At 61.8% G+C, this 54,867-nt stretch carries 58 protein-coding genes (2 of these 58 running past the window's edge); 30 read left to right on the forward strand and 28 right to left on the reverse strand.

Annotated elements, in window-relative coordinates; all coding sequences use genetic code 11:
* The 3 genes from mntA to KVG91_RS17420 form a co-directional block, all read left to right on the forward strand.
* A protein-coding gene (gene mntA, locus KVG91_RS17410; protein WP_169376447.1) for a type VII toxin-antitoxin system MntA family adenylyltransferase antitoxin crosses the window boundary here: on the forward strand, positions 1 to 234 show its 3' portion. 162 nt of this gene lie to the left of the window's left edge; only the last 234 of its 396 coding nucleotides appear in the window; its start codon lies beyond the left edge, outside the window; the stop codon is at positions 232 to 234.
* Positions 224 to 655, forward strand: a complete 432-nt coding sequence (hepT, locus tag KVG91_RS17415) for a type VII toxin-antitoxin system HepT family RNase toxin (protein ID WP_169376448.1) — start codon at positions 224 to 226, stop codon at positions 653 to 655. Before mntA ends, hepT begins: the two co-directional genes overlap by 11 nt.
* 593 nt (positions 656 to 1,248) lie before the next feature.
* Positions 1,249 to 1,458, forward strand: a complete 210-nt coding sequence (locus KVG91_RS17420) for a DUF6124 family protein (protein WP_169376469.1) — start codon at positions 1,249 to 1,251, stop codon at positions 1,456 to 1,458.
* A 217-nt stretch (positions 1,459 to 1,675) separates the two neighbouring features.
* Here KVG91_RS17420 and KVG91_RS17425 read toward each other — a convergent pair whose 3' ends face one another.
* Positions 1,676 to 2,902 (reverse strand): MFS transporter, encoded by a 1,227-nt coding sequence (locus KVG91_RS17425; protein WP_169376449.1) that lies wholly within the window; start codon positions 2,900 to 2,902, stop codon positions 1,676 to 1,678.
* A 453-nt stretch (positions 2,903 to 3,355) separates the two neighbouring features.
* Here KVG91_RS17425 and KVG91_RS28220 point away from each other — a divergent pair, with 453 nt between their 5' ends.
* A complete protein-coding gene (locus KVG91_RS28220; protein ID WP_169376450.1) occupies positions 3,356 to 4,981 on the forward strand; it encodes a methyl-accepting chemotaxis protein in 1,626 nt (541 codons plus the stop codon).
* Between the two features lie 10 nt (positions 4,982 to 4,991).
* Here the strand turns inward: KVG91_RS28220 and KVG91_RS17435 are convergent, their stop codons facing one another.
* From KVG91_RS17435 to KVG91_RS17460, 6 genes are read right to left on the reverse strand one after another with little or no spacing between them, the layout of a single operon-like run.
* Positions 4,992 to 6,917, reverse strand: a complete 1,926-nt coding sequence (locus KVG91_RS17435; protein ID WP_169376451.1) for a response regulator — start codon at positions 6,915 to 6,917, stop codon at positions 4,992 to 4,994.
* Complete coding sequence (locus KVG91_RS17440; protein WP_169376452.1) at positions 6,907 to 7,770, reverse strand: sensor histidine kinase; 864 nt, start codon at positions 7,768 to 7,770, stop codon at positions 6,907 to 6,909. The genes KVG91_RS17435 and KVG91_RS17440 overlap by 11 nt, the downstream gene beginning before the upstream one ends.
* The gene (locus KVG91_RS17445; RefSeq protein ID WP_178115128.1) at positions 7,763 to 8,770 is read right to left on the reverse strand and encodes an ATP-binding protein; all 1,008 of its coding nucleotides are present in this window, start codon (positions 8,768 to 8,770) and stop codon (positions 7,763 to 7,765) included. The genes KVG91_RS17440 and KVG91_RS17445 overlap by 8 nt, the downstream gene beginning before the upstream one ends.
* Positions 8,761 to 9,165: an ATP-binding protein gene (locus KVG91_RS17450; RefSeq protein WP_076950232.1), complete on the reverse strand. Its 405-nt coding sequence runs from the start codon at positions 9,163 to 9,165 to the stop codon at positions 8,761 to 8,763. Before KVG91_RS17450 ends, KVG91_RS17445 begins: the two co-directional genes overlap by 10 nt.
* Positions 9,162 to 9,524, reverse strand: coding sequence for an STAS domain-containing protein (locus KVG91_RS17455; protein ID WP_017254285.1), 363 nt, complete (start codon positions 9,522 to 9,524; stop codon positions 9,162 to 9,164). The genes KVG91_RS17450 and KVG91_RS17455 overlap by 4 nt, the downstream gene beginning before the upstream one ends.
* A 2-nt stretch (positions 9,525 to 9,526) precedes the next feature.
* On the reverse strand, positions 9,527 to 10,378 hold the full coding sequence (locus KVG91_RS17460; RefSeq protein WP_169376453.1) for an STAS domain-containing protein: 852 nt from the start codon (positions 10,376 to 10,378) through the stop codon (positions 9,527 to 9,529).
* Between the two features lie 279 nt (positions 10,379 to 10,657).
* Between KVG91_RS17460 and KVG91_RS17465 the strand changes: the two genes are divergently transcribed.
* Positions 10,658 to 11,560 (forward strand): LysR family transcriptional regulator, encoded by a 903-nt coding sequence (locus KVG91_RS17465; RefSeq protein WP_169376454.1) that lies wholly within the window; start codon positions 10,658 to 10,660, stop codon positions 11,558 to 11,560.
* Here the strand turns inward: KVG91_RS17465 and KVG91_RS17470 are convergent.
* On the reverse strand, positions 11,552 to 12,310 hold the full coding sequence (locus KVG91_RS17470; RefSeq protein ID WP_169376455.1) for a substrate-binding domain-containing protein: 759 nt from the start codon (positions 12,308 to 12,310) through the stop codon (positions 11,552 to 11,554). The genes KVG91_RS17465 and KVG91_RS17470 overlap by 9 nt on opposite strands.
* The gene (gene tcuC, locus KVG91_RS17475) at positions 12,307 to 13,614 is read right to left on the reverse strand and encodes an MFS transporter (protein ID WP_169376456.1); all 1,308 of its coding nucleotides are present in this window, start codon (positions 13,612 to 13,614) and stop codon (positions 12,307 to 12,309) included. The genes KVG91_RS17470 and tcuC overlap by 4 nt, the downstream gene beginning before the upstream one ends.
* A 240-nt stretch (positions 13,615 to 13,854) precedes the next feature.
* Between tcuC and KVG91_RS17480 the strand changes: the two genes are divergently transcribed.
* The 8 genes from KVG91_RS17480 to KVG91_RS17515 all read left to right on the forward strand — a co-directional run bounded on the left by KVG91_RS17480 (position 13,855) and on the right by KVG91_RS17515 (position 21,674).
* Positions 13,855 to 14,577 (forward strand): GntR family transcriptional regulator, encoded by a 723-nt coding sequence (locus KVG91_RS17480; RefSeq protein ID WP_169376457.1) that lies wholly within the window; start codon positions 13,855 to 13,857, stop codon positions 14,575 to 14,577.
* On the forward strand, positions 14,574 to 15,362 hold the full coding sequence (locus KVG91_RS17485) for an SDR family oxidoreductase (RefSeq protein WP_169376458.1): 789 nt from the start codon (positions 14,574 to 14,576) through the stop codon (positions 15,360 to 15,362). Before KVG91_RS17480 ends, KVG91_RS17485 begins: the two co-directional genes overlap by 4 nt.
* 66 nt (positions 15,363 to 15,428) lie before the next feature.
* Complete coding sequence (locus tag KVG91_RS17490; protein WP_169376459.1) at positions 15,429 to 16,361, forward strand: BKACE family enzyme; 933 nt, start codon at positions 15,429 to 15,431, stop codon at positions 16,359 to 16,361.
* Positions 16,362 to 16,422: 61 nt separating this feature from the next.
* Positions 16,423 to 17,301, forward strand: coding sequence for an SMP-30/gluconolactonase/LRE family protein (locus tag KVG91_RS17495; RefSeq protein ID WP_169376460.1), 879 nt, complete (start codon positions 16,423 to 16,425; stop codon positions 17,299 to 17,301).
* A 74-nt stretch (positions 17,302 to 17,375) separates the two neighbouring features.
* Positions 17,376 to 18,698: an MFS transporter gene (locus KVG91_RS17500; protein WP_169376461.1), complete on the forward strand. Its 1,323-nt coding sequence runs from the start codon at positions 17,376 to 17,378 to the stop codon at positions 18,696 to 18,698.
* 55 nt (positions 18,699 to 18,753) lie between these two features.
* The gene (locus KVG91_RS17505; protein WP_169376462.1) at positions 18,754 to 20,079 is read left to right on the forward strand and encodes an MFS transporter; all 1,326 of its coding nucleotides are present in this window, start codon (positions 18,754 to 18,756) and stop codon (positions 20,077 to 20,079) included.
* 259 nt (positions 20,080 to 20,338) lie between these two features.
* Positions 20,339 to 21,262 carry a LysR substrate-binding domain-containing protein gene (locus KVG91_RS17510; RefSeq protein ID WP_169376463.1) on the forward strand — a complete coding sequence of 308 codons (924 nt, stop codon included), beginning with the start codon at positions 20,339 to 20,341 and terminating at the stop codon, positions 21,260 to 21,262.
* Positions 21,263 to 21,311: 49 nt separating this feature from the next.
* Positions 21,312 to 21,674, forward strand: coding sequence for a 5-carboxymethyl-2-hydroxymuconate Delta-isomerase (locus KVG91_RS17515; protein WP_169376464.1), 363 nt, complete (start codon positions 21,312 to 21,314; stop codon positions 21,672 to 21,674).
* 3 nt (positions 21,675 to 21,677) lie between these two features.
* Here KVG91_RS17515 and KVG91_RS17520 read toward each other — a convergent pair whose 3' ends face one another.
* From KVG91_RS17520 to KVG91_RS17530, 3 genes are all read right to left on the reverse strand, one after another.
* Positions 21,678 to 22,613 carry a LysR family transcriptional regulator gene (locus KVG91_RS17520; protein WP_169376465.1) on the reverse strand — a complete coding sequence of 312 codons (936 nt, stop codon included), beginning with the start codon at positions 22,611 to 22,613 and terminating at the stop codon, positions 21,678 to 21,680.
* 137 nt (positions 22,614 to 22,750) lie between these two features.
* On the reverse strand, positions 22,751 to 23,938 hold the full coding sequence (locus tag KVG91_RS17525; RefSeq protein ID WP_169376466.1) for a cyanate transporter: 1,188 nt from the start codon (positions 23,936 to 23,938) through the stop codon (positions 22,751 to 22,753).
* Between the two features lie 271 nt (positions 23,939 to 24,209).
* Positions 24,210 to 25,847 (reverse strand): 5-guanidino-2-oxopentanoate decarboxylase, encoded by a 1,638-nt coding sequence (locus KVG91_RS17530; RefSeq protein WP_169376467.1) that lies wholly within the window; start codon positions 25,845 to 25,847, stop codon positions 24,210 to 24,212.
* Between the two features lie 110 nt (positions 25,848 to 25,957).
* On the opposite strand from KVG91_RS17530, the gene KVG91_RS17535 reads away from it, so the two are divergent.
* Positions 25,958 to 26,836, forward strand: coding sequence for a LysR substrate-binding domain-containing protein (locus KVG91_RS17535; RefSeq protein WP_169376468.1), 879 nt, complete (start codon positions 25,958 to 25,960; stop codon positions 26,834 to 26,836).
* A 318-nt stretch (positions 26,837 to 27,154) separates the two neighbouring features.
* On the opposite strand, the gene KVG91_RS17540 is transcribed toward KVG91_RS17535, so the two are convergent.
* The gene (locus KVG91_RS17540) at positions 27,155 to 27,769 is read right to left on the reverse strand and encodes an NAD(P)-dependent oxidoreductase (protein WP_169374659.1); all 615 of its coding nucleotides are present in this window, start codon (positions 27,767 to 27,769) and stop codon (positions 27,155 to 27,157) included.
* Positions 27,770 to 27,802: 33 nt separating this feature from the next.
* The gene (locus KVG91_RS17545) at positions 27,803 to 28,669 is read right to left on the reverse strand and encodes an MBL fold metallo-hydrolase (RefSeq protein ID WP_169374658.1); all 867 of its coding nucleotides are present in this window, start codon (positions 28,667 to 28,669) and stop codon (positions 27,803 to 27,805) included.
* Positions 28,670 to 28,773: 104 nt separating this feature from the next.
* Between KVG91_RS17545 and KVG91_RS17550 the strand changes: the two genes are divergently transcribed.
* Positions 28,774 to 29,688, forward strand: coding sequence for a LysR family transcriptional regulator (locus KVG91_RS17550; protein ID WP_169374657.1), 915 nt, complete (start codon positions 28,774 to 28,776; stop codon positions 29,686 to 29,688).
* A gap of 90 nt (positions 29,689 to 29,778) precedes the next feature.
* Positions 29,779 to 29,955: a hypothetical protein gene (locus KVG91_RS17555; protein ID WP_169374656.1), complete on the forward strand. Its 177-nt coding sequence runs from the start codon at positions 29,779 to 29,781 to the stop codon at positions 29,953 to 29,955.
* Positions 29,956 to 30,109: 154 nt separating this feature from the next.
* Here the strand turns inward: KVG91_RS17555 and KVG91_RS17560 are convergent, their stop codons facing one another.
* Positions 30,110 to 30,967, reverse strand: a complete 858-nt coding sequence (locus KVG91_RS17560; protein ID WP_169374655.1) for a helix-turn-helix domain-containing protein — start codon at positions 30,965 to 30,967, stop codon at positions 30,110 to 30,112.
* Between the two features lie 186 nt (positions 30,968 to 31,153).
* Here KVG91_RS17560 and pobA point away from each other — a divergent pair, with 186 nt between their 5' ends.
* Positions 31,154 to 32,338: a 4-hydroxybenzoate 3-monooxygenase gene (gene pobA / locus KVG91_RS17565; protein ID WP_404822450.1), complete on the forward strand. Its 1,185-nt coding sequence runs from the start codon at positions 31,154 to 31,156 to the stop codon at positions 32,336 to 32,338.
* Positions 32,339 to 32,404: 66 nt separating this feature from the next.
* Entirely contained in the window at positions 32,405 to 33,922 is a 1,518-nt protein-coding gene (locus tag KVG91_RS17570; RefSeq protein WP_217894919.1) for an MDR family MFS transporter, read from the forward strand.
* Positions 33,923 to 34,259: 337 nt separating this feature from the next.
* On the opposite strand, the gene KVG91_RS17575 is transcribed toward KVG91_RS17570, so the two are convergent.
* Positions 34,260 to 35,099 carry a cache domain-containing protein gene (locus KVG91_RS17575; protein ID WP_169376035.1) on the reverse strand — a complete coding sequence of 280 codons (840 nt, stop codon included), beginning with the start codon at positions 35,097 to 35,099 and terminating at the stop codon, positions 34,260 to 34,262.
* 50 nt (positions 35,100 to 35,149) lie between these two features.
* Positions 35,150 to 35,923 carry a transporter substrate-binding domain-containing protein gene (locus tag KVG91_RS17580; RefSeq protein WP_169376034.1) on the reverse strand — a complete coding sequence of 258 codons (774 nt, stop codon included), beginning with the start codon at positions 35,921 to 35,923 and terminating at the stop codon, positions 35,150 to 35,152.
* 128 nt (positions 35,924 to 36,051) lie between these two features.
* On the opposite strand from KVG91_RS17580, the gene KVG91_RS17585 reads away from it, so the two are divergent.
* The 4 genes from KVG91_RS17585 to KVG91_RS17600 all read left to right on the forward strand — a co-directional run bounded on the left by KVG91_RS17585 (position 36,052) and on the right by KVG91_RS17600 (position 39,237).
* Positions 36,052 to 36,651 (forward strand): class I SAM-dependent methyltransferase, encoded by a 600-nt coding sequence (locus KVG91_RS17585; protein WP_169376033.1) that lies wholly within the window; start codon positions 36,052 to 36,054, stop codon positions 36,649 to 36,651.
* 122 nt (positions 36,652 to 36,773) lie between these two features.
* Positions 36,774 to 37,907 (forward strand): ribonuclease D, encoded by a 1,134-nt coding sequence (gene rnd / locus KVG91_RS17590; protein WP_169375082.1) that lies wholly within the window; start codon positions 36,774 to 36,776, stop codon positions 37,905 to 37,907.
* Complete coding sequence (locus KVG91_RS17595; protein ID WP_076950253.1) at positions 37,904 to 38,197, forward strand: YcgL domain-containing protein; 294 nt, start codon at positions 37,904 to 37,906, stop codon at positions 38,195 to 38,197. The genes rnd and KVG91_RS17595 overlap by 4 nt, the downstream gene beginning before the upstream one ends.
* A 107-nt stretch (positions 38,198 to 38,304) precedes the next feature.
* A complete protein-coding gene (locus KVG91_RS17600) occupies positions 38,305 to 39,237 on the forward strand; it encodes a D-2-hydroxyacid dehydrogenase (protein WP_169375083.1) in 933 nt (310 codons plus the stop codon).
* A gap of 125 nt (positions 39,238 to 39,362) precedes the next feature.
* Here KVG91_RS17600 and KVG91_RS17605 read toward each other — a convergent pair whose 3' ends face one another.
* On the reverse strand, positions 39,363 to 39,947 hold the full coding sequence (locus KVG91_RS17605) for a nitroreductase family protein (protein ID WP_169375084.1): 585 nt from the start codon (positions 39,945 to 39,947) through the stop codon (positions 39,363 to 39,365).
* A gap of 153 nt (positions 39,948 to 40,100) precedes the next feature.
* Here KVG91_RS17605 and KVG91_RS17610 point away from each other — a divergent pair, with 153 nt between their 5' ends.
* On the forward strand, positions 40,101 to 40,550 hold the full coding sequence (locus tag KVG91_RS17610) for a YcgN family cysteine cluster protein (protein ID WP_003172524.1): 450 nt from the start codon (positions 40,101 to 40,103) through the stop codon (positions 40,548 to 40,550).
* Positions 40,551 to 40,751: 201 nt separating this feature from the next.
* On the opposite strand, the gene KVG91_RS17615 is transcribed toward KVG91_RS17610, so the two are convergent.
* The 4 genes from KVG91_RS17615 to KVG91_RS17630 all read right to left on the reverse strand — a co-directional run bounded on the left by KVG91_RS17615 (position 40,752) and on the right by KVG91_RS17630 (position 42,927).
* A complete protein-coding gene (locus tag KVG91_RS17615; RefSeq protein ID WP_169375085.1) occupies positions 40,752 to 41,102 on the reverse strand; it encodes a YgaP family membrane protein in 351 nt (116 codons plus the stop codon).
* A 68-nt stretch (positions 41,103 to 41,170) separates the two neighbouring features.
* Positions 41,171 to 41,638 (reverse strand): RNA methyltransferase, encoded by a 468-nt coding sequence (locus tag KVG91_RS17620; protein ID WP_003189607.1) that lies wholly within the window; start codon positions 41,636 to 41,638, stop codon positions 41,171 to 41,173.
* 171 nt (positions 41,639 to 41,809) lie between these two features.
* Complete coding sequence (locus KVG91_RS17625) at positions 41,810 to 42,181, reverse strand: YajD family HNH nuclease (RefSeq protein ID WP_169375086.1); 372 nt, start codon at positions 42,179 to 42,181, stop codon at positions 41,810 to 41,812.
* Between the two features lie 59 nt (positions 42,182 to 42,240).
* Entirely contained in the window at positions 42,241 to 42,927 is a 687-nt protein-coding gene (locus tag KVG91_RS17630) for a spermidine synthase (protein WP_169375087.1), read from the reverse strand.
* 78 nt (positions 42,928 to 43,005) lie between these two features.
* Here KVG91_RS17630 and KVG91_RS17635 point away from each other — a divergent pair, with 78 nt between their 5' ends.
* The gene (locus KVG91_RS17635; RefSeq protein ID WP_169375088.1) at positions 43,006 to 43,284 is read left to right on the forward strand and encodes a hypothetical protein; all 279 of its coding nucleotides are present in this window, start codon (positions 43,006 to 43,008) and stop codon (positions 43,282 to 43,284) included.
* Here the strand turns inward: KVG91_RS17635 and KVG91_RS17640 are convergent.
* Positions 43,281 to 43,754, reverse strand: a complete 474-nt coding sequence (locus KVG91_RS17640; RefSeq protein ID WP_169375089.1) for a cyclic nucleotide-binding domain-containing protein — start codon at positions 43,752 to 43,754, stop codon at positions 43,281 to 43,283. The genes KVG91_RS17635 and KVG91_RS17640 overlap by 4 nt on opposite strands.
* Before the next feature lie 69 nt (positions 43,755 to 43,823).
* Positions 43,824 to 45,866, reverse strand: a complete 2,043-nt coding sequence (locus tag KVG91_RS17645) for a S9 family peptidase (protein ID WP_169375090.1) — start codon at positions 45,864 to 45,866, stop codon at positions 43,824 to 43,826.
* Positions 45,867 to 45,890: 24 nt separating this feature from the next.
* Between KVG91_RS17645 and KVG91_RS17650 the strand changes: the two genes are divergently transcribed.
* From KVG91_RS17650 to KVG91_RS17660, 3 genes are read left to right on the forward strand one after another with little or no spacing between them, the layout of a single operon-like run.
* Positions 45,891 to 46,427 (forward strand): MFS transporter, encoded by a 537-nt coding sequence (locus KVG91_RS17650; protein ID WP_169375091.1) that lies wholly within the window; start codon positions 45,891 to 45,893, stop codon positions 46,425 to 46,427.
* A gap of 30 nt (positions 46,428 to 46,457) precedes the next feature.
* Positions 46,458 to 47,234 carry a class II glutamine amidotransferase gene (locus tag KVG91_RS17655; RefSeq protein ID WP_169375092.1) on the forward strand — a complete coding sequence of 259 codons (777 nt, stop codon included), beginning with the start codon at positions 46,458 to 46,460 and terminating at the stop codon, positions 47,232 to 47,234.
* 11 nt (positions 47,235 to 47,245) lie between these two features.
* Entirely contained in the window at positions 47,246 to 47,788 is a 543-nt protein-coding gene (locus KVG91_RS17660) for a DUF2937 family protein (protein ID WP_169375093.1), read from the forward strand.
* A gap of 269 nt (positions 47,789 to 48,057) precedes the next feature.
* Here KVG91_RS17660 and KVG91_RS17665 read toward each other — a convergent pair whose 3' ends face one another.
* The gene (locus tag KVG91_RS17665) at positions 48,058 to 48,978 is read right to left on the reverse strand and encodes a LysR family transcriptional regulator (protein WP_169376627.1); all 921 of its coding nucleotides are present in this window, start codon (positions 48,976 to 48,978) and stop codon (positions 48,058 to 48,060) included.
* Between the two features lie 176 nt (positions 48,979 to 49,154).
* On the opposite strand from KVG91_RS17665, the gene KVG91_RS17670 reads away from it, so the two are divergent.
* Genes KVG91_RS17670 through KVG91_RS17680 form a run of 3 tightly spaced genes read left to right on the forward strand, consistent with a single transcriptional unit; the run spans position 49,155 to position 51,507 of the window.
* The gene (locus KVG91_RS17670; protein ID WP_169376626.1) at positions 49,155 to 49,895 is read left to right on the forward strand and encodes a 5-oxoprolinase subunit PxpA; all 741 of its coding nucleotides are present in this window, start codon (positions 49,155 to 49,157) and stop codon (positions 49,893 to 49,895) included.
* On the forward strand, positions 49,892 to 50,596 hold the full coding sequence (locus KVG91_RS17675; RefSeq protein WP_169376625.1) for a 5-oxoprolinase subunit B family protein: 705 nt from the start codon (positions 49,892 to 49,894) through the stop codon (positions 50,594 to 50,596). The genes KVG91_RS17670 and KVG91_RS17675 overlap by 4 nt, the downstream gene beginning before the upstream one ends.
* Entirely contained in the window at positions 50,593 to 51,507 is a 915-nt protein-coding gene (locus KVG91_RS17680; protein ID WP_169376624.1) for a 5-oxoprolinase subunit C family protein, read from the forward strand. The genes KVG91_RS17675 and KVG91_RS17680 overlap by 4 nt, the downstream gene beginning before the upstream one ends.
* Positions 51,508 to 51,614: 107 nt before the next feature.
* Here the strand turns inward: KVG91_RS17680 and KVG91_RS17685 are convergent, their stop codons facing one another.
* The 3 genes from KVG91_RS17685 to KVG91_RS17695 form a co-directional block, all read right to left on the reverse strand.
* Entirely contained in the window at positions 51,615 to 52,793 is a 1,179-nt protein-coding gene (locus KVG91_RS17685) for a vWA domain-containing protein (RefSeq protein WP_169376623.1), read from the reverse strand.
* Entirely contained in the window at positions 52,793 to 53,638 is an 846-nt protein-coding gene (locus tag KVG91_RS17690; RefSeq protein WP_034112447.1) for an AAA family ATPase, read from the reverse strand. Before KVG91_RS17690 ends, KVG91_RS17685 begins: the two co-directional genes overlap by 1 nt.
* A gap of 241 nt (positions 53,639 to 53,879) precedes the next feature.
* Positions 53,880 to 54,867: the 3' portion of a DUF748 domain-containing protein gene (locus KVG91_RS17695; RefSeq protein WP_169376622.1), read on the reverse strand. Its footprint extends 89 nt past the window's final position; 988 of the gene's 1,077 nt are visible here — the last part of the coding sequence; the start codon falls outside the window, past its right edge — the gene reads right to left on this strand; its stop codon occupies positions 53,880 to 53,882.

Below are 54,867 nucleotides of genomic sequence, written 5' to 3' on the forward strand. Positions count from 1 at the left end.
CTATCTGGAGAGCTGGCGGATATCGTGAAAGTACCTGTCGATTTGTTGGACTTGCGTACTGCATCAACCGTCATGCAATACCAAGTCATAACGACAGGGCGCCTGCTCTGGAGGAAGGACAGCCAGGCGGGTATTTTTGAGAGCTATATTCTCAGCGAGAAAACGGCGTTGGATGCTGCCAGAGCCGGGCTGCTAGCCGACATTCATAAGGACGGGACGGTATATGGTCGATGACGTACTCATCAACAAGGCTGCCAGTATTGAGCGTTGTGTTGCACGTGCCAGGGAGGAATACGAAAAGGATCCTGCCAGTTTTGCCACTGACTTCACTCGTCAGGATGCGGCCATTCTCAATATTCAGCGTGCCTGTGAGGCCGCGCTGGACATGGGGCAACATCTGATTCGTCGTGAGCGCCTCGGCGTTCCCCAAGGCGCACGCGACGTGTTCGAACTGCTGGCCCAGGGCGGCTGGATGAGCCCGTCTTTGTTGACCAACCTGAAAAATATGGTCGGCTTCCGCAATATCGCCGTGCATGAGTATCAAACGCTTCAGCTGCCGATCACGGTTGCGATCATTACTCAGCACCTGGGCGATTTCCTGGCATTCAGTTCGCACATTTTAACTAAGGACTCGGTACACCCAGCCACTTCTTAGACTTCGGTTTGGCTGGCGGCTTTTTATCCGTCTCCTTAACCGTCTCCCTTGGCCTTTTCTTTGCCTCACCCTCTGTCACGTATTCCCCTGTAACCGCATCACGGTATCTCGTTGGCATATAACCTTCCTGGCAATTATGTCGCCACACGGCGACCTTTTTCAGGCTAGCTCAGAGGCGCCGTTGCTCAAGTTTCGGTAGGCGATTTGTCGTTACCAAGCCTTTCCGAAATAGCCGCTTACGTTGTGCAGGATCGGCAGTTCCCGAGCAGGGTTGCGTTGGCTGGGGCAGGGCGCTAACCTTCCGCCGTCGCCCTTATGGCGACCGGTTTTGACAGACCGAATAACGTGCGACTCTGCGCATCCCCAAACTGGTTTCAGACGTTTGTCTGTGCCCACCTGTTATGGCGGCTGTGCGTGGGGCACCTTCGGGTGCGCCGGGTGCCCACGTTTCCGGTCTGTCAACCCGCGTACAGCTGCCACCCAAACCTGTTTGACAGCAGGAGTGGTAGCTCCTTCATAACGTGGAGTTACATCATAAAAAAAATCACCGCTAATCCAACTGAACCTCTCTATAGCGAAAGGCATTCGCCAAGATCTTTTGCGTAGCCGATGATGTCGGCACCGAAGAAGCCCTGACAAACGCCTCCGAAATTCTCTCGTCCGCTCTCCAAACTGCCTACCAATGCGCTGAAGATCCAGACAGCAGGCAGTCACCCGTGATCATGGCCTTGGCTCAATTGATCGAGAACGCCCAGGCATTGGTGGATTCAGTCCTGGAGCGTGCTTTCCCTACAGCCGGATAAACACTTGCTCCTGAAACAGAAAATCCTGCTGAGCTCAACGCTCGGCAGGCTTTGTAGTGAGCGGGCTTGTCCCGCGCTGGGTGGCGAAGCCGCCCCAATAAAGACAGCGCCGAGTACCAGATAGAACCAAGTCGCCTGGTTTGGGGCCGCTGCGCAGCCCAGCGCGGGACAAGCCCGCTCACTACAGGGAGCATTTTGAGCCTTTGGAGGACATGGGTCAGGCCGGCTGCGCCACCATGCGATTGCTGATGTTACGCCCCAGCACCAACACCGTGACAAAACCCACGCCCACCAGCGCCGTCGCCAGGCTCAACAACACTGAGGTGCCCAGGTGGTCGACGATCTGCCCACCAAAGAACGACCCCAGCGCGATAATCACCTGGAACAACGCAACGAACAGCGGCATGCCACGTTCCACATCCTTGGGCGCGACCACGAACATCCAGATACTGGCGCATGCCGGGAAGGCGCCGAAGGCGAAGCCCCATAGCGCGATCAGCATCGTGGCGCCGATCATGCCGGTGGCGAAGTAGGGGAACAGGGCGGTGCTGGTGCCGATCATCAGCGCGACCAGCAGCAGGGTGTGACGTACGCTGCGGTTGGCGGCGAAACCGGCGAAAATGTTACCCGCGACCCCGGCCACGCCAAACATCAGCAACAGCGAACCGATCGTCGGCCCGTCGAAGCCGGCGCTGTTCTTGAAGAACGGCGCGACATAGGTGTAGGCGGCAAAGTGCGCGAGGCCGATCAGCAATACGGCGATCAGCCCAACCCGAGCGCGTGGGTTGATAAACAACGCCGGCAGGTCTCTGACAAGAATGGCTTTCTCCGGGTGGAGCCGAGGCAACAGGAATACCTGCGCGAGCAGGACCGGTATCCCCACCAACGCGGTGACCAGGAACGTCATGCGCCAGCCCATCAGGCCGCTCAGCCAGGTGCCGACGGGGACGCCCAGTACGGTGGCGAGGGTGACGCCCATCATGATGATCGAGGTGGCTTTGGCGACGTCCACGCCCTTGGGCGCCAGGCGGCCGCTGAGGGCGATGGCGGTCGCCCAGAAACCACCGATGCTGATGCCCAGCAACACGCGGCCGAACAGCAGCAGGCTGAAGTCGCTGGCGAAGGCCACGACCAGGTTGGCGATGATCATGACCAGCGTCAGTCCGATCAGTAGATAGCGGCGATCCATCTTGCCAATGACTACAGACAGCAGCGGCGCGGCGAGGGCGGCCATGATGCCGGGCAATGTCACCATCAGGCCCGCGTGGCCGGCGCTGATGCCGAGGTCGCTCGCAACGTCGTTGAGCACGCCTACCGGCAGAAACTCGCTGGTCACCAGGGCGAAGGCGCCCACGGCGACCGAGAGGATCGCCAGCCACTGCTGTTTGACACTCTGTTGATTATGTTCGGGAAGGCCGCGAGGGGCCTGGGTGGCACTTGGCATGGAGTCAGGTTCCGGGGTGAACGTCGCCTGAAGCCAGGCGAAGGGGAGGGAATTTGGAGCCGATTATAGAAACCTGTTGTGGTAATTGAGCAGGCGCTCGGTTCGATAGTAATCATCAGTGCAATCGATGCGACGCTCAATCGCAGTCGTCAATGTCGGGATATTAGCTGATCAAACTGCAGCTTGGTCGGAGTACGCACGGAACTCTATGTGTTAGACATCAATCCCTTCAAGGCCCCCGTAGAAGGACGCGTCTGTTAACTACGTCAGGCAAATCTTCAAATGTGCGGTGCTCTGCGTGCTTATCGAACACTCAAAGGGTGCCAGGGATGCGTCGGTTTAAAATTCGAAAGAAACGATCAGTATTACTTTCTGCCATTCGCTAAAGTCCCGCCCCCGCAGGCCGAAACCCTCTCATACGACGTCATATCCCCAATAAGAGATCCTCCCGAAATGTCCCTTCGCAACCTGTCCATCGCTCGCCGTGCGGGTCTGGGTTTTGCCTTGATCGCTTTGCTTGTAGCCCTGCTGGGTTTTTTTGCGCTGTCGAATATGGCGAGCATCCGCGCCAGTGCGGTGCAGGTTGAAAGCGGGCTGGTGCCCAAGATGCGGCTGGTGGCGGACATTCGCGAAATCATGCTGCGCATTCGGACGATCTCGTTGCGCATGGCGCTGGACCCGAACCCGGCGAGCATCCCGCAATACCGCAGCCAGATGGACACCCGCAGCCAGGACCTGACCAAAAGGCTGGCCGAACTCGATGCGGTCATCGATACCCCGCAAGTGCGCGCGCTCTACGATCAATTCCAGGGTTCGCTGCGTCAGTACCAGCAGGGGTTGGCCCAGTCCTTTGTTCTTGCCGACAAGCAGCAGGGCGCCGAGCTCAACAAGCTGTTGCTGGTGGACATGAAAACCGTGATCGATGGCTCCGGTGCGCAGCTCAATGCCCTGGCTGACTATTACAACGCGCAGATCAACCAGCAGGGCCAACTGGCCGAGTCGCAGTACAGCCGCTCGCGCACCATGGTGTTTGGCTTCGTACTCCTGGCCGCTTTGAGCACCGTGGCGCTGGCGTGGCTGCTGACGCGCAGCATTGTCGGTCCGCTGAGCCATGCGGTGAGGGCTGCCGAGAACGTGGCTCAAGGCGACCTGACGCAGACGGTGGACGTGACCGGTGACGACGAAGTGACGCGGCTGCTGGTTGCCCTCAAGACCATGCAGGCCAACCTGCGCGGGACCTTGCAGTTGATCCGCCAGTCGGCGGGGCAGATGGCCTCAGCCGCCACTGACCTCAATGGCATCACTGACCAAAGCAGCCGCAGCCTGCAAAAGCAGACCGCCGAAATCGAACAGGCCGCTACCGCCGTCAACGAGATGACCTCTGCCGCCGATGAAGTGGCGCGCAACGCAGTCTCCACCTCAGAGTCCACGCGTGTCTCCAATGAAACGGCGCGCGAAGGTCAGCATCGCGTTGGCGAAACCGTCAGCGCCATCCAGGCCCTGAGCACGAACATAGGTGAAACCTCGACGCTGGTGCAGAACCTCGCCGAACAATCGCGTGATATCGGCAAGGTGCTCGACGTGATTCGCTCCATTGCCGAACAGACCAACCTGCTGGCCCTCAATGCCGCCATCGAGGCTGCGCGAGCCGGTGAGTCCGGGCGCGGCTTTGCGGTGGTTGCCGACGAGGTGCGCGCATTGGCGCACCGTACCCAGCAATCCACCCTGGAAATCGACCAGATGGTCACAGCGATGCGCACAGGCTCGGATCACGCGCTGACTTCAATGCAGTCGAGTACCCAGCGCGCCACCGATACCCTGGCCTTGGCCGAAGGGGCGGGTGGCGCGTTGAGCCAGATCACCGACTCCATCGATCAGATCCACCAACGTAACCTGGTGATTGCCAGCGCTGCGGAAGAGCAGGCGCAAGTGGCCAAGGAAGTCGACCGCAACATCGTCAACATTCGCGACTTGTCTGCCCAGTCCTCGTCCGGCGCCGGGCAGATCAATGGATCGAGCCGCGAACTGGCGCAGTTGGCGGCTTCGCTGAATGAAGCGGTGGCGCGGTTTCAGCTGTAATCAGCAGCGCTCAGGACTTCGCCTCCAAGCCCTGGCGAATCTTCTCAAGCAGTTCATCGATGTGAAACGGCTTGGTGATCAGGTCCATGCGTTCACCCAGGAAGTTTTGCCGATTCGCTGCATTCTCGGCGTAGCCGGTCATGAACAGGATCGGCAAATCGTTGCGCAGGCCACGGGCGAAGTCAGCCAGTTCGCGGCCGGTCATGTAGGGCAGGCCGACATCGGTGAGCAGCAGGTTGATCGTCAGGTCGGTCTTCAAGATTGCGATCGCTTCGTCACCGTCGGCCGCCAGGCTGCACTGGTAACCGGCGTCTGCCAGTACTTCGGCGACAAAGCTGCGCACCGAGGGCATGTCTTCGACAATCAGTATGTGTTCACCATGGCTTTTGCCTGGCTTGGCCAGCGTCCTGGTGGCCACCGAGGCCGGACCGTCCGCGGCCGGCAGCATGATCGTCACTTCAGTGCCCTGGCGGGTGACGCTGCGGATCTGCGCATCACCGCCGGACTGGCGTGCAAAACCGTAGATGGTCGACAAGCCCAGGCCCGTGCCCTGGCCCACCGGCTTGGTGGTGAAGAAAGGGTCGAACACCTTGTCGATGACGCTGTGCTCGATGCCCACGCCGTTGTCGCGTACCGACAGCGCAATGTACGGACCGTTTTCCAGCTTGAGGTTGCCGTTGGAGTAGGCAGGGTAGGTGGTCACCCAAATGTTGCCGCCTTTGGGCAACGCATCTCGGGCGTTGATCACCAGGTTCAGCACCGCGCTTTCCAGTTGGATCGGGTCGACCATCGCCACGGCAGAGTTGTTGGTCAGCTCCAATTTCAGGGCGATGTGTTCGCCGATGGTGCGCACCAGCAATTCTTCCAGGGAGCGGATATGTGCGTTGATGTCGATCGGGCGCGTGTCCAGCGGCTGCTGGCGGGCAAACGCGAGCAGGCGGTTGGTCAGGCCGGCGGCGCTCAGGGCTGAACTGAGCGCGGCATCGGCATAGCCCAGGACCTTATCGGTACGCTGGCTTTCGATGCGCTTCTTGATCAGTTCCAGGCTGGTGATGATACCGGTGAGCAGGTTGTTGAAGTCATGGGCGATGCCGCCGGTGAGTTTGCCCAGGGCATCCATTTTCTGCGCCTGCAGCAGCTGCGCTTCGGTGCGTGCCAGGCGCGTTGCGGCGTTGGCGAGTTCGGCCTGTTGGTGACGTTCGCGATGACGGTGTTCGGTGACGTCTTCGACAAACACCAGGCTCAGTTCGGCACGGTCATAGGGCGAAATCTGCCATTCGGTTTCACGCAGTTGGCCGTCGACTTTCATCTGCAACGTGCCTTTCCAGCGTTCACCGGCGGCCAGGCGCAGGCACAGTTCCTGGATGACCGCGTACTGGTCGCCGGCAAAGCATTCCAGCAGCGCATCGGGGTTGAGGTTGTCGTGAATCAACTGGGCGAACGCATGGTTGCATTCGTGCACCTTCAGTTGTGCGTCGATCACGGCAATCGGCGCGCTGATATTAAAGAAGATCTCGCGAAAACGCGCCTCGCTCTCCCGCAGCGCGTATTCGGTATCGCGCACGCGCAAAAGGGTGCGCAGCGTTGCCAGCAAGACGTCAGGGTCCACCGGGTGGATCAAGTAGGCGTCCGCGCCAGCGTCCAGGCCGGTGATGATGTCGCCGGTCTCGATGGAGGCCGCCGAAACGTGCACCACCGGCAGCAAGGCCGTGTTCGGGTCGGTGCGCAAACGGCGCACGATATCGAAGCCGCTCATGTCCGGCAGGTTGACGTCGAGGATCAGCGCATCGATTTTTCCACTGGCGATCAGGTCCAGCCCGTCCTGCCCCGTACCGGCCTCAAGCACCTTATAGTGATGGCGTTCGAGACGTCGGCGCAGTGCGTAGCGCGTGGCGGCGTTGTCGTCGACGATCAGCAGTTGGATGTCACGTTTCATCGACGTTCTCGCTGGAGATGGAGAGAGGAATAACCACAAAGAACAGCGAGCCCACGCCGGGCGTGCTTTCAACGCCGACCCGGCCACCCAGCAACTCGGCGAAACGCTTGCACAGGGACAGGCCCAGGCCGGTGCCGCGCAGGCGTTTCTGCAGGGGGGAGTCGATCTGGGAAAAGTCTTCGAACAGGTTGTTGTGCAACTCGGCGGGTATGCCCAGGCCGGTGTCCCGCACCGCAAAACGGATCTCGTGTTCGCTCTCCATGCGCGCCGAGACCCTGACTTCACCCTGCAGCGTGAATTTCAGGGCATTGGAAATAAAGTTGCGCAGGATCTGCGCGAGTTTCTTGTCATCGGTGTAGAGCTTGGGCAAGCCGGACGGCTTCTCGAAAATCAGGTCCACAGATGACGCGTCGACAATCGGGCGGAACATCCCGCGCAACGCCGAGAACAGGTCGAACATATCGAACCAGGCCGGCGAAATCGTGATGCGCCCGGCCTCGATCTTGGCCAGGTCGAGCAAGTCGTCGACCATCTCGCGCAATTCGCTTGCCGAGGTGCGGATAAACCCCACCTGAGTGTGTTGCTCCGGGCTCAGCGGGCCGTCCAGCTCGTCGGCAAGCAGGCTGGTGATGCTCAGGATCGAGCCCAGCGGCGTGCGGAACTCATGGCTCATGTACGACAGGAAGCGACTCTTGAGGTCTGACGCCTGACGCAGTTGGTCAGCTTGCATGTCCAGTTCGGCATACAGCGCCAGCACGCCCTGGTTGGTTTCATCCAATTCCGTGCGCAGGGCATCCGCTTCCTGGCGCAGGCGTTGGATTTCAGCGGCGAGCGAGGCAGTGGTGTCAGCCATCGATGGCCTCCAGGGCAATCACGAAGACGGTAACGTCATCCCGGCCGCGGCAGAAGTCACGGTGCAGGATGGCGGCGATCAGGGCAGGGTGGCGGTGGACGAGCCCTGGGTAGTCCGAAAGATTCCAGCGTGATTGCAGGCCGTCGCTGTAAAGAATCAGCAGCTGATTGGCCACCTGAGCATAGTCGAAGGGTTGTGCCTTGCGAAACTGCACGCCGATGATGCCCGGGTGGGACGCCAGGCCGCGCGACTTGTCAGGCCCGATCAGGCTGCCGCCGATGTTGCCCACGCCGGTGAACCGGAGCGTGTCGGCCACGGCATCGTACTGCGCCACCGCCATGGCGGCACCACGGGTACTGTTCATGCCGACGTGCATGTCGTTCATCAAAACCGTCGAATCCACGAAGGCGCTCTGTGCAAACACCTCCTCTCCCGCTCGGGCGGCCTGCTCGGCGTATTCGCCATGGCCGAGGCCGTCGGCCATCATCACACTGAACCGTCCAGGTTCGATCGCCAGGTGCCAGGCATCACCGCAGTGAGGGTCGTTATGCAGCGAGTGCTGGCTGACGCCATAGCGAATATCCGGGGTCGTGACGGCGCGCGGTGTCAGCCTGGCCAGTATCGCCGCGCCGCGCTGATCGGCGTACGCATCGAACACCTGCGCCAGGCGTGATATTGCCCCCAGCCCGATACCTTGGGTGCCTCCGGTGGAAAAACCGTCGACCAACCCGCTGTTGATATCAAAGCCTTGCCCACGGTCGATGGCGATCATCTCGACGCCGCCGTTGCCGGTGGCGCGCAGGTGCAATTCACCGTGGGTGGCATGTTTGAGGATATTGCTGGCAAGCTCGGTGGCGACCAGCGCCACGCGCCCCGCATCGGTCTCATCGAAGCCCAGGGATTGAGAGAACTGCTGCGCCGTGCGTCGGGCGTGGCCGATCTGGCTGGTATCTTCAATCAAGAGCACTTGCGTCAGCGCGCTGGGAATATTCAGGCCCATCGGGTGATCGTCACGCGGGTACCCTTGCCAGGCTCGGTGTCCAGTTCAAACTCATCCACCAGGCGCTTGGCGCCGGTGAGCCCCAGGCCAAGGCCGCTGCCGGAGGTCCAGCCGTCGGTCATCGCCAGCTTGAGGTCGGGAATGCCCGGGCCTTCATCGCGAAACGTCAGGCGTACACCGGGGCGGTGGTCTTTCTCGATCACAGCCCAGTCCATATAACCACCGCCGCCATAGACCACCGTGTTACGCGCCAACTCACTGACCGCCGTAACCAGTTTGGTCAGGTCGATCAGGCGCATGCCGCAGTCCTGGGCCAGTTTTCGTACCAATTGTCGAGCCAGCACAACGTCCTGTTCTATCAGCACAGGGTGTGTGCCGCTGCTGGCTTGGCTCATGAGTGTTCTACCCGGTCGCGTAACAGCTTCATGCCGCGCTCGACGTTAAGGGCGGTCGCGACGCCGGGCAGGGTCATGCCCAACTCCACCAAGGTGATGGCAACCGCAGGCTGCATGCCCACCAACACGGTTTGTGCATCCATGATCCGGGACAGCCCGGAGATGGTGCCGATCATGCGGCCGATGAAGGAGTCGACCATGTCCAGCGCCGAGATATCGATGAGCACGCCGCGCGCCGAGGTACGGCTGATACGCTCGGACAGGTCGTCCTGCAAGGTCAGCGCGAGTTGGTCGTGCATGTCCACCTGGATGGTCACGAGTAAAAACTCACCCATCTGCAAAATAGGGATGCGTTCCATGCTTAAACAGCCTTGATGACGTTGACGCCCAGGCGTTTGAGCGCCAAGGCCAATGCGTCGGCAAGGTTGGCTTTGGTTACCACGCCTTGCAGGTCGAGGCCCAGGTGCACGATGGTCTGGGCGATCTGCGGACGTACGCCGCTGATGATGCAGTCAGCGCCCATCAGGCGGATGGCGGTCACGGTTTTCAGCAGATGCTGGGCCACCAGGGTATCGACGGTCGGCACGCCGGTGATATCGATGATGGCGATTTCCGCGCCGGTGTCGACGATGCGTTGCAGCAGCGATTCCATCACGACCTGGGTGCGTTGCGAATCCAGGGTGCCGATCATCGGCAGGGCCAGTACGCCATCCCACAATTTGACTACCGGGGTGGAGAGTTCCAGCAGTTCTTCCTGCTGGCGCTTGATCACCGACTCACGGGATTTCTGGAAGGTACGGATGGTGTGCATGCCCAGCGCATCGAGCAGCTCGGAGACTTCCCAGAGTTGTTCGCCCAGTTGCGCCGGTTGCTCGGCGTATTCGCGCTGCAGCAATGCGAACAGTGGTCCCTTGAGGGCGAAAATGAAGCTGGCGGTCTGTTGCGAGTCCTGCCCGGCCAGGGCACGGCTGTGGGACAGTTTCTCCAGGAAAATCCGGGTTTCCGCCCAGTTTTCGTGGTTGATATTTTGCGAGCCGCCTTGTTGCAGGGCGGCGCTCAGCAGCCCGAGGAATTCACGGGTCTGCTGTTTGACATCGTCGCCCTTGACGTTACGCGTCGCACCCGAAGCCTCAAGGCTGGTGTTCCATTCGTCAAGGAGCGCGATACGATTTTCGTGCAGTGCCTGGATTGTGTTCGTTTGCAGAGTTGCCACGGTGACCTCCTTGAGTGCCTTGGATAAGCTGCACGCAATTTATACTAAATTGAGGGATTTAGAAGTATTTCGCAGGCTTTTCCTGCCGAAGTCGCACAGGTTTTGCCTGTGCCGCACGCTTCGGCCAACGCATAGTCGCGCACCGCCAATAACCCGCTGATAGGTATGACTTCATGGTTGTAGCCAGGTTATTCGCGCCAACCGCTCCCGGCACACATGGCGCCCCATCCGCTCCCATACGATAATGCCCGCCATCTCGACCACCCTGGTTTGCCTGCCGTGATCATCAACTTCGACCTCAACGACCTCCAAGCCTTCCGCGCCGTGGTAGACAAGGGCAGTTTTCGCGGCGCCGCCGAGGCCATTCGGATCTCGCAACCGGCGCTCAGCCGACGCATCGAAAAGCTCGAGACCGCCCTGGATGTGAAGCTGTTCGAACGCACCACCCGGCGCGTCAGCCTGACCATGGTCGGCCGCGCTTTCCTGCCGAAAGTCGAACGCATGCTGGACGACCTCGACGTCGCGCTGATGGGCATCAGCAATGTCGCGTCCACGCGCATGGGCAATGTCACCATCGCGTGCGTGCCCTCGACCGCGTACTACTTCATGCCCCACGTGATCTCCGAATTCCACAAGCTGTATCCGAAGATTCGCCTGCGGGTGCTGGACGCCAGCGCAGGCGAGGTTTGCAATGCGGTGGCCAGTGGCGAGGCGGATTTCGGCGTGAGTTTCAGCGGCAGCCTGGCCGATGAAGTCGAGTTCGAACTGTTGCTGCAGGAACGCTATGTGTTGGCCTGTCGTCGTGACCATCCGCTGGCCCGGCGCGAAAGCGTGACCTGGACCGAAGCCTACGAGCATGACTACATCACCGTGGACAAAACCTCGGGCAACCGCTTTCTGCTGGACCAGGCGTTGCGCGGTGTGCGCGTGAAAAAGCCGAGTCTCTGCGAGACGCACCACGTGACCACCATGATCGGGTTGGTGGAGGCGGGGTTGGGGGTGGCGATGGTGCCATCGATTGCGATGCCGGCGGGTGAACACCCGATTCTGGTGAGTGTGCCGCTGGTGGAGCCCCACGTGATGCGTAACGTGGGCTTGATAAAACGCCGCGGGCGGACCTTGCCGCCAGCGGCGCTGGAGTTGGAGCGGTTGGTGCGCGAGATGCCGTTTCGGTCAGCGTGACACCGAGTCCAGGCCGGTGGATTGCACCACCGGTTGCGCCTCGGGCGACGCCAGGAATTGCAGCAGCGCCCTGGCTCGATCCGGGTGTTCGGCGTTCACCGGAACGCCGGCCGCAAATCGCGTAACCGATTGCACCTCTTCCGGGATCTTGCCGACGTAGGTCACGCCCGGCACCGGCAACAACTCGGCGACCTGCTGCAGGCCCACTTCGTAGTCACCCTTGGCAACCTGCTCAGCCACCGGGAGGCGTTCGATCATGGTGCCTTTGGCCGGCATGCCGAGCTTTTTGAACAACTCTTTCTCGACATACACACCGCTGGCGCTGTCCGAATACGCGATGGACTTGGCTTTGCTCAGCACGGCTTTGAGTTCGGCGACCGTGCCGATGGCAGGCTTCGCCGCGCCTTCCTTCACCACCAGGCCGATGCGCGAGTCTGCCAGCTCCATGCGGGAAGCCTTGTCGACCTTGCCTTGTTTGATCAGCTCATCCAAGGCGTAGCCAACCATGATCACCACGTCGGCGTGTTCGCCACGCGCAAGGCGGTTGGGGATCGCTTCCGGCGCCTTGCCCATTGACGGACCGAGGAGGGTGTCGAGGGTGTCGCCGCTTTTCTGGGCGTATTGCGGGCCGAGCAATTTATACGCGGCGGTGAAGCCACCGGAAGTCATCACGGTGAGCTGTTCGGCCTGGGCCGTCAGCGCGATGGCGCCAAGGGCCAGCGCGACGAGGGTGTTGAACAGAGGCTTCATTGCACCGCCCCCTGCATCACTTGCCCACGGGCATTGGCGCGACGGTACAGCGCCAGGGTCGAGCACAGTGCGCACAGCGCCGCGAACATCATCCAGTAGGCCGGCGAGGCCTTGTCTGCGGTGATGTGGATGAACCAGGTGGAGATCGCCGGGGTGAAGCCGCCGAATATCGCGGTCGCCAGGCTATAGGCCAGGGAGAAGCCTGCCACGCGGACTTCCACCGGCATGATTTCGGTGAGGGCCGGGATCATCGCGCCGTTGTACATGCCATAGAGGAACGAGAACCAGAGCAGGGTTTCCAGCATATGGCTGAAGCTCGGTGCATTCACTACGTAGGACAAGGCCGGGTATGCGGTGAGAACGGTCAGCACGGTCATGGCGACCAATACCGGTTTCCGGCCGAAACGGTCGCTCAAGGTGCCGCCGATCGGCAGCCAGACAAAGTTCGACACGGCCACCAGCAGCGTCACCAGCAACGCATCGGAGGTGGTCAACTGCAGCACGGTTTTGCCGAAGGTCGGCGCGTATACGGTGATCAGGTAGAACGCCGTCGTGGTCATCGCCACCATCAACATGCCGCCGATCACCACGGTCCAGTTCTTCACCAGGGTGGCCAGCACTTCGCGCATGGTCGGGCGGTGCTTGCGGTTGGCGAACTCTTCGGTTTCCTGCAGGTTGCGACGCAGAATAAAGATGAACGGGATGATCACGCAGCCGAGGGCGAACGGAATGCGCCAGCCCCAATCGGCCACCACGGCCGGGTCCATCCATACGTTCAAGCCATACCCCAGCGCGGCGGCGACCACGATGGAGATCTGCTGGCTGCCCGATTGCCAGCTGGTGTAGAACCCTTTGCGACCCGGCGTGGCCATTTCCGACAGGTACACCGACACGCCGCCCAGTTCCGCGCCGGCCGAAAAACCTTGCAGCAGGCGGCCCAGCAATACCAGCAACGGCGCCCACAGACCAATGGTGTGATAACCGGGCACCAGCACGATCAGCAGCGTGCCGCTGGCCATGATCGCCAAGGTCACGATCAGCCCTTTGCGACGGCCGACGTCATCGATGTAAGCCCCCAGGATAATCGCGCCCAAGGGGCGCATCAGGAAGCCTGCGCCGAACACGGCGAAGGTCATCATTAATGACGCAAACTCATTAGCGGCGGGAAAGAACGCGGCAGCGATGTAGGTGGCGTAGAAGCCGAACAGAAAGAAATCGAACTGTTCGAGGAAGTTGCCCGAAGTAACGCGAAATACCGCGCCAACTTTCGAACTGGCAGCCTGGGGCCGGGTAGGGCTAGTCATGGTCTTGTGTCTCCAGCGTTCTTTTTGAAGTGCTTGTTTCGCTTAAGACCTGGGATAGTGGCTGACACATTTAGAAATGATAAGTGACAAATTTGGATGGATTGATGTTGGCTGGCTATCAATGCGTCGCGCGGACAACACGTTGATCGCTCCTCTACTCAATGACTGGGAAACTATTTGACATATTTGATTTGTGATCACATATTGGAGCCATAAGAACTACAACACAGGTTTTGCCTCATGACAGATGGACCGCTCCTCCTGCCCACCCTGCGTCAGGTTTCCCGCGATACCTTGCAAGACCAGGTCTATCGCCAGATCCGCGAAGCGCTGATGAGTGGCCGCTTCCAGCCGGGTCAGAAGCTCACCATTCGTGGCCTCGCCGAAGCCCTGGGTTCCAGCCCGATGCCCGTACGCGAAGCGCTGCAACGCCTTAGCGCCGAAAACGCGTTTGAAGTCACCGAGACCTCCCGCCTGCGGGTACGCCTGATGACGGTCGAGCGCCTGCGCGAAATTCGCGATGCCCGGGTCGCCCTTGAAGGGCTGCTGGCCGAAAAGGCCGTGCTGCTCCTGAAAACAGCCGACCTCGACGAAATCACCGACCTCTGCCAGCAGATGCAGCACGCCGCCGACGAGGTGGACGTGTCCCGCTATCTCTGGACCAACTTCGCTTTTCACCGGCGCATTTACGCGGTGGCCCAGGCCGAATTGACCATGGCGGCGGTGGAAAACTTCTGGCTGCACATGGGCCCGTGCTTTGCGCTGGTCGCCCCGGATAAAGCTCACCTGCAACGCTCGATGGAAGCGCACACGCGCATCGTCGACGCCTTGGCCGCCCGTGATGGCGCCGGCGCGCGCGCAGCGGTGACCGACGATATCATGCAGGCCGCCGATTCCCTGGCGCGCCTGCTCGTCAAGAGCGACCGTACGCGGTCGTCTGTTTCAGGAGGTAAACGTGCATGAGTGTCCTACAGCGGCTACAGCCCTATCCCGGGTTACGTGTGTTGATTTCCGGCGGGGCTGCCGGCATCGGTGAAGTGCTGGCGGCGGCGTATCTGGAAGCCGGTGCCCAGGTGCATGTGTGTGATGTGAGCGAGCCGGCCCTGGCCGCGTTTCGCGACAAATACCCAGGCACCGTCGCCACCCGCGCCGACGTCAGCGATGCCGCGCAGATCGAAGCGGTGTTCCGGGTGCAGCGTGAACAGTTCGGCGGCCTCGATGTGCTGGTCAACAACGCTGGCATCGCCGGGCCCACCGGCGGCATCGATGTGATCAGCGACGCCGAGTGGCAAGCCACCATCAACATCAATCTCACCGCGCAATACCGCTTTGCCCATTACGCGGTGCCGATGCTCAAGCAATCGTCCTACGGCCATCTGCTGCATATCGCCTCGGTGGCGGGGCGCTTGGGCTACGCCTGGCGCACCCCGTATGCGGCGACCAAGTGGGCGATTGTCGGCTTGATGAAATCCCTCGCCTCGGAGCTCGGCGAGAGCGACATCCGCGTCAACGCCTTGCTGCCCGGCATCGTCGAAGGCCCGCGCATGGACGGCGTGATCCGCGCCCGTGCCGAACAGGTCGGCGTGCCCGAATCCCAGATGCGCCAGGCGTACCTCGACAAGATTTCCCTCAAGCGCATGGTCACCGCCGAAGACGTGGCCGCCATGGCCTTGTTCCTTTGTTCGCCCGCCGCCCGCAACGTGACCGGCCAGGCGATCAGCGTCGACGGTAACGTCGAGTACCTGTAAGCCACGCAAGACCCATTGCGCTGTACCTAGGATTTTTTTCATAAGAATAAAAGTCGGAGATTCGTCATGTCCAAAAATCGTCCTGTCATCATCACCTGCGCCGTCACCGGTGCGATTCATACGCCGTCGATGTCGCCGCATTTACCGATCACCGCGCAGGAAATTACCGATGCCGCCCTCGGCGCCGCGCAAGCTGGCGCTGCGATTGTCCACCTGCATGCCCGTGACCCCATCGATGGCCGCCCGAGCCAGGACCCGGCGCTGTTCGCGCAATTTTTGCCACAGATCAAGGCCGCCAGCGACGTGGTGATCAACATCACCACCGGCGGCGCACCGACCATGGGCGTGGAAGAGCGCCTGCAGCCGGTGATGCAGTTCAAGCCGGAACTGGCCTCGCTGAACATGGGCTCGATGAACTTCGGCCTGTACGAAATGCTCAACCGCTTCACCGAGTTCAAGCACGACTGGGAGCGCCCCTACCTGGAAGAAAGTGACGACCGGATCTTCCGCAACACCTTCCGCGACATCACCCACATCCTCAATGCCTGCGCCGAGAACCGCACCCGTTTTGAAATCGAGTGCTACGACATTGGCCACTTGTACACCGCCGCGCACTTCCTGGAGCGCGGCCTGCTCAAGCCGCCGTTGTTTATCCAGTCGGTGTTCGGCCTGCGCGGCGGCATCGGCGGGCACCCGGAAGATCTGGCGCACATGCGGCGTACCGCCGACCGCCTGTTTGGCGACGACTATGTGTGGTCGATCCTCGGCGCCGGCCGTGGGCAAATTCCGCTGGCGACCATGGGCCTTTCCATGGGCAGCAACGCACGGGTCGGCCTGGAAGATTCGCTGTGGGATGGTCCCGGCAAGCTGGCGGCGTCGAACGCCGATCAGGTGCGGCGCATTCGCACGGTGATCGAGGCGCTCGGGCAGCGTGTCGCCACGCCGGATGAAGCGCGAGAAATCCTCGGGCTCAAAGGGCGCGATCAGGTCAACTTTTAACCACAAGAGGCCGTGCCGTAGCGCGGCCTGAATCCCGCACAACAACAATAAGGGGATCACCATGCGTATCGAAGTGCTTGTCGACGTCAAGACCACCCTGGGCGAAGGCCCGGTGTGGGACGTCGAGCAACAACGCTTGTACTGGATCGACAGTGCCGACGGCCGCATCCTGCGCTGCACCGACGACGGCCGCGAGCTGCGCGCCTGGGAGGTGGGCCAGAAAATCGGCTCCATGGCCCTGCGCCACAGCGGTGACAGCGCCATCGTCGCCCTGCAGAACGGCGTGCACACCCTCGACCTCAAAAGCGGCGACCTCAACCTCGTCATCGACCCGGAACCGCACCTGCCAGGCAACCGCCTCAACGACGGCAAGGTCGATCGCCAGGGCCGCTTTGTGTTCGGCTCGATGGACACCTCGGAGGACAGCGCCAGCGCCGGACTCTACAGACTGGACGCCGACCTGAGCCTGCACACCCTGGACGAAGGCATCATCGTGTCGAACGGCCCGTGCTGGAGCCCATCGGGAGACACCTTCTATTTCTGCGACACCTGGTCCGGCGAGATCTGGGCCTATGACTATGACCTCGCCAGCGGCAACGTCAGCCACCGCCGCACCTTTGCCAAGGTCGATACCCGCGAGGGTGGCGCCGCCGACGGCTGCACCGTGGACGCCGAAGGCTGCTTGTGGCAAGCGCTGGTCTACGCCGGAAAGCTGGTGCGCTACACCCCCGATGGCCAGGTCGACCGCATCATCGCGATGCCAGTGAAAAAGGTCACCAGCCTGACCTTTGGCGGGCCGAACCTGGACACCCTGTTTGTGACGTCGATGGCCAAGCCGCCGCTGCCGCGTTTTCCGGCGGACGGCCAGCAGCGCGGCGCGCTGTTCGCGATCACCGGGTTAGGCGTGCAAGGAATAGCTGAGCGACGGTTCGCCAGCTAGCGCGTTTTTTTCAATAAGGCATATTCCTTCGCAACCTTGTGTCAGTGCGCGCCCTCGCGCGCCTGGAGAGGCTCATGGCAACTTTAAAAAAAGCGTCGCTGCGCAGCATTCACCGGCATTCCTGGGTGTCGCTGCTGGTCTGCTGGATGATCTGGATCCTCAACGCCTACGACCGTGAGATCGTGTTGCGCCTCGGGCCGACCATCTCCAAGCATTTCGATTTGTCCGCCGACCAATGGGGCACCGTAGCCACGGTGGTGATGCTGGCGCTGGCCTTGCTCGATATCCCCGGCTCCATGTGGAGCGACCGTTACGGCGGCGGCTGGAAACGTGCGCGCTTCCAGGTGCCGCTGGTGCTCGGCTACACGGCGATCTCGTTTTTGTCCGGCTTCAAGGCCTTGAGCGGCAACCTCGCCACCTTTATTGCCCTGCGCGTCGGTGTCAACCTCGGTGCCGGCTGGGGCGAACCGGTGGGCGTGAGCAACACCGCCGAATGGTGGCCGGTGGAGCGTCGCGGGTTTGCCCTGGGCGCGCACCATACCGGTTACCCGATCGGCGCCATGCTCAGCGGTATTGTCGCGAGTTTCGTCATCACCGTGTTTGGTGAAGAGAACTGGCGCTACGTGTTCTTCTTCGCCTTCGTCGTGGCGCTGCCGCTGATGATTTTCTGGGCGCGTTACTCCACGGCCGAACGCATTACCGCGCTGTACGTCGACATTGCCGCCAAAGGCATGACCCCGCCGGACAATGCGCCGGCCAGCCAAGTCAAGGGCGAGGCCTGGCGTACCTTTGTCGCCACCTTGCGCAACCGCAATATCGCCCTCACGGCGGGCAATACGATGCTCACGCAAGTGGTGTACATGGGCGTGAACATCGTGCTGCCGGCCTACCTCTACAACATCGCCGGGCTGTCGCTGGCGGAGTCGGCGGGCATGAGCGTGGTGTTCACCCTCACCGGGATTCTGGGGCAACTGGTGTGGCCGTCGCTGTCCGACATCATTGGTCGGCGCACCACCTTGATCATCTGCGGGCTGTGGATGGCGGCGAGTGTCGGCGCGTTCTACTTCGCCAACACCCTGACGTTGATCGTCGTGGTGCAACTGCTGTTCGGCCTGGTCGCCAACGCGGTGTGGCCGATCTACTACGCCGTGGCTTGCGATTCGGCCGAGCCGTCGGCGACGTCGACCGCCAACGGCATCATCACCACGGCGATGTTCATCGGTGGCGGCCTGGCGCCGGTGCTGATGGGCAGCCTCATCGCTATGGGCGGCGGCTGGACCACGCTGCACGGTTACACCGTGTGTTTCTTCGTCATGGCCGGCTGCGCCCTGGGCGGCGCACTGCTGCAACTGTTTTCCCATCGCCCCCAGGCGTTGGCCGTGCAACTGGACGTCTAGAACAACACCGATGCGCCCCCCGGCCTGGCCGGCGGGGCGCCAAGAGGAATTGCCGATGACTATCGCCACCCCCGTCCGCGAGCCGCAGGCGCTTAATAAACTGATGTTCGTCAAGCTGATGCCCTTGTTGATCATCGCCTACATCCTGAGCTTCCTGGACCGCACCAACATCGCCCTGGCCAAGCATCACCTGGACGTCGACCTGGGCATTTCCGCCGCGGCCTACGGGCTGGGCGCGGGGCTGTTTTTCCTGACCTATGCGCTGTCGGAAATCCCCAGCAACCTGATCATGCACAAGGTGGGCGCGCGGTTCTGGATCGCGCGGATCATGGTGACCTGGGGCCTGATCTCGGCAGCCATGGCCTTCGTACAGGGCGAGACCTCGTTCTACGTATTGCGCCTGTTGCTGGGCATTGCCGAGGCCGGTCTGTTTCCCGGAGTCATGCTCTACCTCACCTACTGGTTCAACCGTGAACAGCGGGCGCGCGCCACCGGTTATTTCCTGCTCGGCGTGTGCTTCGCCAACATCATTGGCGGCCCGGTGGGCGCAGCGTTGATGCGCATGGACGGCCTGCTCGGCTGGCACGGCTGGCAGTGGATGTTCCTGCTCGAAGGCCTGCCGGCCGTGGCGTTTGCCTGGGTCGTCTGGCGCAAGCTGCCTGACCGCCCGAGCAAGGCGCCGTGGCTGTCGGCAGAGGAAGCGCGCGGGATCGAACAGCGCATCGCCTTGGAAACCGAAGAGGGCGCGGGCGAGGGTGGCCACTCGTTGAAAAACTGGCTGACCCCACAAATCCTGCTGGCGATCTTTGTGTATTTTTGCCATCAGATCACCATTTATACCGTGATCTTTTTCCTGCCGAGCATCATCGGCAAGTACGGCGAGCTGAGCACCATGAGCGTTGGCTTGCTGACTTCGTTGCCCTGGATCGCGGCGGCGCTCGGTGCGGTATTGATTCCGCGGTTTGCCACCACGCCGGGGCGTTGTCGTCGGTTGTTGGTGACCGGCCTGCTGACCATGGCCTTGGGCCTGGGCATTGCGTCGGTGTCGGGACCGGTCTTCAGTTTGCTGGGTTTCTGCCTGTCGGCGGTGATGTTCTTCGTGGTGCAATCGATCATCTTCCTGTACCCGGCTTCGCGTCTTAAAGGCGTGGCACTGGCGGGCGGCTTGGGCTTCGTCAACGCCTGCGGGCTGTTGGGCGGGTTTGTCGGGCCGTCGGTGATGGGCGTGATCGAGATGAGCACCGGCAACGCAATGAATGGCTTGAAAGTGATCGCGCTGGTGCTGGTGGTGGCCGCGTTGGCGGCGTTGCGCCTGCGCCAGGGCCAGGAGGCGCCTCAGACCAGCAACGACGTCGGAAACCCCCAAGCCAGCACGAAGTAAGCCACGACCGCCGCCAGGCATAAACCGACAAAGACGCGTAGCAGTGTCCTGGCGGTGGGGTGAGTAATGAGTTTGATGGCCCAGAGCAAAACCCCGCCGAGCAGGACGCTTGAGGCAAGAATGACCAGCACGGTGATGTTCCCTGCGACGTTCGAGAGCTGATTTATAAGCGCAAAGCCTGCCGATGAACAGTGCGCACATAGACGCAGGCCCCCGCGCTTTCTAAACTGCGGCTTGTCTTGGAAAAGGGCAGGCGCCGATGAACCGCAATGAATTACGCAAGGCCGACATCAACCTGATGGTGGTGTTCGAAGCGCTGATGCTCGAGCGCAACGTGACACGGGTGGCGGAGAAACTGTTTCTCGGCCAACCGACCATCAGCTCGGCCCTCAACCGCTTGCGCACCTTGTTCAACGACCCGCTGTTCATTCGCGTCGGCCACCGCATGGAGCCCACCGCGCGCGCCGAGGAGATCATCCAGCACCTGTCGCCGGCCCTGGATTCGCTGTCGTCGGCCCTGAGCCTGACCCACGATTTCGACCCGTCCGTCAGTACCATGACCTTTCGCATAGGCCTGTCCGATGATGTCGAGTTCGGCCTGCTGCCGCCGTTGCTGCGCGCCCTGCGCCAGGAAGCGCCGCAAGTGGTGTTCGTGGTGCAGCATGTGGACTATTGGCGCATTCCCGACTTGTTGGCCTCCGGCGACATCACCGTCGGCATCACCCAGACCCGTGGCCTGCCGGCGAATGCCAAGCGCAAGCTGCTGCGCCATATCCGCCCGCGATTGCTGCGCGCCGATGCGTCGGACACGCCACTGACCCTCGACGAATATTGCTCACGGCCCCATGTACTGGTTTCCCACACCGCCAACGTGTCGGGGTTTGCCGATGAGTGGCTGGCGGAAATCGGCCGCAAGCGCCACGTGGTGCTGTCGGTCCCGCAATACAGCGCACTGCCGGCCTTGCTGGCCGGCACCGACCTCATCGCCAGCCTGCCGGACTACACCGCCGAGGCCATGGCGGTGTCGGGCCAACTGTTCTGTGAGCCGTTTCCATTCGAGACACCGACCCTGGATTTGTCCATGGTCTGGCTCAGCCATGTGGACACCGACCCGGCTGAGCGTTGGGTGCGTTCGCGGTTGGAAGCCTTCATGAGTGATCGAGGGTTGGCGACCAACGTCTGATCCACGTGGTATATCTACGCGTCTTCCTACAAAAAACTCGGAGCGATCCATGCCACACCTGCACCTGGAATACACCGCCAACCTCACAGAGTTGGCTGTCGAGAAGACCCTGTTGCGGCTTAATAACGTGCTGATGGCGTCTGGGCAGTTCGGTTCCGAGTTCGATATAAAAAGCCGTGCGATCAAGGTCGAGAGTTTCCAGGTAGGCACTTCCCTCAACCCGCGCGGGTTTATCGCAGTCAAGCTGTCGCTGCTCAGTGGGCGGTCGCCGCAGGTCAAGCAGCAGTTATCGCAAAGCCTGCTGGCGGCGTTGCAGGACCTGGGCGACTGGCCGGCCGATATCCAGGTTCAAATCAGCGTGCAATTGGTCGACATGGATCGCGAGTCCTACAGCAAGGTCGCCATCGGCTGAGGACTACAACAACCCCTGGTCCGCGCACACCTTCACCACCTGCTCACGAAACCAGGTATTGGCACTGTCCTGCCCACTGGTTTCATTCCACTGCATCTCCAGCGTGAACCCCGGCAAGCCGTGGGGCGGTTCGCAGTGGCCGAACGTCGTCGCAGGTGCCAGCAGTTTTTGCACGCGGCGCGGCAGCGTGACCATAAAGTCGGTGCCGGTGATCATCTTCAAGGCCGCGGTGTAGCTGTTGGCGCGGGCGATCACCTGGCGCTTTTGGGCCTGGCGCGCCAGCCAACCGTCGATCATGTTGGTGTCGGAGGTCCACGGCGTGGGGAACACATGGCGCCGCTCGACGAAGGATTGCAGGCTCAACACCGGCTCTTGCGGCGCCGAGCGTTTATCGAACACGCACACCAGTTCGTCCTCAAGCAGCATCTGGCTGCGCAAGTCCTTATGGGCGCGGTGGAAGTTGGGGCCGAAGCAGATCACCAGGTCAAGACGGCCTTGGCGCAGGTCGTCGGCGGGAATCTCGGTTTCCAGTTTCTGCACGTTGACGATGACCGGCAGGTCGGCGTGGTCGAAGTGTCTCAACAGGCGCGGCAGGATCAACTGTTCGAAATATTCCGGCGCACGCAGGTTGAAGGTCACGGCCTTCTGCGTCGGGTCGAAGGCCTGGCCACCGGCGTGGCACAGGTTGATGCTCTCCAGGATTTTCTGCACATGGCCGTACATGGTGGTGGCCTTGTACGTCGGCCGCATGCCCGCCCGGGTGTTGATAAACAAGTCGTCTTCAAAGCTGGTGCGCAGCTTCTTCAGGCTATAGCTCACGGTGGACTGGCTGACAAACAGCGTTTCAGACACCTCGGTAACGCTGCTTTGGTCATAGACGGCGATAAACACCATCAAGTCCTGCATATCGAGCTTTCTGAGCAAGTTACTGTTTAGCATCGGTTTCGTCCGTAAACCCGTTGTACCGAACTCAGTACAAGACAGCGCAAAAGCTTACGGAACGAACGTGCCAATAGAAAGCTCTGTAGGGCGTTTCCATGTTCGCAGGGGAGACAAATTCTGTTTGCAATACGACGTCAGCGGATATGCCGCGCGTAACGCTGCGGGTTGAAGCGCGTGACGATCAGCAGCATCACCACGATCACGGCGGTCAGAGACCACCAGGCCCACTCGAAGCTGCCCAAGTGGTCGCGGATCATTCCCGCGATCAACGGCGACAGCCCGGCAATCAGGTAACCCACGCCTTGCACAAACGCAGTCAGGCCGCCGGCGCGGCGCGGGTTGTCCAGGTGGTCAAGGGACAGGATCAGGCTCATCGGGAACAGGCCGCCGATGCCCAGGCCCAGCAGGCAGGGCCACAACAAGGTCAAGTGTCCAGGGCTCAGCACCAGGCCGCAGAAACCCAGGATAATCAGCACCAACAACACGGCAACGACACCGCGTTTATCCCGGCGTCGATTGGCGATGGCCGGTGTGACCAAGCCGGAAACGACTTCCATTGCCGTCAGGAAACCCAGCAGCAAACCGGCGTCCTGTTCGCTCCAGCCTTGCTCCACGTAGTACGGCGCCAGCCAGGCCAGTACGCAGGTGTAGGACGCGGTGCCGAGGCCAAAAAACACGGCGAGCAGCCACGCTCGCCGGTTGCCGGAAAACGCGTCCTGCGGGCCGGCATCGGCCTGCGGCAGCGGCGCCAGTCCCGAGCGCTGCGCCGACCAGCACACCCACGCCAGCGCGGCGAGCACCGCCCAGATGGCCAGGCCGGCGCGCCAACTGCCGGTCTGCACCTGCACTAACGGTGCGAACGAGGCCGCCAGCGCGGCGCCGCCCATGATCGCGGTGACATACAGGCCCATGAACAGCGAGACGTTGTCGCTGAACCGCGACTTGATCAGCGCCGGCATCAACGCCTGGATCATCGCGATCCCCACCCCGGCCGCGATGGCGCTGACGATCAACTCCAGCGCCGAATCCAGCCACAGCCGCGACAGCGTGGCCACGCCAATCACCACCAGCGACACCGCAATGCTGCGGTGCTCGCCAAAACGCCTGGCCAGGCCCATGCCAAAGAACATCGCCAAACCCATGGCCATCACCGGCAACATGGTCAGCAATGCGGCACTGCTGAAGCTCAACGGTACGTCGCCGCGAATCGATGAAAGCAGCGGTCCCACGGCGGCCATCGACGGACGCAGGTTGAGCGCGACCAGCACGACGCTGATCATCAGCCAGAGGGCGGTGGTGGGTTTTGCGTGAACCGTTTGCATGGGCGAGCCTTGAGAGAACAAGGGTGAATCAGGCCATGGGTGCCTGCGTGGGGGCAAATGAGAAAGTCGTTGGGGCTATTGAAAAATCGCTGACTGCCTGAAACACCACCGATCAAGCTGGCTGTAGTGAGCGGGCTCGCCCCGCGCTGGGTGGCGAAGCCGCCCCAATAAAGGCACCGCAGTGTTCTGATAAAACCAAGTCGCCTGGTTTGGGGCGGCTTCGCCACCCAGCGCGGGGCAAGCCCGCTCACTACACAGGCAAGCTTGGGTGTCAGTCAGGCCGCAGCTGATTAAAAGCCTCCATCCAAAGACCCTGCTCGACTTCAATCAGCGTCGGCCCCGTGCGGTCAGTGGCGGCCCGCAGCGCAACGCGCAACGACTCAACGCCCTGGATGCGTTCGGCCGCGCAGCCCAGCGCCTTGGCCGCGCCGATAAAGTCCGGTGTGTAGATGTCTACACCGACCGGCTCAATGGCGCGGTTGACCATGTATCTCTTGATCTCTTCATAACCGTGGTTATTCCACAGCAACACGATCACCGGCGTGCGCGCTTCCACGGCGCTGGCCAGTTCCGGCAGGGTGAATTGCAGGCCGCCGTCGCCGATCAGGCACACCACCGGTTGCCCGTCGCCGCGCCCCAGCCAGGCACCGATGGCGGCGGGCAGGGCGTAGCCCAAGGTGCCGTAGCCGGTGGATGAGTTGAACCAGCGGCGCGGGTGATCGAGGTTCAGGGTCAGGTTGGCGCTGTACACCGGCTGAGTGGAGTCGCCTACCCATAGGGCGTTGGGCACTATTTGCAAAACGGTGTCGAGGAACCGGGCGTGCGCGCGGGTGGCTGCGTCCCAGGTGGGTGCCAGCTCGGCCCACAGGCGCGCTGCACGCGCCGCGCCCCAAGCGCTGTCGCGAGGCGGCAAGGGTGTGCTGTTCAACTCGGTCAGCAACGCTTCGGTGGCGATTTGCGCATCGGCCACCAAGGCCACGCTCGGCAGGTAGTTGCGCACGGTCTGGTCGGGGTCGATATCGATGCGCAGCAACGCGCCCGGAATCTTGAAGCCACCGGCGAAGGTGACGTCATAATCGGTTTCCGCCAACTCGGTGCCGATGGCCAGCACGACGTCCGCTTCGGCCACCAGCGCGCGGGTGGCGGCCAGGGTCTGGGTCGAGCCGATCAGCAGCGGGTGGCGCGAGGGCAGCATGCCTTTGGCGTTGATGGTCAGAGCCACCGGCGCGCCGAGCGCCTCGGCCAACCGGGTCAACGCCGGCGCTGCGTCGATGGCACCGCCGCCTGCAAGAATCAAGGGTTTCCTGGCTGCTGCAAGCAACTGGCTCATCTGCTTGACCGCCGCCGGTGCCGCGCCGGCCCGGGCCACCCGCACCGGCGTGCAGCCCAACAGCGCGTCGGCATTTTCCACCAGCACATCCAGCGGAATCTCGATATGCACCGGGCGCGGTCGCCCGGCCTGGAACACCGCAAACGCCCGCGCCAGCACGCCGGGCAGCTCGGCCGCCGACATCAGGGTATGGGAGAACGCCGCCACGCCGGCCATCATCGCGCGTTGGTCCGGCAGCTCGTGCAACTTGCCGCGTCCACCGCCCAACTGGCTGCGCGACTGCACGCTGGAAATCACCAGCATCGGTATCGAATCGGCATAGGCCTGGCCCATCGCGGTGGCGATATTGGTCATGCCGGGGCCTGTGATGATAAAACACACGCCGGGCTTGCCGCCTGCGCGCGCGTAACCGTCGGCCATGAAGCCGGCGCCTTGTTCGTGGCGCGGGGTGACGTGGCGGATGCTGGAGCGGGCCAGGCCGCGATACAACTCCACGGTGTGCACGCCGGGGATGCCGAACACCTGGTCCACGCCGTAGCCTTCCAGGAGGTTGACCAGTACTTCGCCGCAGGTCGCCATAGAGGTCGCTCTTATTGTTGAGGTAGGGCGGTATTGGAACGGCTGGCCCGTAGCGGCAACAATCGATAAAAAGTCATACTTGCCATGTCTTCACGTCATGGCTGCGCTTTATGAAACGCCTTCCGCCGCTGCCCGCGTTGCACACCTTCTGGGTCACGGCCCAGTACTGCAACTTCACCCGCGCCGCCGAGCAACTGCACATCACCCAGGGCGCGGTGAGCCGCCAGGTCGCCGGGCTGGAGAACCACCTGGGCTATGCGCTGTTCCACCGCCAGGCGCGCGGTTTGAGCCTGACCGAAGCCGGCCGCGAATGGTCGCTGCGCGTGCACGCGGTGTTTGGCCTGATCGGCGAAGCGGTGGAGCAGATCGGCGACCGCCGCCAGACCCTGCAACTCAAGGCCTCCACGTGCGTGATGCGCTGGTTGCTGCCGCGCCTGATGCAATGGCAGAAGGAACGCCCGGATGTGCCGGTGGAACTCACCACCACCGTGGCCTGCACCGTGGACTTTCGCCGCGAACCTTTCGATGCGGCAGTGATTTATGCGCCCATCGCCGAGCAACCGGTGCACGCCCGGCATCTGTTCGATGAGCAACTCACACCGGTCTGCGCGCCCGCGTTGCTCGATGGCTTGCACACAGCCGCCGACCTGCAGCAACAGGTGCTGCTGCACCCCACGCGGGACGGGCGGGACTGGGCGTTGTGGCTGTCGGCGGCGAACACGCACTTGAGTGATTTGCGCCAGGGGCATCACTTCGAGACGCTGGATTTGGCCATGACCGTGGCGTCACAAGGATCGGGCGTGGCGATTGGCGACACTGCGCTGATTGGCGAGGACGTGAAGGCCGGGCGCCTGGCGACGCCGTTTGAACTGCGGGTGCCGACGGGGAAGGGGTATTTCCTGGTGTGTCCGCCGGGGACGGCACCGTCGGCCGGGCTGGAAGCGCTGATGGATTGGTTGGTCAGCCAGGCACAACACTCGCAGCACTGAAGCGCCATGTGGGAGGCTGGCTTGCCTGCGATAGCCATAGGCATCTACACAACTTTCAGAGGCTAAAAAATCTCCCCGTAGTGAGCGGGCTTGTCCCGCGCTGGGTGGCGAAGCCGCCCCAATAAAGACGACGCGCAGTTTCAGAAAAATCCAATTCGCCTGGTTTGGGGGCCGCTGCAGCCCAGCGCGGGACAAGCCCGCTCACTACAAAAATGTGTAGATACCCATGCTGCGATAGCGGTGGATCAGTCAGCACATCATTGACTGAGACACCGCTATCGCAGGCAAGCCAGCTCCCACAGTTTTAACCGGGTTGTGTCAGTAGCCGACGGTGAAGCGCTGGCGCGAGTGCTTGGGTGTTTCCACCTCGTCGATCAACGCAATGGCATAGTCAGCAAAACTGATCCAGCTGCGACCTTCACTGCTTACCAACAAGTCATCCTGTCCCACCCGGAATGTACCGGTGCGCTCGGCTTCAACGAACTCCGCCGACGGCGACAGGAAGGTCCAGTCCAGCTCCTGTTCCTGACGCAGTGCATCGAGAAACGCAGCGCCTGCGCTGGCTTCGGCTTTGTATTCGGCTGGGAAGCCCTCGCTGTCGATCACCCGACCGCCACCCGGCAGCAACAGCGAACCGGCGCCGCCCACCACCAGCAGGCGTTTTACTCCGGCTTTCTTTACCGGATCGAGCACGGCACTGGCGGGCAAGGTGGCGAAGTGTGCGGCGCTGATCACCACATCGCTGCCGCTTACGGCGTGCTGCAGGGCTTCGGCGTCCAGCGCGTCGACCTGTTTAACGGTGACGCCAGGGCGCACGTCCAGCTTGGCGGTATTGCGTGCGATGGCAACCACGCTATGCCCGCGACGCAGCGCTTCTTCCAGCAGTTGGCTGCCGGCACGGCCAGTGGCCCCAATGATTGCGATCTTACTCATGACGTTCTCCAGTACGTTAGGGGGTCAAACCATTCACCACTTCATTTCGCCCTTGGCGACTTTGGCGCTCAGTTCCAGCGAGCTCTCGTCGGCGAGGGTGGGGTAACGCTTTTTCATCGCTGCGATCAATGCGGCAGAATCCTTGGCCTTGGCGGTCTCGGTGTCGAAAGCCTTGATGTAGTCGGCGGTAAAGGCCACGGCAGCCGGCGTCGGCGTGCCCAGGTAGTGGCCTGGAACCACCGTACGCGGCTTGAGCTGTTCGATGCGTTGCAGGGTGGCGAGCCAGTCTTTGTGGGACTGTGCGCTCTGGGTGTCGGCCATCCACAGGTGGATGTTTTCAGAGACCACCACACCGCCGACCACGGCCTTGATCGACGGGATCCACACAAAGGTGCGCTCCGGTTGCGGGCCGTCCAGGCCGATCACGTCCAGTTGTTGGCCTTCCAGGCTCAGGCTGTGACCCTTGAGTACCTGCGGCACGAGGGTTCTGGCCGGCTTGTCGGCGCCCATTTTCGGGCCCCAGAACGCGAGCTTGTCGGCCACGGTCGCGTTGATGTGGTCGACCACCGGCTGGGGCGCAATCACCTTGGCGTCGGGAAACGCAGCCGTGAGGGTGTCGAGGCCGAAGTAGTAGTCCGGGTCGCCATGGCTGATGTAGATAGTGGTGAGGTGTTTGCCGCTGGCGCGAATCTTCTGCACAAGCTGCTCGGCCTGGCCTTTGCCGAATTGTGCGTCCACCAGGATCGCATCCTTGGCGCCGCTGACCAGCACCGAGCTGACCGGGAAGATCGCCGCTTCACCGGGGTTGTACACGTCCAGGGTCAGCTCGGCCGCTGCCGCGTGGGCGGCGAAGGCCAGGGCGGCGGTTGCCAGGGTCAGGCGCTTGAAGGTTGAGAACATCGGGCAGCTCCAGCATCGGTAAAGGATGCACAGAGCTTAGTTGCACAAAACCAGACTAAAAATGCGATGCTGGGACATAGTTTGTTTCTGAAATCGGGCAAATCATGGACCGTCTTCAAGCAATGCGCGTGTTTGTCACGGTGGTGGACCTAGGCAGCCAGTCCGCCGCGGCCGATCATCTGGACCTGTCGCGGCCGGTGGTGTCGCGTTACCTGGCGGAGTTGGAAGACTGGGTCGGCGCGCGTCTGCTGCACCGCACCACGCGCAAGCTCAGCCTCACGGCAGCCGGCGGTGAAACCCTGCCACGCTGTCGGCAACTGCTGGAATTGTGCGGCGACATGCAAGCCGCCGTCCGCGAGCCGGATGACGCGCCCCGTGGCCTGCTGCGCCTGAGCGTGAGTACCTCGTTCGGCCAGGCGCAATTGGCCGGGGTCATCGCCGAATACGTCAAGCGCTACCCCCTGGTAACGGTCGACCTGCAGATGCTCGACCGCACGGTGAACCTGGTGGATGAACGCATCGACCTGGCCATCCGCACCAGCAACGACCTGGACCCCAACCTGATCGCCCGGCGCCTGACGGTGTGTCGCTCAGTGGTCTGTGCATCGCCGGCCTACCTGCTGGAGCACGCGGCCCCGCGAAAAGTCGAAGACCTGGCCGGACACAACTGCCTCACCCATTCCTATTTCGGCAAAAGCCTGTGGCATTTCGAAGAGCGGGGCGAGCACATCGGCGTGCCCATCAGCGGCAATATCACTTCCAACGAGGCCAGCACCTTGTTGCGCGTCACGCTGGCCGGGGCGGGGGTGTCGATGCTGCCCACCTACCAGGCCGGCGACTACCTCCGCCGTGGCGAACTGGTGCGCCTGCTGCCCCACGCCGAACCCCGGCAGATGAACATTTACGCGGTGTACGCCTCGCGCAAGCACATGCCATCGGCGCTGCGCAGCCTGTTGGATTTCCTGGTGCTGAAGTTCCCGGAAGAGCCCGCCTGGGATATTGGCCTGCAGGCGACATAAGCGTGTTGAATGTCGCCCGATAATGGCAACTCGCCCTGGTTGACCTATGCTTTAGACAGCACCTTGTACATTCGCTCAGAGGTCTGTGCCATGAGCATTAAAACCAGAAAGTACCTGATGATTTTCAGCCTGTGCGCGTTCGCCAGCGCGCTGTACGGGACTGCCGCCTACCGTGTGGAGCAAACCCGCATGCAACCGGCGTTTGCAACCAACTGCCATCAGGACCAATGCGTCCCCCGTACCGGCAGTTTCAGCGCCTTGCGCTGACACCGCACGACGAAGCACACCACCTTGTAGTGAGCGGGCTTGCCCCGCGCTGGGCTGCGCAGCGGCCCCAATAAAAACACTGCGGTGCTCCAGATACAACCGGGTCGCCTGGTTTGGGGCCGCTACGCAGCCCAGCGCGGGGCAAGCCCGCTCACTACAGTTGCTCGCGAAACGCCTTGGGTGAAAACCCGACCCGGCGGCGAAACAGCCGAGAGAAGTTGGTGGGGTCGGAAAACCCCAGCACCTCTGACATTTCATTGATGGTCATGCTGGTGTAGGTCAACAAGCGCTTGGCCTCCAGCAACTGGCGGTCATGCATGATCTGCAGCGCAGGCTGGCCACCCAATTCCCGACACGTGCCGTTCAGGTGTGAGACCGAAATGCCCAACTGGTGGGCCAGGTCCTCGATCTTCGGATGTTCGCGGTAATGCTGTTCGACCAACTGGGTAAAGCGTCGGAAATAGTCACGTCCCCTTTGCGTGCGCGGATGGCGACGCTGGATGGCCTGGCGGCTGATCCACACCAGCAACACGCTGACCAGTGCGTGCATCATCATGTCTCGCGCCGGCTGTTGATCCGAGTACTCATCCTGCAAACGGGCGAACTGACTGTTGAGGTAATCACTGTCCTTGCCGGCCGGGTAGCTGCCCAATGTCTGCAAGCCGTCTACCGTCGCGCCCAGTTGTGCCTGCAGATGGCTGACCAGCGGGGCTGCGAGCGTCAACACATAGCCCTCGACGTCCTCGGAAAAGCGAAACCCGTGCACACACAACGGTGGTAATACTTGCAGGCTCGCTTCATTAAGCGTGGTGCGCCGGCCTTCGATTTCCAGCTGGGCCTGGCCTTTGTGCACGTACAACAACTGGCACAGATCCGCGTGCCGGTGGGGCTGGATTTCCCACTGGTATTCCCTGCTGCGCCGGGAAATGGTTTCGCAGTGCAACAAATCGGGCGTTGGCCATTGCTGGCTTTCCCCGTAAAGCTTGAAGACCGGAATCGCGGTGTTGGTCATGGTTCAATCCGATGCTCGGCAGAGTGGGCGATAACCGCCCCGATTGGTAAAAAGTGCAGGTTTTGGCTCAGTTTTCACCTTCTTATGCTGCTCGCTCAAGTGAAAAATGTCTGCCACATGACAAAGACAACTCATTCGCTCAATCCGTTCGAGTGGAACTTGCAGGCCATAAAAATAATGAAAACGCTGAAAACCCAAGTCGCCATTATCGGCGCCGGTCCTTCCGGACTGTTGCTTGGCCAACTGCTGCATAACGCCGGTATCCAGACCCTCATCCTGGAGCGCCAGAGCGCCGAGTATGTGCAGGGCCGTATCCGCGCCGGGGTGCTGGAACAAGGCATGGTCGACCTGCTGAGGCAGGCGGGCGTCAGCCGGCGTATGGACAGCGAAGGCCTGGTGCATGATGGATTCGAGCTGGCGCTCAATGGCCACCTCACCCATATCGACCTCAAGGGTTTGACCGGTGGCCAGTCGGTGATGGTCTACGGCCAGACCGAAGTCACCCGCGACCTGATGGCGGCCCGCAGCGCAGCCGGCGCCACCACCCTGTATGAGGCCCATGACGTGCAGCCCCACGGTCTCAAAAGTGATAAGCCCTGGCTGACGTTTGAGCATCAGTGCGAAGCCTTTCGCCTGGAGTGTGACTATATCGCCGGTTGCGATGGTTTCCACGGCGTTGCGCGCCAATCGATCCCGGCTGATTCACTCAAGGTGTTCGAGCGGGTCTACCCGTTCGGCTGGCTGGGCATGCTCGCCGACACGCCGCCGGTGCATGCCGAACTGGTGTACGCCAGGCACCCGCGCGGTTTCGCGCTGTGCAGCATGCGCTCGCCGACGCGCAGCCGCTATTACCTGCAAGTGCCGGTCGACGAGCCTCTGGACGAATGGCCCGACGCAAGGTTTTGGGATGAACTCAAAACCCGTCTGCCGAGCCAGCTTGCCGCGCAGCTGGTGACCGGCCCGTCGATCGAAAAAAGCATCGCGCCACTGCGCAGTTTTGTGGTGGAACCCATGCAGTACGGGCGCCTGTTCCTGCTCGGCGACGCAGCGCACATCGTGCCGCCCACCGGGGCCAAAGGCTTGAACCTGGCCGCCAGTGACGTGAGCACCCTGTACCGGATCCTGCTCAAGGTCTACGCCGAGGGGCGGGTGGATTTGCTCGAACGCTATTCCGCCATTTGCCTGCGGCGGGTGTGGAAGGCCGAACGGTTTTCCTGGTGGATGACCTCGATGTTGCATGAGTTTCCCGAGGCCGACGGCTTCAGCCAGCGCATCGCCGAGAGTGAGCTTGAATACTTCATCCACTCCGAGGCGGGTCGCAAGACCATCGCGGAAAATTACGTCGGACTTCCTTACGAAGCTATCGAATAGCCTGCTATCGTATCCAGCATTCCCGCGGGCCGCCTTTTCCCGCGGGCCTTGCTCGAAGGTCCTGCCGTGACGCACCTCAATCAGCCCGTTCCGCCGCTTCCTGCCGTGCGCAGCATCCTCGCCTCATTGATGATGGCGATTTTTCTCGGCGCCCTGGACCAGACCATCGTCGCGGTCTCCATGCCGGCGATTTCGGCGCAGTTCCACGACGTCAACCTGCTGGCCTGGGTCATCTCCGGCTACATGGTGGCGATGACCGTGGCGGTGCCTATCTACGGCAAGCTGGGCGACCTCTACGGGCGCCGGCCGATGATGCTGATCGGCATGGGCCTGTTTACCCTGGCGTCGCTGTTCTGTGGCATGGCGCAAAGCATGGAGCAACTGGTGCTGGCGCGGATCCTTCAAGGCATCGGCGCCGGCGGCATGATTTCGGTGAGCCAGGCGATCATCGGCGATATCATCCCGCCCCGTGAGCGCGGCCGCTACCAGGGGTATTTCAGCAGCATGTACGCCGTGGCCAGCGTGGCCGGGCCGGTGCTTGGCGGCTACATGACCGAGTACCTGTCGTGGCGCTGGGTGTTCCTGATCAACCTGCCACTGGGCGCCGGCGCCTGGTACGTCGCCCATCGCACCCTGGCGGGACTGCCGGTGCCGCAGCGCAAGCCGATCATCGATTATCTGGGTACGCTGCTGATGATCATCGGCCTGACGGCATTGCTGTTGGGTATCACCGAAATCGGCCAGGGCCATCAATGGCGCGACAGCGAGGTACTGGGCCTGTTGGGATGTGCGCTGGTGGCGTTGACGCTGTTTGTGTGGCACGAGCGTCGTGCGCGGGAGCCGTTGTTGCCGATGCATCTGTTCGCCAACCGCAACGCGGTGTTGTGCTGGTGCACGATTTTCTTCACCAGCTTCCAGGCGATCTCCCTGACCGTGCTGATGCCGCTGCGTTACCAGACCGTGACCGGCTCCGGTGCCGACAGCGCGGCCCTGCATTTGCTGCCGCTGGCGATGGGCTTGCCGATGGGCGCCTATTTTGCCGGGCGCATGACCTCGGTGACCGGGCGCTATAAACCGATGATTCTCAGCGGGGCGCTGTTGAGCCCCTTTGCGATCCTCGGCATGGCCTTCAGCGCGCCCCAGGCGGTGGGGCTCACGGCAGTGTTTATGCTGCTGTGCGGGATCGCGGCCGGGATGCAATTTCCCACCTCGCTGGTGGGCACGCAAAACTCGGTGGACCAGCGCGACATCGGCGTCGCCACCAGCACCACCAACCTGTTCCGTTCCCTGGGCGGGGCCGTCGGGGTGGCCTGCATGTCGGCGCTGCTGCTGGCGCTGTTGCAGGATTCCAGCTTCGCCCACCTGGCCAGCGGCGCGCTGGGGGCCGAGGGCCGTTCGGGCAACGTGCTGCTCGACGGCCTCAACGCCGCCCCCGGCCCCACGCAGGACACCCTGCGCGAGGAACTGGCGGTGACGTTCCGGCATTTGCTGATGGTCAGCGCGGCCGTGTCGCTGCTGGGGTTGGCGGCGGCAATTGCAATGCCCAACCGGGTGTTGCGCGGTCGTGAGGACAAGGCGAAATAACTGACACGCTGGAGATCAAATGTGGGAGCTGGCTTGCCTGCGATAGCCATAGGTATCTACACAACTTTCTAAGGCTGACAAATCTCCCTGTAGTGAGCGGGCTTGTCCCGCGCTGGGTGGCGAAGCCGCCCCAATAAAGACACCCGCAGCCCTCCAGCTAGACCCCGGTCGCCTGGTTTGGGGCGGCTTCGCAGCCCAGCGCGGGACAAGCCCGCTCACTACAAAATGTGTAGATACCTATGCTGCGATGGCGGTATATCAGTAACAAATGTATTCACTGGCCCACCGCTATCGCAGGCAAGCCAGCTCCCACAGGCGATCGTATTTCAACGGTCTATCAAGGGCTGTAGTAACCCACCGCCACCATGAAGTGCCCCGCCTTGCGCACATACGCATGCTTGTTCTCGACCTTGCCGGTCACCGGGTTTTTCCAACGGTATTTGTATTCCCCCTGGTCCTGCTCGGCCATCAGCTTGAGAATCGGCTCGCCCACCGGTTTGCCGTCGGGGTCCTTGATCTTGCGAAAGTCGGTATTGATCAGCCGCAGGGTGGTGCCATGGGCCACGTAGCGCTGGGTATCAAGGTCCACCACAAACACATAGAGATCATCCTGCAGGAAACCGCCCTGCAATGAATTGATGGCCTTGAGCGTGCCGGTTTCATCCTTGAGCAGCGCATTCACCGCCTTGTTGCGCAGGGCCCGCGCCTGTTCCGGCGTGGCCCGCGGCAAGTAGTAACCCACCGCCAGGATGCGTTCGCCCACACGCTGGTAGAACACGTGCTTGTGCTCGACCTTGCCGTCGTTCCAGTTCTGCCAGCGGTAGTCGGCCTGCTGGATGCCCTGGCCTTCCGGTACCTTGAGCGCATCCTTGAACGACTGACGCAGGTCCGGGCCCAGGACTTCGGACACATCGCGGCCGATCAGGGCGGAGGAGGGCCCGCCACTGGCCAGCAACACGCCTTTTGTGTCGACCACAAACACATAGCGGTCCTGGTCGATGAATTCGCCCTGCCGGCTGAATGCCGCAAAGGCTTTGTCGCCGTTGCTCTGGTAATAAGCCAAGGCTTTTTCCAGCAGCGCCTTGGCGGCCTGGGCATCCTCATCCTGTTCCGTTGCAGCGTGCACCTGGCCGAAACACAACAGCAGCAGCCAGGTGATGCAGAGCAGTCCCTTCATGTTTCGTCCCTCATTATTGTTGGTGTGACCACAGCGTAGACGGCTGTGGCTCAAGGCGCCGCCAGCCACTGATTGACGATGCCGTCATACACCCCGGTGGCGACGCTCAGGTGCAGCCATTGGTCGACATAGCTCTTCCACGCCACGTCATCACGGGGCAACAGGAAGGCTTTCTGGCTGTACTGCATGTGCCGTTCGGGGTTTACCGCGCACAGCCCGGGCTTCTGCTTCTGCTGGTAACGCGCTTCGCTGGCGTCGGTGATCATCACATCGGCCTTGCCCGCCAGCAGTTCATCGAAAATGGTGACATTGTCATGCAGGCGGATTTGCGCCTGGCCCAGATGAGCGCGGGCGAACACTTCGTTGGTGCCGCCTGCGGGCTCGATCACCCGCACCTGGGGCTGGTTGATCTGCTCGACGGTCTGGTAGCGCTGCACATCGGTGCAGCGCACCAGCGGGATCTTGCCATCGACGCCCAGGGATTGGCTGAAGAAGGCTTTTTTCTGGCGTTCCAGCGACACCGAAATCCCGCCCACGCCGATGTCGCAGCGCTGGGCAAGGAAGTCGGGCATCAGGGTTTTCCAGGTGGTGGGCACCCATTGGATTTTTGCGTTGAGGCTCTTGGCCAGGGACTCGGCCATGGCGATGTCGATGCCTTCATAGCGGCCATCGGCGCGCAGCGAGGTGTAAGGCTTGTAGTCGCCAGTGGTGCACACAGTCAGCGTGCCGCGTTGGAGCACCTCGTCAAGGCGCGACGGGGCGGGGTCGGCCAGGGCGGTGGTAGCCAGACTGGCCAATACACACAGAGCAAAAGCAGCTTTCATGCGGTCGAGTCCTCGGGGCAGGGGTGGGCAGTCATTATTTTCAGCAGGCTTCAACCTTTTTTTCACGTTGCCCTGTTTAAGCTGCGGGTCAAGGTCGTTCACTACTGTTCCACTTACATGAGCCCGCGATGTTGACACAACCTCCGTCCTCCATCGAGATCGAATACGCCGAACGCTGCGGCCGGGAACATGCCCGGGCCTGCGGCGATACGCGCCCGCCCGGGCTGCGGCGGCGCCTGGCGTCATGGCGCGACGAGTGGCTGGTGCGCCAGGCGCTAAAAGTTGCCGGCGAGCCTGGGCTGGTGCTGGACCTGGCGTGCGGCTCCGGGCGCTTCTGGCCGGTGTTGGCCGAGCACGTCAACCGGGTAATCCTGGCGTCGGATAATTCCCAGGACATGCTCGATCATGCCCGCAGCCATCATCCGGCGTCGCTGCTCAAGCGGGTCAAGACGTTCCAGGGCTCGGCGTTTACCATCGGCTTGTCAGCGAACGCGGTGGATTGCATTTTCTGCCTGGAATTGTTTCGCCATGTGCCCAGCAGCGAAGGGCGCCTGGCGTTATTGCGCGAGTTTCACCGGGTCAGCCGCGACACCGTGATTGTCTCCGTCAACTCGCGAACCGCCGTAGAGGACGAGTTTCGCCTGGCCGGTTTCAAGGTCCTGAATCACCAGGAGTTCATGCCGGGCTCAAACCTGTGGCGGGTCTACGTGCTGCGTAAGAGAGGATAAGCCCCGCCTGTCGGACTATTCTTCAATGTCTGTCTGAGTTTTCATGGTCGCCTGTGCACTGCGGATGCTCGCAAGCCCCTTTCGCGATATATACTGCGCGCCATTCTTCAAGGGAGAGCCGTGTGGCCATCGATATTCACTGGATCTGCGACAACGATAGCCTCGGCCAGCATTGCGCCGAATGGCAGCAGTTGCCATTCGTCGCCCTCGACACCGAATTCATGCGGGTCGACACCTTTTATCCCATTGCCGGGCTGATCCAGATCGGTGATGGCCAACGCGCTTACCTGATCGATCCCCTGACCATCGACAACTGGCAACCCTTGGCCGCCTTGCTGGAGAACCCGGCGGTGATCAAGGTGGTGCATGCGTGCAGCGAAGACCTGGAAGTGTTGCTGCGCCTGACCGGCAGCCTGCCGGCGCCGCTGTTCGACACCCAACTGGCTGCGGCTTACTTGAACCTCGGTTTCTCCATGGGCTATTCGCGGCTGGTGCAAGCCGTGCTGGATATCGAGTTGCCCAAGGGTGAGACCCGTTCGGACTGGTTGCAGCGGCCATTGTCCGACACGCAGATCAGCTACGCCGCGGAAGACGCGGTGCACCTGGCCGAGGTCTACATCCGCCTGCGTCCGCGATTGTCTGACGACAAGTACGCCTGGGTGCTGGAAGACGGCGCCGAGTTGGTCGCCAACCTGCGTCGCGAAGTCGACCCGAACGAGGTGTACCGCGACGCCAAGCTGGCGTGGAAACTCTCCCGCGCCCAGCTCGCCGTGCTGCGTGAACTGTGCGCCTGGCGCGAGCAGCAGGCCCGTGCCCGTGACCTGCCGCGCAACCGCATCATTCGCGAACACGCGTTGTGGCCCCTGGCCAAATCTCAGCCGGATAACCTCGCCGCCCTGGGCAAGATTGAAGACATGCACCCACGCACCGTACGCCAGGACGGCCAGTTCCTGCTGGACCTGATCAAGCGTGCCGGCAGCGCGCCCATGGACCAATGGCCACCGGCCGTTGCCGAGCCGTTGCCGGTGGAAGCCGCCGCCTTGATCAAGCAATTGCGTGCCCTGGGCCAAACGTTCGCCGAGCGTCTGGACATGGCGCCGGAACTGATGCTGCGCAAGAAAACCCTCGAAGCCCTGGTCAAAAGTGGCTACCCCGATGGGCCTTATAAATTGCCAGACTCGTTGCGTGGCTGGCGCCGCGAGCTGATGGGCCAGGCGCTGCTAGACAGCCTGGCCTGCGCCGGAGAACAGCCTTGAAACGTATTTGCTCCATCTACCGCAGCTTGAAAAAAGACGGCATGTACCTCTATGTGCTCAAAAGTGATGCCCTGGAGCGCGTGCCGGAACCGTTGATGGCCGCCTTCGGCAAGCCACACCACGCATTCGATATGGTGTTGACGCCTGCGCGCAAGCTGTCGCGCGAAGACATTGCCGTGGTCCTGGAAAACCTCGACAAACAGGGTTACCACCTGCAAATGCCGCCGGCCGAAGACGAGTACATCGAACACCTGCCCGAAGAGCTGCTGCGTCGCAACGACCCGATGTGATCGCTGGGTGCCTCATGCGCGGCACCGTTATCAATGAAATCGTACACGTGGGCGGTGGCCGTAAGGATGCGGGCGGCCGTCTGCACTGTTTTTGAAAGGTTTGAACCATGCGTGTTCTGATTGCTGAACAGGATCACCCGCTCTACGCCCAATTGCTGGGCGAAGCTGCACCGGACCTGGAGGTGCTGACCAGCGGCGATTCGGCCGAGCTGTCGCGCCTGGCCGCCGATTGTCCGGTATGGCTGGGCCAGCCGGACCTGCTCGCAACGCTGTTGCGCCAGGGCCATCACCCGCAATGGCTGCAGTCGACCTGGGCCGGCATCACCCCGTTGCTGGCCGAAGGCCTGCCCCGCGACTATCGCCTGACCCGCGCGGTCGGCATCTATGGCCAGGTCATGGCTGAATTTGTCCTCACCTACATGCTCGGCCACGAGCGCGAAGTCTTGGCGCGTCTGGTCAGCCAGGTCGAGCGCAAATGGGACAGCCGCACCGGCCAGAGCCTGGCGGGGCGCAAGGTATTGATCGTCGGCACCGGCGATATCGGCCAGAGTGTCGCCCAATTCCTGGTGCCGTTTGGCGTCAAGCTGTACGGCATCGCCAGCCAGGCCCGCGAGCAGGCGCCGTTTATCGAAGTCGCCGGGCTCGATCAGTTTGGCCGGCTGGTGGGAGAGGTTGATTATGTAATCAACCTGCTGCCCAACACACCCGACACCCATGATCTGTACGACGCCGCACTGTTCAAGCAATTCAAGCCGACCGGGTTGTTTATCAACGTCGGGCGCGGCGTGGCGGTGGTGGATGCCGATCTGGTTGAAGCCCTGAAAGAGGGGCACCTGGCCGGCGCGGTGATCGACGTGTGCCGCCAGGAACCATTGCCGCAACGTCATCCCTTTTGGACCGCCTGGGGCCTGCTCTTGACCGGTCACAGCTCGGCGCCGACTTCGCCTGAGTTGATGGTGGAGTTGTTTGTGCACAACGTGCGTGCGTACCAGGCCGGGCAAGCATTGCGCGGGGAAGTGGATTTCGAGCGCGGTTACTGACACGACGCGGAACAAAAAATGTGGGAGCGGGCTTACCCGCGAATGCAGTGGATCAGTCAGCACATCCGTGACGGTCACACCGCATTCGCGAGCAAACCCGCTCCCGCATTGGTTTTGCGCAAGGTTTAAAGGCTGAAATCACCTTCGCACACCAGTTCGCTCAACGGCTTGCGCGGGCTCGGCATTTCACGGCCTTGCAGGTACTCGGGCAGGGTCGACTTGTCGCCCAGCTTGCCGATCGCCACGGCGGCATGCAGCGCATAACCTTGCGGGATGTTCAGCGTTTTGCGTGTCAGTTCCTGATCGAAGCCGGCCATGCCATGGGTGTGCCAGCCGCTGAGGCTGGCCTGCAGCGCCAGGTGGCCCCAGGCCGAGCCGGTGTCGAAGGTGTGCCACAGCGCCGGGGTTTCTTCGGTGGCGCCAGGGGCGACGAAATCGGTCTTGGAGGCGATGATCACCAGGGCGGACGCATGCTGCGCCCAGCCACGGTTGAATTCATTGAGCAGGCCCAGGTAGCGTTCCCAGTCCGGTGTGTCACGGCGCGCATAGAGAAAACGCCAGGGCTGCGAGTTGTACGCCGAAGGCGCCCAGCGCGCGGCTTCGAAGAAGCTCAGCAGGGTGTCCTTGGAAATGCGCTCGCCGGTGAAGGCGCGAGGCGACCAGCGGTCGGTGAACTGCGGATGGATCGGATAGTCGGCAACACGTGTCATGAGCGGTTCCTGATGGTCAATACGGCGTCCAAAGCTACTGCGCGGCCACCGGACTGACAAGTGCGGCAGCACCGCCAGTCGCAAGCACTTGGCCCCAGGGGCCGTGGGCACTAGACTGGCGGCCTTTTCACCTACCGATACTGATGCAGAGCCATGGCCGCCAAAGTCGAACCTTTCTGGATACGCAAAACCCTTGAACACCTCGACCAGGAGGAGTGGGAGTCGTTGTGCGACGGCTGTGGCCTGTGCTGCCTGCAAAAGCTTGAGGATGAAGATGACAACAGCGTCTATTACACGCGCATCGCCTGCAAACTGCTGGACCTGAAGACCTGCCAGTGCACCGACTATCCCAACCGGCGCGCATCCGTGCCCGATTGCATCCAGCTCACGCCGGGCCAGGCCGACCAGTTCAAATGGCTGCCGCCGACCTGCGGCTATCGCCTGGTCAGTGAACGCAAGGATTTGCCGCTGTGGCATCACCTGGTCTGCGGCGACCGCGATGCAGTGCACCACGAACGCATTTCCCAGTCCGGACGCATGCTCAGCGAAGGCAGCGTGCCGGAGGACGACTGGGAGGATTACCTGATTTTTCGCGCGGGCTAGACAAGGAGAGTGTAGGAAGAGGACGCCGGGCCAATGTCAGTCATTTAAATGAACGCAATGCTTAAAGTAACGAAGACCAAATGTGGGAGCGGGCTTGCTCGCGAATACGGTGTGTCAGCCAATACATGTGCAATCTGAACCACCGCATTCGCGAGCAAGCCCGCCCCCACATTTAGAACTTCAACACAGGAGAGATCACCGTCAGTCAGTGGTTTTTACGACGTTCTCAGCCGCCACTTCCGCCTGGGTCTTCAGGTTCCTCAGCTCATCCCCGGCGCGCTCGATCTTCGCGCGCACGCTGTTCATTTCCTGGCGGCCGTGTTCCAGCTTGTCTTTGAGCGAGCAGTGCCCGGTGAAACCACGGGCCAACGCCATGCCGCCGATTGCCACCTGGACCAAACCGAAAATCCCACCACGGCGCAGGCCTTTGCCCACCATTATCGCGCCGCCGGCCACCGAGCCGAAGCGTTCCCAGCCGTGCACGTTTTGCGTGGGCTGGGTCTGGAATGGGGTGTGTTCGATGATAGGGCGCATGGTTTTGCTGTCGCTCATGATCTGTCTCCAACAAGGGCTAGTGATAATAGGCTGACTGTCCGCAGGTGTCGGATGTTCCGAAAATATCAGTACTTGGGACCCGAACGGGTGTTGTTGCCTTTGGCCAGGCGGTCGTAGAGCACCACGTTGACGGTGGCCGCGAGGTTCATGCAGCCGGTCGTCGGGATGTAGACCACGTCTTCGCACCAGTCGCGGATCTCTTTATCGAGGGAGCCGTCTTCCGGGCCGAAAATGTACAGGGCACGGTCGGGGTGGGTGTATTCAGGCAGGGGACGGGCGCCTTCCACCAGTTCCACCGCAACGGGAATGCAGCCCAGGGGCAGGATTTTCTTCAGGTCATCGATGCCGATCAGCGGAATGTCGTGATGGACCTTCTTGGTGTCGGTGATGAAGTCCCGGGCGCGCTCGTAACGCACGCCGGTGTAGAACACCGAGGCCACGCCGTAGCAGCCGGCGGCACGCATGACCGAACCGACGTTTTCGGGGGATTTGGGGTTATACAGACCGATGCAGCTGTAGCGTTTATTGCCCACGGGGAAGGGTGCCTTGGCGAAAAAAACGCAATTATACGGCCTTGAGGAATGTAGTGTTTGGGCTATCGCTATCGCGGGCAAGCCCGGCTCCCACATTTTTGAGTGTGTGAATACAGTCAAATGTGGGAGCTGGCTTGCCTGCGATAGCGGCATGACTGCCAGCGAAGAGCGTCAGTCCTTCTTCATCAACCCCGCCAACGCCGCAAACGGATTGTGCGTCGCCTTGGCAATCGTCGGGCTGCTGGTGGAGCCTTCGCCGAAATACTGCTGGTCGGTGTAGCGCGAGTGTTCGTTGTCATGGCAATACAGGCACAGCAACTCCCAGTTGGAGCCGTCCTGGGGGTTGTCGTCATGATTGTGGTTGCGGTGGTGCACGGTCAGTTCGCTCAGGCGTTTGCCGGCGAATTCACGGGCGCAACGGCCGCACACGTGGGGGTACATTTTCAAGGCTTTGTCGCGGTAGCCCATTTCACGGTCGCGCTGGGCATCGGCGAGGATGCGATCCAGCTTGGCGGTGTGGGAGGGCGGGTTGGTTGAGCTCATCATGGCTCCTATATTTTGGTGGTCACGGACAGGCTTGATTCTAGCCGTTCACGGCGCAATTAGCCCTTGAGCTTTTCGGCAATCCAGATGGTGTGCCGGGTGCCCTTGTTGCCATGGGCAAATACCTGCACTTCCTCGGCCTTGAAACCGGCCTTGCGCAGTTTGTCGCTGAACAGCCTGTCGGCGCTGGCCGACCACACCGCCAGCACACCTTTGGGGCGCAGGGCCTTGGCGCACGCGGCCAGGCCACCGGCGGAGTAAAGCCAGCTGTTGGCCTTTTGCGTGAGGCCTTCGGGGCCGTTGTCCACATCCAGCATAATCGCGTCAAAACCCTGGGGCTCGGCTTGCAGCACCTTGGCCACATCTTCCAGGCGGATCACGGTGCGCGGGTCCAGCAGCGGGCGGCCGGACTTTTCGCCGAGTGGCCCACGGTTCCATTCCACAACGCCCGGTACCAGTTCCGCGACCACCACTTCAGCGGTCTTGCCCAGGTGCTTGAGCGCCGACGCCAGGGTAAACCCCATGCCCAAACCACCGATCAGCACCCGTGAGTCCGGGCGTCCGGCGACTTTGCGGCAGGGAATTTGCGCCAGCGCATCTTCGGAACCGTGCATGCGTGTGTTCATCAACTGGCCGCCGTCACCGCCCTGGATCTTGATGACAAAATCTTCACCGTACTCGAACAGGCACAAGGCACCGCCGTTGTCGGGGATCGGGGTGGTGTCGAGCAGAACGAAACGTTTCATGGAAATCTCATTGGGAAGGGCATTCTTGCGCGGTTGGGAGTAGCCTTGGGGCATTCCGGTCAGGCCATGGAGCCATCGATGAAGTGCAGCATTCTAACGGTCATTGTGTTGAGTGCGCTCGCATCCGCTGCGACGCAGGCTCAGGAGTTGCAAACCGTACCGGTCGCCCCCGCCCCGACACCAGGCGCGCCGGGCACCCCGACGCCGACGCTGTACCCGCAAGTCACCCCGCCAGCGGTGCCGAAGACCAACGGCTCGCCGCCCCTGGTGCCCATCGTGCTGCCAACGCCGCCCAAAGACCAGACCGTGCCCGGCCTGCAGCAAAACGACAGCAAGCCAAAGACGCCCGGCGGTTAGCACTGTTGAGAAATAAGCTGCCCGTCGGCCATGCGCAGGCGTTTTGACAGGGCGATGGCGATGGCGCGGATGATCTTGGCGGCGACCCTGGGCGCTTCGTTGAGCATCTTTTCCAGGGAATCCTTGCCCAGGTTCAACAGCACGCAATCACTGGCGGCCACGCAACTGGCCGAACGCCGCTCGCCGTCGAGCACGGCCATTTCGCCAAAGGCCCGGCCGCTGCGCAGGGTGGCGATGGTCAGGCGCTGGCCGTCAGGGTTGGTTTTCTGCACCGCCACCTGGCCGCTGTGGATGATGCACATGAAGGTACCGGCATCACCCTCAAGGAAAATCACCTCGTCACGGGCAATGCTGCTGATATTGAAGTAGCCGGCGGCGATGTGGAAATCTTCCGGCAGCAGGGGATCGAACAGGCCGCAGTCCATCAGCATGTCGCGGATCTCGTCATTCAGTAGCGTGGGTTGTGCCATGGCTGCAATCTTGGTCCGTCAATCTTGTAGGGTGGTCCTTCGTTCAGACAGGACCACGGCGCTAAGTTCCTAAATCAATCCCAGTGCCTTGAACACAAATGCATATTCGAGCGCTACGTCACGCAATCCCTGGTAGCGACCGCTCATACCGCCGTGGCCGGCGCCCAGTTCGGTCTTGAGCAGCAGCAGGTTGTCGTCGGTCTTAGTGTCGCGCAGCCTGGCCACCCATTTGGCCGCTTCCCAATATTGCACGCGGCTGTCGTTGTAGCCGGCGATCACCAGCATGGCCGGGTAGGCTTGGGCGCGAACGTTTTCGTACGGTGCATAGGCCTTGATGCGTGCATACACCTCGGGTTCCTGCGGGTTGCCCCACTCGTCGTACTCGGTGACCGTCAGCGGCAACTCCGGGTCGAGCATGGTGTTGAGCACGTCGACGAACGGCACTTCGGCAATCGCCGCCTGGAACAGCTCAGGGCGCTGGTTGAGCACCGCGCCGATCAGCAGACCGCCGGCACTGCCGCCGCTGATCACCAGTTGTTTGGACGTGGTCAGGCCTTCGGCGATTAAGTGTTCGGCGCAGGCGATAAAGTCGCTGAACGTGTTCTGTTTGTGTTCCTGCTTGCCGTTGCGGTACCAGGCTTCGCCCAGCTCGCCGCCGCCGCGCACATGCGCAATTGCAAACGCCACGCCGCGGTCCAGCAGGCTCAGGCGGGCATGGGAAAACCACGGGTCAAGGCTCGAACCGTAGGCGCCGTAGCCGTACAGGTACAGCGGCGTGGGTTTGCCGAGCTGGTCGCGCTTGACCACCAGGCTGATCGGCACCTGGGTGCCATCCGTCGAGGTGGCCCACAGGCGCTGGCTCACGTAGTCGTCAGCGTTGAACACGCCGAGCACCGGGGTTTCCTTGAGCACCTGTTGCGCGCCGCTGGCAAGCTCCAGCTGGCGTACCTGGGCCGGGCGGTTCAGGGCTTCATAGCGCAGGCGAATCCTGTCGCTGGCAAATTCCAGGCTGTTCTGCACGTAAAGGCTGTAGGCCGCATCGGGCAATTCGACGCGATAGGCCGGCACGCCCTGCGGGTGCACTTCGATCACCGGCAGGCCGCCGATGCGCAGGCTCAGGGTCATGGCGCCGGTGTTCAGGCTCACGCCGTCGAGCATCACCTCGTCACTGTGGGGGATCAGGTTTTGCCATTCATCTTCGGTCGGCACGTCGCCGATGTCGGTCGCAACGAACAGCGCGTAATTGATGCCATCCCGGTTGCTGCGGATAAACCAGGTCCACGCGCCGTTCAATTGGCCGTGGTCGACATCGTACTCATGGTCTTCGACCCGAGGCGCCAGGCAGGTGAACGCCAGGTGCGGCTGGTCGGCATCCAGCGCCCAGACTTCGCTGGTGGTCTTGCTGCCAAGCGAGAGCAGCAACTGGCGCTCGGAACTTGAACGGTAGCAATGCAGGAAGAAACGGCCGTCGGGCTCGTGGAACACTTCCTGCGCCGCCGTGCCATCCAGGCGATAGCGATACAGCTTGTGCGGGCGGTGGGTGTCGTCCAGTTCGCCGAAGAACAGGGTCAGGCTGTCATTGGCCCAAGTCATGCTACCGTCGCAGTTCTCGAACGCCAGTTCACTGACTTTGTCGGTGGCCAGTTCCTTCACGTACAGGGTGTAAATCTCTTCACCGCTGGTATCGAGGCTGTAGGCCAGGCGCTGGTGGTTGGGGCTGATGCTGAACGCGCCGAGGGAGAAGAAACCGCCATTGGCCAGTGCGTTGGGGTCCAGCAGCAGTTGCTCGCTGCTTTCATCCACTTGGAGGCTGTCATCGGCAGGGCGGCGGCAGCGGTAGTGGCGCGCGTATTCGTCGCCGGCGGTGGTGCGGGTGTAATAAAGATACGGGCCCCACGGCGAGGGCAGCGACAGGTCGGTCTCGAGGATGCGGCCCTTGATCTCTTCGAACAGGGTTTCGCGCAGCGCTTGCTGATCGGCGAGCTGCGATTCCTGCCAGGCGTTCTCGGCCTTGAGGTAGTCGAGCACCTCGGCGCTGTCACGTTCTTGCAGCCAGGCGTACGGATCCGGGCCTTGGGCCTTGCGGGCAATCGGGGGGAGCGATGTAGGCATGGATTATTCTCTATCGGGCGGACGGTGGCAGGCATTGCAGCCGCGACTCGCAAAAGCCGTTATCATAGCCGCCTGTTTGCCAACCTTGCCATGGACACCATGACCGAGAACGATTATCTGACCGCTTGGGGCCTTTACGCCTTCGCTGCTTTGGGCTGCCTGTTGGTGTGGTGGCGCATGACCCGCTGGATCTGGCGTTGGTTGCGCGAGCCGCTGCAATTGCTGATGGCGGTGTTGCTGTTCAGCCCGACCATCGTCGACCCGGTCAAGACCCAGTTCGCGCCGGCCGTGGCCATCACCGCCCTGGACCTGGTGCTCAAGGTCGGCAATAACGCCTGGCGGGCTATTTCCGATTTGTTCATGTACACCCTGATCGCCTTTGGCGTGTACCTGGTGATTGTGCTGATCCGCTGGCCCATCGAGCGCGCCGCCAACGCCCGCCGCGAGCGCAAGGCCGCCACCGATGCGGCACTGGCCGCCGAACCGCCTGAAGACGAAGACGACGTGCCTTTTCGGCGTCCCGCTCCGGTGAGCGGCATGCGGGTCGAACCGCGCCTTTAACGTTGTCCGCCCTGCATCGAGAGCCCCGGCATGTGTGAATTATTGGGCATGAGTGCCAACGTCCCCACCGATATCGTGTTCAGCTTTACCGGGTTGATGCAGCGCGGCGGGCGCACCGGTCCCCACCGTGACGGTTGGGGCATTGCCTTCTATGAGGGCCGTGGCCTGCGCCTGTTCCAGGACCCGGCCGCGAGCAGTGAATCGGAAGTGGCGTTGCTGGTGCAGCGTTACCCGATCAAGAGTGAAGTGGTGATTGGTCACATCCGCCAGGCCAACGTCGGCAAGGTCAGCCTGGCCAACACCCATCCGTTCGTACGCGAGCTGTGGGGCCGCAACTGGTGTTTCGCCCATAACGGCCAGTTGGCGGATTTCAACCCGCGCGCGACCTTCTACCGCCCGGTCGGCGATACCGACAGCGAGGCGGCGTTCTGCGATTTGCTCAACCGTGTGCGCGAAGCCTTCCCCGAGCCGGTGGACCTTGAAAAGGTCCTGCCGGAACTGATCGCTGCCTGCGCCGAATACCGCAGCAAAGGCGTGTTCAACTGCCTGCTCAGCGACGGCGACTGGCTGTTTTGCTATTGCTCGACCAAGCTGGCACAGATTACCCGCCGCGCGCCCTTTGGCCCGGCGCGCTTGAAAGATGTCGACGTGATCGTCGATTTTCAGGCTGAAACCACGCCCAATGACGTGGTCACCGTGATCGCCACCGAGCCGTTGACCGACAATGAAAACTGGACCCGCTACGAACCGGGCCAATGGAGCCTGTGGCGACGCGGTGAATGCGTCAGCCAGGGCGTTACCGAGTAAGGATATCGATCATGTTGCTCAGTTATCTGCGGTTGGTGCTGTTTGCCATTGGCCTGTTGGTCGGTGTGCAAGTGCCGGGTTTCATCAATGACTACGCCAAGCGCGTCGAGGCCCACCTGATCGAGGCGCAGACCGGCCTTAGCGGGTTTGAAACCACCGCGCGGCAGTTCTTCAACGGGGATCTGCAGGCGTTGGTAGCGCATTACCGCGCCAGTGATGACCCGGTGTTCCAGAGCGACGCCAACAGCCTCGGCGCGATGCTCGACCGCCGGGTGGCGTTGGACAAGCAATTCCAGGCCATGCAAGGCCCGTGGTATATCCGCGCCCTGCAAGTGGCGGTCGCGGCGGATCCAGACATCCGCCAGGAAACCTGGAATGGCTACAGCTACCAGATCCTGTTGACCCCCGAAGCGATGGGCTGGGGACTGGGCGGGGCGATGCTGCTGTCGTTTGGCATCGAGTGCCTGTTCCGTCTGATCGATTGGGTGGTGTTGGGCGGTCGGCGCCTGCGCCAGAGCCGACCGATCGAAGAGCGTGACCTCAAAGGCCTCTGAAGGCCGCCTTGGTCAATGTGGGAGCTGCGATAGCCATTGGTATCTACACAGCCTGACATATCTCTCTGTAGTGAGCGGGCTTGCCCCGCGCTGGGCGTGAAGCGGCCCCAAACCAGGCGAATTGGCTTTGTCTGAAACTGCGCGGTGTCTTTATTGGGGCGGCTTCGCCACCCAGCGCGGGACAAGCCCGCTCACTACACATTGCTTATGCGCCTCGGAAGATGTGCAGATACCCAGGCTGCGATGCAGGCAAGCCAGCTCCCACAGTTTTAATCGGGTTTATTCAGTAACATCCGCTCTTCGCCAACCTCTTCGGCGTAGCGGGCAACGACCTTCTGGCACAACCCCACAATCTCCTCCACCAACTCCACCCCCACGCGCCACGACACCACCACCTGCAAGTTCGGCAGGCGCTGCGCCATCGGCAGCATCACCAACTCGCCACGCGCCAGTTCCTCCCTGACCAGCACCGGCGGCAACGCGCCAATCCCAAAGCCATCACGCAACAACCGGGTAATCGCCGAGACCGAGTTGACACAGTTCATCCGTGGTGCGGCCACACCGTTGGCCTGCATCAGGCTGATCACGTCCTGGTGCGGGTGGGAGTTTTTCGAGTAGGTGATGATGCGTTCCTGGGCCAGCTCGGCGAGTGAGGCATAGTCGCGGTGGTAGATCGACTGGCTCGCGACGATCCAGGCCATGGGATGGCTCGCCAGCTCGAGGCTGCGCACGGTTTCGAGGCGCAGCAGGTCGGTTTGCAGGATCAGGTCGAGGAAGCCTTTTTGCAGCTGATCGCTGAGGTTAAGCGCGGTATCGGCGACCAACTCAATTTCCACCCGGGGGAAATGGTCCATCAGTTCCGCCACAAACGGGCTGAGCCAGGTGTGGATCACCGTGTCCATTGCGCCGATGCGGATGCGCCCGACCTTGCTGCTGGAGGTTTCTAGGGACTGCTTCAGGCCCTGCATGGTCACCATCATCTGCTCGGCGTAATCGAGCACCTTCAAGCCTTCCGGCGTCAGGCTCACGCCGCGCGAATCGCGCAGAAACAGCTTTACGCCCAATTCGCTTTCCAGCACCGCGATACGGCTGGAAATCGACGCCTGGGTGGTGAACAGCTTCTCGGCGGTCAGGCGGAAACTCTTGAGCTTGGCCACCCAGACGAAGGTTTCGAGGAACTTCAAATTCATGGGATCAACTTTTTCTTATGCATGGATCGGTTTTTATTAGTTGGACGCCGCACCGGGCCAGCGCCAAAAATCGAGTCATTCCACGATAAGCGCCGTTGGGGTGTGAGGACAAGTTGCGCGTTCGGCGTAATAAATCCCACACTACAAAATAACAAAGCCTACAGGAGCACCAAGCCGTGAGCCGTCTTTTACTCAATTGCGACATCGGCGAAAGCTTTGGCAATTGGACCCTGGGTCTGGATGCCGAGGTCATGCCGTTTATCGATTGCGCCAACGTGGCCTGCGGCTTCCATGCCGGCGACCCGAGCATCATGCGCAAAACCGTCAGCCTGGCGCTCAAGCACGGCGTGCAAATCGGCGCGCACCCGGCGTACCAGGACCTGCAAGGCTTCGGTCGCCGCTCCATGGCCTACACGCCGCAGGAAATCCAGGACCTGTTGCACTACCAGATCGGCGCCCTCGACGGCATCTGCCGCGCCCAGGGCGGGCGCGTCAGCTACGTCAAACCCCACGGCGCGATGTACAACGACATGATGGCCAACCCTGTGCAACTGCGCGCAGTCATCCAGGCCGTCGCCGCGTATGGCGAATTGCCGCTGATGCTGCTGGCCACCCGCGACAACAGCGCGGCCCAGGCCTTGGGCGATGAGTACGGCGTGACACTGTGGTTCGAAGCCTTCGCCGACCGTGCCTACGACGCCCGGGGCCATCTGGTGTCGCGCCAGTTGCCTGGCGCTGTGCACCATGATTCCGAGATCATCGTGCAACAAGCCCTGACGATTTCCCGTGGCGAAAATCTGACGGCCAGTGACGGCAGCCCGCTGATCCTGCGAGCCGATACCTTGTGCGTGCACGGCGACAACGCCAGCTCGGTCGCGGCGGTGCAGCGCATTCGCGAGGCATTGAAGCCAGCATGAAGCCGCGCATTGAAGTGGTGGCCATCGACTGCCTGATGGTGCGTCTGTTTGACGAGATTGCCGAAGCCAATATGCCGTGGATGCTCGCCGCTGCCCAAGGCCTGCGCAGCGGGTTTGGTGCAGCCCTGGTGGACCTGGTGCCGTCCTACAGCACCTTGATGGTGCATTACGACCTCAGCGCCTTGAGCCCGGCACAGGCACGCGAGCTGATCGACCAGGCACTCACCAACCTGCAGCCCCAGTCCCGGGGCAGTGGCCAGTGCCATGTGCTGGCGGTGTGGTACGACCTGAGCGTCGGCCCGGAGCTGACATTACTCAGCCAGCGGAGTGGCCTGGCCGTAGACGAGGTGATCCGCCGCCACAGCGCCCATGAGTACCAGGTATTTGCCCTCGGTTTCGCGCCTGGCTTCGCCTTTATGGGGCTGGTGGACGAGCGCCTTGCCGCGCCGCGCCTCAATACCCCGCGCAAACGTGTGGCCGCCGGCAGCGTCGGCATTGCCGAACGACAAACCGCCGCCTACCCGGTGGTTTCTCCGGGCGGCTGGAACCTGATCGGCCGCACACCGGCCAAACTCTTCGACCGCGAGCGCGACGGCTACAGCCTGATGCAGCCCGGCGACACGGTGCGTTTTGAGCCGGTCGACCACGCCGAATTCATCAACCTGGGTGGCGATGACACGCCGTTGGAGGCGCAGGCATGAGCCGCTTGATCATCGAGGCCAGCACACCGCTGTGCCTGTTGCAGGACGCCGGCCGCTTTGGCGTGCGTCACCTGGGCGTGACCCAGGGTGGGGCGCTGGACTGGGTGTCGATGTTTTGGGCCAACTGGTTGCTGGGCAATGCGCTGGACGCGCCGGTGGTCGAAATCACCCTGGGGGGCTTCACCGTACAGGCCGAGGATTATTGCCTGCTGGCACTGGCCGGTGCGGACTTGGGCGCCTTTATCGACGAGCGCGCCATCAGCCCCGGCCGCAGTTTTATCCTGCAAAAGGGCCAGCGTTTGCGCTTCACCCAGCCGTTCAGCGGTGCGCGGGCCTACCTCGCGGCACCGGGTGGGTTTGATGCGCCGGATGTGCTCGGCAGCTGCGCCACCGTTGTGCGTGAGGAGCTGGGTGGGGTGGACGGTTTCGGCAAGGCATTGGCCGTAGGCGGGCGCCTGGCTTATTCCGGTACGGGCGGTGCGATGAAGGTGCTGAGCGATCCAGGCCCGCAGACCAAGGTCCCATTGGATGTGATTATCGGCGCCCAGATCGGCCAGTTCAGCGGGCAAAGCCTGTTCGACGCGTTCAACACCGACTGGGCCCTGGACAGCCGCGCCGACCGCATGGGCATGCGCCTGCTGGGCACGCCGTTGCAGTATCAAGGGCCGTCGCTGATTTCTGAAGGGATTCCATTGGGGGCGATTCAGGTGCCGCCGGATGGGCAGCCGATTGTGTTGCTCAATGATCGGCAAACAATTGGTGGTTATCCGCGTCTTGGCGCGTTGACGCCGTTGTCGCTGGCGCGTCTGGCGCAGTGTCTGCCGGGGGAGAAGGTGCGGTTGGCGCCGGTGGTGCAGGCGACGGCGCATCGGCAGCATCTCGACTTTTTGCAGCGTTTTGTAGACTGCTAAGAGCATCGCAGGCAAGCCAGCTCCCACATTCAGACTGTATTTCAACCCTGGAATACATTCCCCTGTGGGAGCTGGCTTGCCTGCGATGACGCCGGTCAATCCACCGCCTATTTCGAGAGAAAGCGCATCCCTTCCTCAAGCCCACGCAGCGTCAGCGGATACATCTGGTCCTCCACCAACTCCCGCACGATCCCGGTCGACGCCGTATACCCCCAGGTGTCCTTCGGATACGGATTAATCCAGATCAGCTTCTTGTACTTGGCCATGAAGCGCTGCATCCACACATATCCGGCCTCTTCATTCCAGTGCTCGACGCTGCCGCCGGGCTGGGTGATCTCATACGGCGCCATCGACGCGTCGCCGATAAAGATCACTTTGTAATCGGCGCCGTACTTGTGCAGCAGGTCTTGGGTGGAGGTGCGCTCCGAGGTGCGGCGCTGGTTGTTCTTCCACACCGACTCGTACACGAAGTTGTGGAAGTAGAAGTACTCCAAGTGCTTGAACTCGGTTTTGCACGCCGAGAACAGCTCTTCGCAGATCTTCACGTGGGCGTCCATCGAGCCGCCGATATCAAACAGCAGCAACAACTTGATGGTGTTACGTCGCTCCGGGCGCATCTGGATATTCAGCAAGCCGGCATCGCGGGCGGTGTGGTCGATGGTGCCGTCGATATCCAGCTCTTCGGCCGCACCCTGGCGCGCGAACTTGCGCAGGCGGCGCAGGGCGATCTTGATATTGCGCGTGCCCAGCTCGACCTGGTCGTCCAGGTTCTTGTACTCGCGCTGGTCCCAGACTTTCACCGCCTTGCCCTGGCGCTTGCCGGCGTCGCCCACGCGAATGCCTTCGGGGTTGTAGCCGCCGGAGCCGAACGGGCTGGTGCCGCCGGTGCCGATCCATTTGTTGCCGCCGGCGTGGCGTTCTTTCTGTTCTTCCAGGCGCTTCTTGAATGCTTCGATGAGTTTGTCGAGGCCGCCCAGGGACTGGATCTGCGCGCGTTCTTCGTCGCTGAGCGAGCGCTCGAATTCCTTGCGCAGCCAGTCTTCGGGAATCAGCGCCTGCAGATGATCGTCAAGCTTCTCGAGGCCATTGAAGTAGGCACCGAACGCGCGGTCGAACTTGTCGAAATGCCGCTCATCCTTCACCAGGATCGTGCGGGCCAGGTAGTAAAACTCGTCCATGTCGGCGAAGGTCACGCGCTGTTTCAGCGCGTTGATCAAATCGAGCAGCTCGCGCACCGACACCGGCACCTTGGCCGCACGCATTTCATTGAACAGGTTGAGCAACATTATCGATTACCGCGACGGCTCATGAACGCCAGACGCTCCAACAACTGCACATCCTGCTCGTTTTTTACCAGCGCGCCGGCCAGCGGCGGGATGGCCTTGGTCGGGTCGCGCTCGCGCAGCACCGCTTCGCCGATGTTGTCGGCCATCAGCAGCTTGAGCCAGTCGACCAGTTCGGACGTGGAGGGTTTTTTCTTCAGGCCCGGCACTTTGCGCACATCGAAGAACACATCCAGCGCTTCGCTGACCAGGTCTTTCTTGATGTCGGGGTAGTGCACGTCGACGATCTTTTGCAGGGTGGTGCGATCCGGGAAGGCAATGTAGTGGAAGAAGCAGCGGCGCAGGAACGCGTCCGGCAGCTCTTTTTCATTGTTGGAAGTAATGATGATGATCGGGCGCTTTTTGGCCTTGATGGTCTCGTCGATTTCGTAGACGTAGAACTCCATCTTGTCGAGTTCTTGCAACAGGTCGTTGGGGAATTCGATGTCGGCCTTGTCGATTTCGTCGATCAGCAGGATCACCCGCTCGTCGGATTCGAAGGCTTCCCAGAGCTTGCCCTTTTTCAGGTAGTTGCGCACGTCGTGCACCTTGTCCACGCCCAATTGCGAGTCGCGCAGGCGGCTGACCGCATCGTACTCGTACAGGCCCTGATGGGCCTTGGTGGTGGATTTGATGTGCCAGGTAATCAACTTGGCGCCGAAGGATTCGGCCAGTTGCTCGGCGAGCATGGTCTTGCCGGTGCCGGGTTCGCCCTTGACCAGCAATGGACGCTCCAGAGTAATGGCGGCGTTCACGGCCAGTTTCAGGTCATCGGTGGCAACGTAGGCCTGGGTGCCTTCGAACTTCATCGGTCATTCCTCGGATTCATCAATGCCCGGACTATACCGCGCGGCCCCGGCGACTGTGAACGCAGACGGGTTATTCAGTCTCTGAATGGCCAGTCACTCCAGCTGTGGAGGCGTGCTCGTGTGGGAGCGGGGCTTCTGTGGGAGCCGGGCTTGCCCGCGATGCAGGCACTGCGGTGTATCAGTTGCACCGCGGTGATGCTATCGCAGGCAAGCCAGCTCCCAAACAAGCCAGCTCCCACATTTAGTCTGTACTGGGCTTGGGTTGCTCGTAGCGTGCATTGAACGCCTGGACGAAACCGTTGCGCAATATCGCCAGGAACGCAGAGAACGCACTGACATCCTGCTGGTGCACGCTGCCGCTCAGTTCAACGCGGGTGGCGAACTGGTTCTTGCGCTGGTTTTTCAGCACCGTCTCGCTGGCGCCGACCACGGCCTCCCAGATCGAGCGGAAGATGTTCTTGTCCTTGTCTTCCACGTCCTGCTTCCAGTCGAAGACTTCCACATTGCGCAGCAAGGGCTTGATGTAGCCGCTCAGTTGGCCTTTTTCCGCCTGCGCTTCGACCACCACGTCGCCGGTGCCGGACTTGAAGTCGAATTTGCCATAGGCAGAGGCGAAGTCATTCATGCGTTTGAGCTGCAAGTCACGGGCGCGGAAGCGGAACTCGAATTCCTCGAAGTCGCTCAGCGGGTCGAAGGTGGCCGTGGCTTCCAGCGGCGCCTGGCCTTGCAGCAGGGCCTTGCCTTCGAAACGCGCGTCGCGCTTGCCCTCAGTGTCCACCACGTTGGTGAGGTTGTAGAAACTGGCGTTGACCGCCGTCGCATTGATGTTCACCGCAGGCTTGGAACTGAAGTTGTGGAAGGCGATCTTGCCGTCTTCGATGCGCATTTCATTGAGGGTGATTGGCAGCAATTTGCTCAACTGTTCCTGCCAGTCGGTGCCTTTACCGGTCTGGGACGCCTGCTTGTTCGCCCCGCCATCGACGAAGTTGACCTCGGGATTGACGAAATGCCCCTCTGCGACCACGGCATGGTCGTACCACAGCGAGTGCCAGCTCACGGCGAATTCGATCTGCGGCGCGTTGACGAACGGCACCGGCACCTTGCCATCCACCTTGACGATTTTCAGGCCATTGATGCGGTACGCACCGCGCCACAAGGCCAAGTCCACGTCGGTGATTTCGCCACGGTAGTCACCCATGTCGGCGAGCTTTTCGTTCAAATAGTTACGC

This window comes from Pseudomonas azadiae, assembly GCF_019145355.1.
Lineage (GTDB): Bacteria > Pseudomonadota > Gammaproteobacteria > Pseudomonadales > Pseudomonadaceae > Aquipseudomonas > Aquipseudomonas azadiae.

Excerpts from the sequence above, each read along its gene's own strand:
- hepT (WP_169376448.1), top strand. The coding sequence starts at position 224 with ATGGTCGATGACGTACTCATCAACAAGGCTGCCAGTATTGAGCGTTGT.
- KVG91_RS17425 (WP_169376449.1), bottom strand. The coding sequence starts at position 2,902 with ATGCCAAGTGCCACCCAGGCCCCTCGCGGCCTTCCCGAACATAATCAA.
- KVG91_RS28220 (WP_169376450.1), top strand. The coding sequence starts at position 3,356 with ATGTCCCTTCGCAACCTGTCCATCGCTCGCCGTGCGGGTCTGGGTTTT.
- KVG91_RS17435 (WP_169376451.1), bottom strand. The coding sequence starts at position 6,917 with ATGAAACGTGACATCCAACTGCTGATCGTCGACGACAACGCCGCCACG.
- KVG91_RS17440 (WP_169376452.1), bottom strand. The coding sequence starts at position 7,770 with ATGGCTGACACCACTGCCTCGCTCGCCGCTGAAATCCAACGCCTGCGC.
- KVG91_RS17445 (WP_178115128.1), bottom strand. The coding sequence starts at position 8,770 with ATGGGCCTGAATATTCCCAGCGCGCTGACGCAAGTGCTCTTGATTGAA.
- KVG91_RS17450 (WP_076950232.1), bottom strand. The coding sequence starts at position 9,165 with ATGAGCCAAGCCAGCAGCGGCACACACCCTGTGCTGATAGAACAGGAC.
- KVG91_RS17455 (WP_017254285.1), bottom strand. The coding sequence starts at position 9,524 with ATGGAACGCATCCCTATTTTGCAGATGGGTGAGTTTTTACTCGTGACC.
- KVG91_RS17470 (WP_169376455.1), bottom strand. The coding sequence starts at position 12,310 with ATGAAGCCTCTGTTCAACACCCTCGTCGCGCTGGCCCTTGGCGCCATC.
- tcuC (WP_169376456.1), bottom strand. The coding sequence starts at position 13,614 with ATGACTAGCCCTACCCGGCCCCAGGCTGCCAGTTCGAAAGTTGGCGCG.
- KVG91_RS17480 (WP_169376457.1), top strand. The coding sequence starts at position 13,855 with ATGACAGATGGACCGCTCCTCCTGCCCACCCTGCGTCAGGTTTCCCGC.
- KVG91_RS17485 (WP_169376458.1), top strand. The coding sequence starts at position 14,574 with ATGAGTGTCCTACAGCGGCTACAGCCCTATCCCGGGTTACGTGTGTTG.
- KVG91_RS17490 (WP_169376459.1), top strand. The coding sequence starts at position 15,429 with ATGTCCAAAAATCGTCCTGTCATCATCACCTGCGCCGTCACCGGTGCG.
- KVG91_RS17495 (WP_169376460.1), top strand. The coding sequence starts at position 16,423 with ATGCGTATCGAAGTGCTTGTCGACGTCAAGACCACCCTGGGCGAAGGC.
- KVG91_RS17500 (WP_169376461.1), top strand. The coding sequence starts at position 17,376 with ATGGCAACTTTAAAAAAAGCGTCGCTGCGCAGCATTCACCGGCATTCC.
- KVG91_RS17505 (WP_169376462.1), top strand. The coding sequence starts at position 18,754 with ATGACTATCGCCACCCCCGTCCGCGAGCCGCAGGCGCTTAATAAACTG.
- KVG91_RS17510 (WP_169376463.1), top strand. The coding sequence starts at position 20,339 with ATGAACCGCAATGAATTACGCAAGGCCGACATCAACCTGATGGTGGTG.
- KVG91_RS17515 (WP_169376464.1), top strand. The coding sequence starts at position 21,312 with ATGCCACACCTGCACCTGGAATACACCGCCAACCTCACAGAGTTGGCT.
- KVG91_RS17520 (WP_169376465.1), bottom strand. The coding sequence starts at position 22,613 with ATGCTAAACAGTAACTTGCTCAGAAAGCTCGATATGCAGGACTTGATG.
- KVG91_RS17525 (WP_169376466.1), bottom strand. The coding sequence starts at position 23,938 with ATGCAAACGGTTCACGCAAAACCCACCACCGCCCTCTGGCTGATGATC.
- KVG91_RS17530 (WP_169376467.1), bottom strand. The coding sequence starts at position 25,847 with ATGGCGACCTGCGGCGAAGTACTGGTCAACCTCCTGGAAGGCTACGGC.
- KVG91_RS17535 (WP_169376468.1), top strand. The coding sequence starts at position 25,958 with ATGAAACGCCTTCCGCCGCTGCCCGCGTTGCACACCTTCTGGGTCACG.
- KVG91_RS17540 (WP_169374659.1), bottom strand. The coding sequence starts at position 27,769 with ATGAGTAAGATCGCAATCATTGGGGCCACTGGCCGTGCCGGCAGCCAA.
- KVG91_RS17545 (WP_169374658.1), bottom strand. The coding sequence starts at position 28,669 with ATGTTCTCAACCTTCAAGCGCCTGACCCTGGCAACCGCCGCCCTGGCC.
- KVG91_RS17550 (WP_169374657.1), top strand. The coding sequence starts at position 28,774 with ATGGACCGTCTTCAAGCAATGCGCGTGTTTGTCACGGTGGTGGACCTA.
- KVG91_RS17555 (WP_169374656.1), top strand. The coding sequence starts at position 29,779 with ATGAGCATTAAAACCAGAAAGTACCTGATGATTTTCAGCCTGTGCGCG.
- KVG91_RS17560 (WP_169374655.1), bottom strand. The coding sequence starts at position 30,967 with ATGACCAACACCGCGATTCCGGTCTTCAAGCTTTACGGGGAAAGCCAG.
- KVG91_RS17575 (WP_169376035.1), bottom strand. The coding sequence starts at position 35,099 with ATGAAGGGACTGCTCTGCATCACCTGGCTGCTGCTGTTGTGTTTCGGC.
- KVG91_RS17580 (WP_169376034.1), bottom strand. The coding sequence starts at position 35,923 with ATGAAAGCTGCTTTTGCTCTGTGTGTATTGGCCAGTCTGGCTACCACC.
- KVG91_RS17585 (WP_169376033.1), top strand. The coding sequence starts at position 36,052 with ATGTTGACACAACCTCCGTCCTCCATCGAGATCGAATACGCCGAACGC.
- KVG91_RS17600 (WP_169375083.1), top strand. The coding sequence starts at position 38,305 with ATGCGTGTTCTGATTGCTGAACAGGATCACCCGCTCTACGCCCAATTG.
- KVG91_RS17605 (WP_169375084.1), bottom strand. The coding sequence starts at position 39,947 with ATGACACGTGTTGCCGACTATCCGATCCATCCGCAGTTCACCGACCGC.
- KVG91_RS17610 (WP_003172524.1), top strand. The coding sequence starts at position 40,101 with ATGGCCGCCAAAGTCGAACCTTTCTGGATACGCAAAACCCTTGAACAC.
- KVG91_RS17615 (WP_169375085.1), bottom strand. The coding sequence starts at position 41,102 with ATGAGCGACAGCAAAACCATGCGCCCTATCATCGAACACACCCCATTC.
- KVG91_RS17625 (WP_169375086.1), bottom strand. The coding sequence starts at position 42,181 with ATGAGCTCAACCAACCCGCCCTCCCACACCGCCAAGCTGGATCGCATC.
- KVG91_RS17630 (WP_169375087.1), bottom strand. The coding sequence starts at position 42,927 with ATGAAACGTTTCGTTCTGCTCGACACCACCCCGATCCCCGACAACGGC.
- KVG91_RS17635 (WP_169375088.1), top strand. The coding sequence starts at position 43,006 with ATGAAGTGCAGCATTCTAACGGTCATTGTGTTGAGTGCGCTCGCATCC.
- KVG91_RS17640 (WP_169375089.1), bottom strand. The coding sequence starts at position 43,754 with ATGGCACAACCCACGCTACTGAATGACGAGATCCGCGACATGCTGATG.
- KVG91_RS17645 (WP_169375090.1), bottom strand. The coding sequence starts at position 45,866 with ATGCCTACATCGCTCCCCCCGATTGCCCGCAAGGCCCAAGGCCCGGAT.
- KVG91_RS17655 (WP_169375092.1), top strand. The coding sequence starts at position 46,458 with ATGTGTGAATTATTGGGCATGAGTGCCAACGTCCCCACCGATATCGTG.
- KVG91_RS17660 (WP_169375093.1), top strand. The coding sequence starts at position 47,246 with ATGTTGCTCAGTTATCTGCGGTTGGTGCTGTTTGCCATTGGCCTGTTG.
- KVG91_RS17665 (WP_169376627.1), bottom strand. The coding sequence starts at position 48,978 with ATGAATTTGAAGTTCCTCGAAACCTTCGTCTGGGTGGCCAAGCTCAAG.
- KVG91_RS17675 (WP_169376625.1), top strand. The coding sequence starts at position 49,892 with ATGAAGCCGCGCATTGAAGTGGTGGCCATCGACTGCCTGATGGTGCGT.
- KVG91_RS17680 (WP_169376624.1), top strand. The coding sequence starts at position 50,593 with ATGAGCCGCTTGATCATCGAGGCCAGCACACCGCTGTGCCTGTTGCAG.
- KVG91_RS17685 (WP_169376623.1), bottom strand. The coding sequence starts at position 52,793 with ATGTTGCTCAACCTGTTCAATGAAATGCGTGCGGCCAAGGTGCCGGTG.
- KVG91_RS17690 (WP_034112447.1), bottom strand. The coding sequence starts at position 53,638 with ATGAAGTTCGAAGGCACCCAGGCCTACGTTGCCACCGATGACCTGAAA.